The sequence below is a fragment of the Haladaptatus sp. HS23 genome (genome assembly GCF_056892285.1).
The window spans coordinates 322,933-376,948 of sequence record NZ_JBXGLH010000004.1 but is presented as its reverse complement, the minus strand read 5'-3'; the positions used below and the strand labels follow the sequence as shown (position 1 = coordinate 376,948).

General features: G+C 60.8%; 59 protein-coding genes, 2 tRNA genes, 1 other RNA gene and 1 pseudogene (2 of these 63 running past the window's edge). 26 read left to right on the top strand and 37 right to left on the bottom strand.

Features of this window, described 5'->3' with window-relative positions; genetic code table 11:
- Positions 1–418, bottom strand: partial view of a DUF5793 family protein gene (locus AC1XDK_RS14780; RefSeq protein WP_483350647.1) — the 5' portion only. 56 nt of this gene lie to the left of the window's left edge; the window shows 418 of its 474 coding nt (coding positions 1–418); the start codon lies at positions 416–418; its stop codon lies beyond the left edge, outside the window.
- A gap of 237 nt (positions 419–655) precedes the next feature.
- Here AC1XDK_RS14780 and AC1XDK_RS14775 point away from each other — a divergent pair, with 237 nt between their 5' ends.
- From AC1XDK_RS14775 to AC1XDK_RS14755, 5 genes are all read left to right on the top strand, one after another.
- Positions 656–2,290, top strand: a complete 1,635-nt coding sequence (locus AC1XDK_RS14775) for a type II/IV secretion system ATPase subunit (RefSeq protein ID WP_483350646.1) — start codon at positions 656–658, stop codon at positions 2,288–2,290.
- On the top strand, positions 2,290–4,389 hold the full coding sequence (locus tag AC1XDK_RS14770; RefSeq protein WP_483350645.1) for a type II secretion system F family protein: 2,100 nt from the start codon (positions 2,290–2,292) through the stop codon (positions 4,387–4,389). Before AC1XDK_RS14775 ends, AC1XDK_RS14770 begins: the two co-directional genes overlap by 1 nt.
- A gap of 31 nt (positions 4,390–4,420) precedes the next feature.
- Positions 4,421–5,062 carry a class I SAM-dependent methyltransferase gene (locus AC1XDK_RS14765; RefSeq protein WP_483350644.1) on the top strand — a complete coding sequence of 214 codons (642 nt, stop codon included), beginning with the start codon at positions 4,421–4,423 and terminating at the stop codon, positions 5,060–5,062.
- Positions 5,063–5,178: 116 nt separating this feature from the next.
- Positions 5,179–5,249, top strand: a tRNA-Gly gene (locus AC1XDK_RS14760).
- A 118-nt stretch (positions 5,250–5,367) separates the two neighbouring features.
- Complete coding sequence (locus AC1XDK_RS14755; RefSeq protein WP_483350643.1) at positions 5,368–5,970, top strand: class I SAM-dependent methyltransferase; 603 nt, start codon at positions 5,368–5,370, stop codon at positions 5,968–5,970.
- Positions 5,971–5,982: 12 nt separating this feature from the next.
- Here the strand turns inward: AC1XDK_RS14755 and AC1XDK_RS14750 are convergent, their stop codons facing one another.
- The 4 genes from AC1XDK_RS14750 to AC1XDK_RS14735 form a co-directional block, all read right to left on the bottom strand.
- A complete protein-coding gene (locus AC1XDK_RS14750; protein WP_483350642.1) occupies positions 5,983–6,312 on the bottom strand; it encodes a hypothetical protein in 330 nt (109 codons plus the stop codon).
- Positions 6,309–8,684, bottom strand: coding sequence for a penicillin acylase family protein (locus AC1XDK_RS14745; protein ID WP_483350641.1), 2,376 nt, complete (start codon positions 8,682–8,684; stop codon positions 6,309–6,311). Before AC1XDK_RS14745 ends, AC1XDK_RS14750 begins: the two co-directional genes overlap by 4 nt.
- Positions 8,685–9,067: 383 nt before the next feature.
- Complete coding sequence (locus tag AC1XDK_RS14740) at positions 9,068–9,397, bottom strand: 2Fe-2S iron-sulfur cluster-binding protein (RefSeq protein ID WP_483350640.1); 330 nt, start codon at positions 9,395–9,397, stop codon at positions 9,068–9,070.
- The gene (locus AC1XDK_RS14735; RefSeq protein ID WP_483350639.1) at positions 9,394–10,797 is read right to left on the bottom strand and encodes a selenium-binding protein SBP56-related protein; all 1,404 of its coding nucleotides are present in this window, start codon (positions 10,795–10,797) and stop codon (positions 9,394–9,396) included. Before AC1XDK_RS14735 ends, AC1XDK_RS14740 begins: the two co-directional genes overlap by 4 nt.
- Before the next feature lie 314 nt (positions 10,798–11,111).
- Between AC1XDK_RS14735 and AC1XDK_RS14730 the strand changes: the two genes are divergently transcribed.
- Positions 11,112–11,810 (top strand): ZIP family metal transporter, encoded by a 699-nt coding sequence (locus AC1XDK_RS14730; protein ID WP_483350638.1) that lies wholly within the window; start codon positions 11,112–11,114, stop codon positions 11,808–11,810.
- 59 nt (positions 11,811–11,869) lie between these two features.
- Here the strand turns inward: AC1XDK_RS14730 and ndk are convergent, their stop codons facing one another.
- From ndk to rpl7ae, 4 genes are read right to left on the bottom strand one after another with little or no spacing between them, the layout of a single operon-like run.
- Positions 11,870–12,328 carry a nucleoside-diphosphate kinase gene (gene ndk / locus AC1XDK_RS14725; RefSeq protein WP_483350637.1) on the bottom strand — a complete coding sequence of 153 codons (459 nt, stop codon included), beginning with the start codon at positions 12,326–12,328 and terminating at the stop codon, positions 11,870–11,872.
- Positions 12,325–12,516 carry a 50S ribosomal protein L24e gene (locus tag AC1XDK_RS14720; protein ID WP_395282320.1) on the bottom strand — a complete coding sequence of 64 codons (192 nt, stop codon included), beginning with the start codon at positions 12,514–12,516 and terminating at the stop codon, positions 12,325–12,327. Before AC1XDK_RS14720 ends, ndk begins: the two co-directional genes overlap by 4 nt.
- A complete protein-coding gene (locus tag AC1XDK_RS14715; RefSeq protein WP_231183709.1) occupies positions 12,516–12,743 on the bottom strand; it encodes a 30S ribosomal protein S28e in 228 nt (75 codons plus the stop codon). Before AC1XDK_RS14715 ends, AC1XDK_RS14720 begins: the two co-directional genes overlap by 1 nt.
- Before the next feature lie 11 nt (positions 12,744–12,754).
- Complete coding sequence (gene rpl7ae / locus AC1XDK_RS14710; protein ID WP_231183708.1) at positions 12,755–13,117, bottom strand: 50S ribosomal protein L7Ae; 363 nt, start codon at positions 13,115–13,117, stop codon at positions 12,755–12,757.
- A gap of 455 nt (positions 13,118–13,572) precedes the next feature.
- Between rpl7ae and AC1XDK_RS14705 the strand changes: the two genes are divergently transcribed.
- Both AC1XDK_RS14705 and tmcA read left to right on the top strand, forming a co-directional pair.
- Positions 13,573–14,427: a cytochrome c oxidase subunit 3 gene (locus tag AC1XDK_RS14705; protein WP_483350636.1), complete on the top strand. Its 855-nt coding sequence runs from the start codon at positions 13,573–13,575 to the stop codon at positions 14,425–14,427.
- Positions 14,428–14,615: 188 nt separating this feature from the next.
- Positions 14,616–16,961 carry a tRNA(Met) cytidine acetyltransferase TmcA gene (gene tmcA / locus AC1XDK_RS14700; RefSeq protein ID WP_483350635.1) on the top strand — a complete coding sequence of 782 codons (2,346 nt, stop codon included), beginning with the start codon at positions 14,616–14,618 and terminating at the stop codon, positions 16,959–16,961.
- Here tmcA and AC1XDK_RS14695 read toward each other — a convergent pair.
- Positions 16,958–17,638 (bottom strand): helix-turn-helix domain-containing protein, encoded by a 681-nt coding sequence (locus tag AC1XDK_RS14695; RefSeq protein ID WP_483350634.1) that lies wholly within the window; start codon positions 17,636–17,638, stop codon positions 16,958–16,960. The genes tmcA and AC1XDK_RS14695 overlap by 4 nt on opposite strands.
- 39 nt (positions 17,639–17,677) lie before the next feature.
- The gene (ddfA, locus tag AC1XDK_RS14690) at positions 17,678–17,962 is read right to left on the bottom strand and encodes a DdfA family disk-determining factor (RefSeq protein ID WP_483350633.1); all 285 of its coding nucleotides are present in this window, start codon (positions 17,960–17,962) and stop codon (positions 17,678–17,680) included.
- Positions 17,963–18,089: 127 nt separating this feature from the next.
- Between ddfA (AC1XDK_RS14690) and AC1XDK_RS14685 the strand changes: the two genes are divergently transcribed.
- A complete protein-coding gene (locus AC1XDK_RS14685; RefSeq protein ID WP_483350632.1) occupies positions 18,090–18,245 on the top strand; it encodes a DUF8014 family protein in 156 nt (51 codons plus the stop codon).
- Between the two features lie 277 nt (positions 18,246–18,522).
- Here AC1XDK_RS14685 and AC1XDK_RS14680 read toward each other — a convergent pair whose 3' ends face one another.
- Positions 18,523–20,286 carry a glutamate--tRNA ligase gene (locus AC1XDK_RS14680; RefSeq protein WP_483350631.1) on the bottom strand — a complete coding sequence of 588 codons (1,764 nt, stop codon included), beginning with the start codon at positions 20,284–20,286 and terminating at the stop codon, positions 18,523–18,525.
- A gap of 485 nt (positions 20,287–20,771) precedes the next feature.
- Here AC1XDK_RS14680 and AC1XDK_RS14675 point away from each other — a divergent pair, with 485 nt between their 5' ends.
- Positions 20,772–21,107, top strand: a complete 336-nt coding sequence (locus AC1XDK_RS14675; protein WP_483350630.1) for a hypothetical protein — start codon at positions 20,772–20,774, stop codon at positions 21,105–21,107.
- 133 nt (positions 21,108–21,240) lie between these two features.
- On the opposite strand, the gene idsA3 is transcribed toward AC1XDK_RS14675, so the two are convergent.
- Complete coding sequence (gene idsA3, locus AC1XDK_RS14670) at positions 21,241–22,296, bottom strand: geranylfarnesyl diphosphate synthase (protein ID WP_483350629.1); 1,056 nt, start codon at positions 22,294–22,296, stop codon at positions 21,241–21,243.
- Position 22,297: 1 nt separating this feature from the next.
- A complete protein-coding gene (locus tag AC1XDK_RS14665) occupies positions 22,298–23,644 on the bottom strand; it encodes an RNase J family beta-CASP ribonuclease (protein ID WP_483350628.1) in 1,347 nt (448 codons plus the stop codon).
- A 484-nt stretch (positions 23,645–24,128) separates the two neighbouring features.
- Between AC1XDK_RS14665 and AC1XDK_RS14660 the strand changes: the two genes are divergently transcribed.
- Positions 24,129–26,375 (top strand): peptidase M6, encoded by a 2,247-nt coding sequence (locus AC1XDK_RS14660; RefSeq protein WP_483350627.1) that lies wholly within the window; start codon positions 24,129–24,131, stop codon positions 26,373–26,375.
- Positions 26,376–26,472: 97 nt separating this feature from the next.
- On the opposite strand, the gene AC1XDK_RS14655 is transcribed toward AC1XDK_RS14660, so the two are convergent.
- The 9 genes and pseudogenes from AC1XDK_RS14655 to AC1XDK_RS14615 form a co-directional block, all read right to left on the bottom strand.
- Complete coding sequence (locus AC1XDK_RS14655) at positions 26,473–27,600, bottom strand: methionine synthase (protein ID WP_483350626.1); 1,128 nt, start codon at positions 27,598–27,600, stop codon at positions 26,473–26,475.
- Entirely contained in the window at positions 27,597–28,592 is a 996-nt protein-coding gene (locus AC1XDK_RS14650) for a 5-methyltetrahydropteroyltriglutamate--homocysteine methyltransferase (protein ID WP_483350625.1), read from the bottom strand. The genes AC1XDK_RS14655 and AC1XDK_RS14650 overlap by 4 nt, the downstream gene beginning before the upstream one ends.
- 63 nt (positions 28,593–28,655) lie before the next feature.
- On the bottom strand, positions 28,656–29,231 hold the full coding sequence (locus tag AC1XDK_RS14645) for a HemK2/MTQ2 family protein methyltransferase (RefSeq protein ID WP_483350624.1): 576 nt from the start codon (positions 29,229–29,231) through the stop codon (positions 28,656–28,658).
- A complete protein-coding gene (locus AC1XDK_RS14640) occupies positions 29,228–30,427 on the bottom strand; it encodes a mechanosensitive ion channel family protein (RefSeq protein WP_483350623.1) in 1,200 nt (399 codons plus the stop codon). Before AC1XDK_RS14640 ends, AC1XDK_RS14645 begins: the two co-directional genes overlap by 4 nt.
- Positions 30,427–31,311 (bottom strand): 16S ribosomal RNA methyltransferase A, encoded by an 885-nt coding sequence (locus tag AC1XDK_RS14635; RefSeq protein ID WP_483350622.1) that lies wholly within the window; start codon positions 31,309–31,311, stop codon positions 30,427–30,429. Before AC1XDK_RS14635 ends, AC1XDK_RS14640 begins: the two co-directional genes overlap by 1 nt.
- 113 nt (positions 31,312–31,424) lie before the next feature.
- Positions 31,425–31,997, bottom strand: a complete 573-nt coding sequence (locus AC1XDK_RS14630) for a DUF655 domain-containing protein (protein WP_483350621.1) — start codon at positions 31,995–31,997, stop codon at positions 31,425–31,427.
- A gap of 43 nt (positions 31,998–32,040) precedes the next feature.
- Positions 32,041–32,397 (bottom strand): RNA polymerase Rpb4 family protein, encoded by a 357-nt coding sequence (locus tag AC1XDK_RS14625; protein WP_483350620.1) that lies wholly within the window; start codon positions 32,395–32,397, stop codon positions 32,041–32,043.
- Positions 32,398–32,400: 3 nt separating this feature from the next.
- The gene (locus AC1XDK_RS14620) at positions 32,401–32,691 is read right to left on the bottom strand and encodes a 50S ribosomal protein L21e (RefSeq protein ID WP_483350619.1); all 291 of its coding nucleotides are present in this window, start codon (positions 32,689–32,691) and stop codon (positions 32,401–32,403) included.
- Between the two features lie 193 nt (positions 32,692–32,884).
- Positions 32,885–33,001 (bottom strand): annotated as a pseudogene (locus AC1XDK_RS14615) (aldo/keto reductase); the annotation flags it as partial.
- Between the two features lie 87 nt (positions 33,002–33,088).
- Between AC1XDK_RS14615 and AC1XDK_RS14610 the strand changes: the two are divergent.
- Positions 33,089–34,255 carry a cystathionine gamma-synthase gene (locus AC1XDK_RS14610; protein WP_483350618.1) on the top strand — a complete coding sequence of 389 codons (1,167 nt, stop codon included), beginning with the start codon at positions 33,089–33,091 and terminating at the stop codon, positions 34,253–34,255.
- A gap of 72 nt (positions 34,256–34,327) precedes the next feature.
- Complete coding sequence (locus tag AC1XDK_RS14605) at positions 34,328–34,990, top strand: MBL fold metallo-hydrolase (protein WP_483350617.1); 663 nt, start codon at positions 34,328–34,330, stop codon at positions 34,988–34,990.
- A gap of 27 nt (positions 34,991–35,017) precedes the next feature.
- On the opposite strand, the gene AC1XDK_RS14600 is transcribed toward AC1XDK_RS14605, so the two are convergent.
- From AC1XDK_RS14600 to AC1XDK_RS14585, 4 genes are all read right to left on the bottom strand, one after another.
- Complete coding sequence (locus AC1XDK_RS14600) at positions 35,018–35,284, bottom strand: elongation factor 1-beta (protein ID WP_007978779.1); 267 nt, start codon at positions 35,282–35,284, stop codon at positions 35,018–35,020.
- Positions 35,285–35,286: 2 nt separating this feature from the next.
- On the bottom strand, positions 35,287–35,463 hold the full coding sequence (locus tag AC1XDK_RS14595; RefSeq protein ID WP_007978781.1) for an HVO_2753 family zinc finger protein: 177 nt from the start codon (positions 35,461–35,463) through the stop codon (positions 35,287–35,289).
- Between the two features lie 58 nt (positions 35,464–35,521).
- On the bottom strand, positions 35,522–35,914 hold the full coding sequence (locus tag AC1XDK_RS14590; protein ID WP_483350616.1) for an OsmC family protein: 393 nt from the start codon (positions 35,912–35,914) through the stop codon (positions 35,522–35,524).
- A gap of 649 nt (positions 35,915–36,563) precedes the next feature.
- Complete coding sequence (locus AC1XDK_RS14585) at positions 36,564–37,289, bottom strand: metal-dependent hydrolase (RefSeq protein ID WP_483350615.1); 726 nt, start codon at positions 37,287–37,289, stop codon at positions 36,564–36,566.
- Between the two features lie 105 nt (positions 37,290–37,394).
- Here AC1XDK_RS14585 and AC1XDK_RS14580 point away from each other — a divergent pair, with 105 nt between their 5' ends.
- Positions 37,395–38,126, top strand: coding sequence for a fumarylacetoacetate hydrolase family protein (locus tag AC1XDK_RS14580; protein ID WP_483350614.1), 732 nt, complete (start codon positions 37,395–37,397; stop codon positions 38,124–38,126).
- Positions 38,127–38,212: 86 nt separating this feature from the next.
- Here AC1XDK_RS14580 and AC1XDK_RS14575 read toward each other — a convergent pair whose 3' ends face one another.
- Complete coding sequence (locus AC1XDK_RS14575; protein WP_483350613.1) at positions 38,213–39,376, bottom strand: NAD(P)/FAD-dependent oxidoreductase; 1,164 nt, start codon at positions 39,374–39,376, stop codon at positions 38,213–38,215.
- Between the two features lie 134 nt (positions 39,377–39,510).
- Between AC1XDK_RS14575 and AC1XDK_RS14570 the strand changes: the two genes are divergently transcribed.
- The 4 genes from AC1XDK_RS14570 to AC1XDK_RS14555 all read left to right on the top strand — a co-directional run bounded on the left by AC1XDK_RS14570 (position 39,511) and on the right by AC1XDK_RS14555 (position 41,637).
- Entirely contained in the window at positions 39,511–39,756 is a 246-nt protein-coding gene (locus AC1XDK_RS14570) for a YhbY family RNA-binding protein (protein ID WP_483350612.1), read from the top strand.
- On the top strand, positions 39,756–40,661 hold the full coding sequence (locus tag AC1XDK_RS14565; protein ID WP_483350611.1) for a mechanosensitive ion channel family protein: 906 nt from the start codon (positions 39,756–39,758) through the stop codon (positions 40,659–40,661). The genes AC1XDK_RS14570 and AC1XDK_RS14565 overlap by 1 nt, the downstream gene beginning before the upstream one ends.
- Positions 40,662–40,734: 73 nt before the next feature.
- The gene (locus AC1XDK_RS14560) at positions 40,735–41,079 is read left to right on the top strand and encodes a hypothetical protein (RefSeq protein WP_483350610.1); all 345 of its coding nucleotides are present in this window, start codon (positions 40,735–40,737) and stop codon (positions 41,077–41,079) included.
- A gap of 90 nt (positions 41,080–41,169) precedes the next feature.
- Positions 41,170–41,637, top strand: coding sequence for a hypothetical protein (locus AC1XDK_RS14555; protein WP_483350609.1), 468 nt, complete (start codon positions 41,170–41,172; stop codon positions 41,635–41,637).
- Between the two features lie 73 nt (positions 41,638–41,710).
- Here the strand turns inward: AC1XDK_RS14555 and ffs are convergent.
- The 3 genes from ffs to AC1XDK_RS14540 all read right to left on the bottom strand — a co-directional run bounded on the left by ffs (position 41,711) and on the right by AC1XDK_RS14540 (position 42,909).
- Positions 41,711–42,022, bottom strand: an RNA gene (gene ffs / locus AC1XDK_RS14550) — signal recognition particle sRNA.
- Positions 42,023–42,095: 73 nt separating this feature from the next.
- Positions 42,096–42,428, bottom strand: coding sequence for a DUF5658 family protein (locus AC1XDK_RS14545; protein WP_483350608.1), 333 nt, complete (start codon positions 42,426–42,428; stop codon positions 42,096–42,098).
- 82 nt (positions 42,429–42,510) lie between these two features.
- A complete protein-coding gene (locus AC1XDK_RS14540; RefSeq protein ID WP_483350607.1) occupies positions 42,511–42,909 on the bottom strand; it encodes a DUF7548 family protein in 399 nt (132 codons plus the stop codon).
- Positions 42,910–42,990: 81 nt separating this feature from the next.
- Between AC1XDK_RS14540 and AC1XDK_RS14535 the strand changes: the two genes are divergently transcribed.
- The 4 genes from AC1XDK_RS14535 to AC1XDK_RS14520 all read left to right on the top strand — a co-directional run bounded on the left by AC1XDK_RS14535 (position 42,991) and on the right by AC1XDK_RS14520 (position 47,296).
- On the top strand, positions 42,991–43,287 hold the full coding sequence (locus tag AC1XDK_RS14535; RefSeq protein ID WP_483350606.1) for a DUF5798 family protein: 297 nt from the start codon (positions 42,991–42,993) through the stop codon (positions 43,285–43,287).
- 57 nt (positions 43,288–43,344) lie between these two features.
- Positions 43,345–44,325, top strand: coding sequence for a PLP-dependent cysteine synthase family protein (locus AC1XDK_RS14530; protein WP_483350605.1), 981 nt, complete (start codon positions 43,345–43,347; stop codon positions 44,323–44,325).
- Positions 44,326–44,487: 162 nt separating this feature from the next.
- Entirely contained in the window at positions 44,488–44,907 is a 420-nt protein-coding gene (locus AC1XDK_RS14525) for a hypothetical protein (RefSeq protein WP_483350604.1), read from the top strand.
- 328 nt (positions 44,908–45,235) lie between these two features.
- Positions 45,236–47,296: an alkaline phosphatase PhoX gene (locus AC1XDK_RS14520; RefSeq protein ID WP_483350603.1), complete on the top strand. Its 2,061-nt coding sequence runs from the start codon at positions 45,236–45,238 to the stop codon at positions 47,294–47,296.
- Positions 47,297–47,338: 42 nt separating this feature from the next.
- Here the strand turns inward: AC1XDK_RS14520 and AC1XDK_RS14515 are convergent, their stop codons facing one another.
- The 3 genes from AC1XDK_RS14515 to AC1XDK_RS14505 all read right to left on the bottom strand — a co-directional run bounded on the left by AC1XDK_RS14515 (position 47,339) and on the right by AC1XDK_RS14505 (position 49,493).
- Entirely contained in the window at positions 47,339–47,749 is a 411-nt protein-coding gene (locus AC1XDK_RS14515; RefSeq protein WP_483350602.1) for a CoA-binding protein, read from the bottom strand.
- A 69-nt stretch (positions 47,750–47,818) separates the two neighbouring features.
- Positions 47,819–48,454 carry an RAD55 family ATPase gene (locus AC1XDK_RS14510; protein ID WP_483350601.1) on the bottom strand — a complete coding sequence of 212 codons (636 nt, stop codon included), beginning with the start codon at positions 48,452–48,454 and terminating at the stop codon, positions 47,819–47,821.
- A gap of 157 nt (positions 48,455–48,611) precedes the next feature.
- Positions 48,612–49,493, bottom strand: a complete 882-nt coding sequence (locus AC1XDK_RS14505) for a geranylgeranylglycerol-phosphate geranylgeranyltransferase (RefSeq protein WP_483350600.1) — start codon at positions 49,491–49,493, stop codon at positions 48,612–48,614.
- Positions 49,494–49,594: 101 nt separating this feature from the next.
- On the opposite strand from AC1XDK_RS14505, the gene AC1XDK_RS14500 reads away from it, so the two are divergent.
- From AC1XDK_RS14500 to ddfA (AC1XDK_RS14490), 3 genes are all read left to right on the top strand, one after another.
- Positions 49,595–49,669, top strand: a tRNA-Arg gene (locus AC1XDK_RS14500).
- 287 nt (positions 49,670–49,956) lie between these two features.
- Entirely contained in the window at positions 49,957–50,913 is a 957-nt protein-coding gene (locus tag AC1XDK_RS14495; RefSeq protein WP_483350599.1) for a transcription initiation factor IIB, read from the top strand.
- 180 nt (positions 50,914–51,093) lie between these two features.
- Entirely contained in the window at positions 51,094–51,408 is a 315-nt protein-coding gene (gene ddfA / locus AC1XDK_RS14490) for a DdfA family disk-determining factor (protein WP_483350598.1), read from the top strand.
- A gap of 19 nt (positions 51,409–51,427) precedes the next feature.
- On the opposite strand, the gene AC1XDK_RS14485 is transcribed toward ddfA (AC1XDK_RS14490), so the two are convergent.
- Complete coding sequence (locus AC1XDK_RS14485) at positions 51,428–52,267, bottom strand: TrmB family transcriptional regulator (RefSeq protein ID WP_483350597.1); 840 nt, start codon at positions 52,265–52,267, stop codon at positions 51,428–51,430.
- 472 nt (positions 52,268–52,739) lie between these two features.
- Positions 52,740–53,054 carry a DUF7344 domain-containing protein gene (locus AC1XDK_RS14480; protein WP_483350596.1) on the bottom strand — a complete coding sequence of 105 codons (315 nt, stop codon included), beginning with the start codon at positions 53,052–53,054 and terminating at the stop codon, positions 52,740–52,742.
- 157 nt (positions 53,055–53,211) lie between these two features.
- Between AC1XDK_RS14480 and AC1XDK_RS14475 the strand changes: the two genes are divergently transcribed.
- Positions 53,212–53,703, top strand: a complete 492-nt coding sequence (locus AC1XDK_RS14475; protein WP_483350595.1) for an Lrp/AsnC family transcriptional regulator — start codon at positions 53,212–53,214, stop codon at positions 53,701–53,703.
- A gap of 302 nt (positions 53,704–54,005) precedes the next feature.
- On the opposite strand, the gene AC1XDK_RS14470 is transcribed toward AC1XDK_RS14475, so the two are convergent.
- Positions 54,006–54,016, bottom strand: partial view of a hypothetical protein gene (locus AC1XDK_RS14470; protein WP_483350594.1) — the end only. The gene runs 166 nt beyond the window's last position; the window shows 11 of its 177 coding nt (coding positions 167–177); its start codon lies beyond the right edge, outside the window; it ends in the stop codon at positions 54,006–54,008.

The window sequence follows — 54,016 nt, the reverse complement described above, 5'->3', positions numbered from 1 at the left end:
TGTTGTAGACGAGAAACGTACGCTTGTCGTACTCGACCACGTGGTCGCCGTTGATGGCGATATCGACGTGATAGCGACCGTTCGATTCGTCCGTTTCGTCGCCGTACGCACGCGCCGCCCGGATGAATCGAAGCACGTCGTCCGCGTCCTCGTTGAGTTCGAGGATGAAATCACCCGTCGTTCGATTCGTCACGCTCACGACGCCCGTCGCGGTAGGGTCGTCTAAATTGGCCTGTAGCCGAAAGGTAACGTCCGTTTCGCTCGCATCGAGAAGTTCGTCTGATGGACCGGTAAGTCGCTCGCGGAGCGTTCCCGACGGTCCCTCGAAATCGATGATTACCGTGGGCTTGCGGGGTGTCCCGTCCGCTTCGACCCAATCGATGTTTTCGACGTTCAGTGTGAAATAATCGCGCCTCATTCCGTACGCGAACCTACGTTCTCGCGTCTCATGAACGTAACGCCATATTTCGAAATCGGATGGGCTCTTCAGGAGCACCCGTTCCTGTCTCCTGATACCTATCGTTAGTGAAAGTATCCAGCCATTGATTTAAGTATCCGCGCTCCAATGAGCGGGACGAACACGCTCTCTCGCGTGCGGGGTCGGGTCGGACGGGGACCGATATCGGAACCCCTACGCGAGGGGCAGAGAACAAACATGTCGGGGTTAGAGTTGGACGAGCTGACAGTTCGCGTGCGCGAGTGGCGGCGGACGATTCGACGCACCGCCGAGATGCTTCAGGGCTCGACGATTTCCGTCGGAGAGTACGACCCGTCAGTCCACGGGTCGCTCATCACGTTCACCGGGGTGCCGGGATACGAGGAGGTGGACCGATACTGGGTGAACGCACCGTTCGCGTTCGTCTCCATCAACTACGACCCGGAGGCGAACGAGCATCTGTATCACGTCGTCGAACCCGAATTAGACGAGTTCGAGGTCGAACTGTTGGAGCGACTGTTCTCGGACCTGCGCGAGTCGCTCATCTACCGCCGCGAGATGGTGAACGAGACGGCAGAAACGGTTCTTCGCGGTGAACTGCGCGAACTTCTCGAAGTGTACGGCATCGAGGTGGACGCCACGACCTTCTACCGCCTGTTTTACTACCTCTTTCGGTCGTTTCGCGGCTTCGGCAAACTCGACCCGCTCATCAACGACCCCCGCATCGAGGACATCTCCTGTGACGGCTACGACCTCCCCATCTTCGTCTACCACGACGGATACAACGACATCGAGACGAGCGTCGTCTACCCCGAAGCGGAACTCGACAGCCTCGTGGTTCGCCTTGCCCAACAGTCCGGCCAGCACGTCAGCGTCGGCGAACCGGTCGTCGAGGCGACCCTGCCGGACGGCAGTCGTGCGGAACTCGCCCTCGGCGAGGAAGTGACGCCACGCGGGTCGGCGTTTACCATCCGAAAATACGCCGAGGAGCCGTTCACCCCGGTTGATTTGATGAACTACGGCACCTTCTCGCTCGACCAGATGGCCTACCTCTGGCTCGCCATCGAGAACAACAAGTCGCTCATCTTCGCGGGGGGGACGGCGTCCGGCAAGACGACGTCGATGAACGCGATCTCGATGTTCATCCCCCCGCGCTCGAAGGTACTCACCATCGAGGACACGCGGGAGTTGACGCTGTATCACGACAACTGGCTGTCGTCCGTGACCCGCGACCGGTTGGACGCGGGGACCGACATCACGATGTACGACCTGCTCCGGTCCGCCCTGCGCCACCGCCCCGAATACATCGTCGTCGGTGAAGTCCGTGGCGAGGAAGCCATGACGCTCTTTCAGGCGATGAACACCGGCCACACCACCTACTCCACGATGCACGCGGATTCGGTGCAGACGGTCATCAACCGCCTCGAAAACGAACCCATCAACGTTCCGCGTGCGATGATACAGTCGCTGGACATCCTCTCGATTCAGTCGCTGACGTACGTCGGCGAGGAGCGCCTGCGCCGCAACCAGACGCTCGCCGAAATCAACGGCATCGACCAGCGTACCGGTGATTTGGACTACACGACCGCGTTTTCGTGGGACGCCAGCGACGACGCGTTCCGACGGCGGGACAGCGACGTGCTGGACGAGATTCGACGCGACCACAGGTGGTCACAGTCCGAACTCCTCACCGAACTCCGCGACCGGAAACTCGTCCTGCAGTATCTCCGTGAGAACGGTATCTCCGACTATCGCCGGTTTACCGCGATGATAAACGAGTATTACGCCGACTCGGAGACCGTCGTTGCGAACGTCCGACGAACCATCGAATCGACCGTCGCGGAGTTCGACTGATGGGGCTGCTGAACTTCCTCCCTCTCGTTCTCGCCCTTCTCCTCCTCGTTCCCGTCACCCTCTCGCCGCTCAGCACGGCAGCGAACCGAACCGTCACTCGGGCTTCCCTGCAGACGTTCGGGTCGTACGTGAGCGAGAGCGGACGGCGACGGAAGCGCCGCGAGGAGACCTTACGAGCGGCACACGTCGGCGAGACGTACCGCCTGTACGCGTCGAAGACGTGGGTGTACGCCACGCTCACCGCGATTTCGGGGAGCATCATCGGCGTCTACGTCGCAGGGTTGGCCCTGTCCGCCCTCTCCGTCTCGCCCGAGAGGCTCCGTGCAACCCTTCCGACGCAAGTGGGATTTCTCGCCGGCCTCGTCGCCGTTCCCTCACTCACCGTCGGCCGACTGTTCTTCCTCCTGTTGTTCAGCAGCGGGACGGTCGGCCTCCTCGGCGGACTGTTGACGTACTGGCTTCGTTGGGAGCTTCCCTCCTATCGCGGAAACGAACGTGCCCGAAAGATAGACAGCGGTCTCTCGCGAACCGTCGCGTTCATCTACGCGCTCTCCCGGAGCGGCATGGGAATGCCGGCCATAATGCGAACGCTAGCGCGAAACCGCGACGTGTACGGCGAAGCGGCCGAGGAAATCGCGGTCGGCGTCAAAGCCATGGACCTGTTCGGTCTCGACGTGCTGACCGCCATCAAACAGATGTCGCGGCAGTCGCCGAGCGAGCAATTCGAGGATTTCGGCGAGAACTTGGCGAGCGTCCTCCAGAGCGGCCAGAGCCTTCCGGAGTATCTGAGCGAGCAGTACGAACGCTACCAGCGGGACGCGAAGGCAGAGCAGGAGGCGTTCCTCGAACTCCTCTCCGTTCTCGCCGAGGGGTACGTCTCGTTGTTCGTCGTCGGTCCCCTCCTGCTCATCACGATTCTCGTCATCATGGGACTGATGGGTATCGCCGACACGCTTTCGTTCCTCTACTTGATGACCTATCTCCTCGTTCCGCTCGGAAACGTCGGCTTCGCCGTCTATCTCGATAGCATCACGGAGTCGCTTCGCATCAGCCGTGGGTCGCGGGTCGTTCCCGAAGTCACCCTTCCGGCGGTTCGCCGGGTCCAGGATCCGGACGCCGGACGGACGGTGAGCGACGGTGGAACAACACTCTCGAACGCGGAGAGATTAGACGCCTACGACCAGTTTGAGGGCGTTCGAACCGCACTCACGGAACCGTTTCGAACCGTGCGAGAGAACCCGGACACCCTGCTTTACGTGACGGTTCCGCTCGCGCTGCTCTCCATCGCGGTTCGTCTCCTCCCCGACCTCGCGGCGGGAACACCGACGCTCACGTCCGCAGACGACGTGGTAGTCCAAGCGATGTTGTTCGTGTTGGGAACGTACGCCGTCGTCAGAGAGCTTCGCCGCCGTCGGCTCAAGGCGATAGAGAAGGCCGTTCCGGACATGCTCGACCGCCTCGCCAGCATCAACGAGGCGGGAATGACGGTCATCGAAAGCTTCCGACGGGTGACGACCAGCGACCTCGGCGCGTTGAACCCCGAGTTGGAGCGGATGTCGCGCGACATCGAGTGGGGAACCGACACCGCGACCGCGCTCCGGCGCTTCGAGGACAGAATCGATACGCCGACCGTCACGCGGGTCGTCTCGCTCGTGACGAACGCGATGCACGCGAGCGGCGACATCGGGCGCGTCCTCCGAATCGCGGCCGACGACGCACAGGAGTCGCGACGCCTCCAACGCCAACGCGAGGACGAGATGATGACCTACCTCGTCATCATCTACCTCTCGTTTTTCGTCTTCCTCGTCATCATCGGGGCGCTCGCTTCCATCCTCGTTCCCGCACTCCAAGACCTTCCCACCGGAAACGGAGCGGGTGGACCGGTCGGCGTCGGCGGCCTCGGAAACATCGCCGCGGTGGATATCCGGGCCTACACCGTCGTCTTCTCCCACACCGCACTCGTCCAAGCCGTCGTCTCCGGATTCGTTGCAGGGAAGATGGGCGAGGGGAGGCTCCGCGACGGTGCGAAACATGCGACTGTCATGCTCGCCATCGCCTACGTCGTCTTCCTGCTCATCGAGTACACGATTCACCCGTAGGAGATTTACCCCCCGGCGCGAGAGTTCGAGTGTGAAACCGACGAGTCACGATGTCCGGGAGACCTACGACCGCATCGCGGGGCACTTCGCCAAGACGCGGGAGTACGCGTGGCCCGAGGTCGAATCGTTCCTCGACGGCCGGTCGGGCACCACGGCTCTCGACCTCGGCTGTGCCAACGGTAGACACGCCGAACTGCTGACCGGTCACGCCGACCGGGTCGTCGGTGCGGACGTGAGCGCGGGACTTCTCACCGAGGCCCGCGAACGGGCGACGGAACGCGGATTCGACCTCGATTTAGTGCAGTGTGACGCGGCCCGGATTCCGCTCGCCACGGACAGCATCGACCTCGGAGTGTACGTCGCAACGCTGCACCACCTCCCCACATGGCAGGCCCGCATTGCCAGCTTGGACGAACTCGCCCGTGTACTCTCTCCCGACGGAACCGCGCTGGTCAGTGCGTGGAGTACGGCCCACGACAAGTTCGACCGCGAGGAGGCCTTCGATACGACCGTCGATTGGACGCTTCCGGACGGAGAAACGGTCCCGCGATTCTACCACATCTACTCGCCCGGGGAGTTCCGTTCGGACCTCAACGAGAGTGCCCTCGTCTGCGACGACGTGTCCATCTCCAGCGGGAACTGTTACGCCGTCGTCCGTGGGCGAAAACAGTAACACCCTTAAGCCGGGGGGCACAATTCAGGGATACACTCGTATTCGAACGCACCGGTGGTGAGCAAATCCGAAGGATTTGTGAGCCTCGGTGCGTACTCGGAACGGAGTGAGAGTACGCACCGGTGGTCTAGTGGCAGGACCTGAGCCTTCCAAGCTCATGGCACGGGTTCAAATCCCGTCCGGTGCATTTTCGAGCGCTACTTCCCGAGAGACCGGTTTCCGACCGATTTTGGAGTGGCAACTGATTTTTCACCCCGTCTAGCAGTGATAACTAAACCGGTGCATTACGTCGACCGAACTGAGCGATGACGGACCCCGAAACGATTGCGACCTACCAGTCCGTAGCCGAGGAGTATCGAGAACTGCACGCCGACCGAACGGGCGTCGAGCCGTTGGTCGAGCGATTTCTGTCAGCCGTCGAGGGGACGGCAGGAGCGAACGCCCGCATCGCGGACGTCGGCTGTGGACCGGGGTGGGAGTCGGCGACGTTCTCGGAGCACGGTCACGAAGTGGTCGGTATCGACCTCACGCCGAACTTTCTCCGGGCGGCTCGGGATGTCGCCCCGGAGGCGGCGTTCGCACGGATGGACATGCGCCGCCTCGCGTTCGAATCGGGAGAGTTCGACGGGTTGTGGGTCTGTGCGTCGTTTCTCCATGTTCCGCGCAAAGACGCTCCCGACACGCTGGCGGCGTTTCACCGGGTACTCGAACCCGACGGGGTGTGTCTGCTCTCGGTCAAACAGGGGGACGGCCAGATGAGCGGCGACGTGTATGACGAAGACGGACGGCGGTTCACGCTCTATCGACCGGATGAGTTACGGACGATGGTTGAGAACGCGGATTTCACGGTCGAATCGGTCGATACGGACCCGACCGATTCGTGGGTGCAACTGCTGGCTCGGGCTTGAACGCGAGGTTCTCTACGCCACCATTCGCGCCAGTCCGCCGACGGTTCCGAAGACTAACGGAATCACCACGGTGAGGGCGGTTATCCGGCCCATACCGAGGGCGGGGGAGAGCGACCCGTGGAGCGCGAGGAGGCCGGAAAAGACGAGCAGGGAGAGGACACCGAACCCGAATCCGGCGAGGACGCCGCGTTTCGGGGTCAGTGCGGGGAGACTGACCAGCACGCCGCCGACTAACAGACCGACCCAGTGAGTCCACGCGAGGGCGAGGCCGATGGCTGCCCCGACGACGACGGCGAGTAGACGGTAGGCCGGATTCGTCCGAAATTCGTCGAGTCGGCTCATCCGTTACCTCCGAACTCGACGGCGACGTCGCCGCGAATCTCGTGCGACATCGGCTTGTACTCCGTGTTCGCCCACCGCCGGAGTTGGTCGTGGTAGTGGTCGGAGAAGTAGTCTCCCGAGTTGCCGCCCGGGATGATGGCCTGTGAGTCACCTCCCATCGGACAGATCATCCGCCAACTGCTGCCGACCGCCGAATCCTTCCGATAGTTGTTCACGGTGTGGCTCGACCCGTCCGTGGCGAGGACGGGATAGTTCAAAAACGACTGGTCGAACGGGTGGGTGATGGCTTCCGTCGTGTTGTAGTCGCCGTAGGTCTCGTCGTCTCCTTCTTCGACTCGCTTCCATGCTGTGCGGAGGGCGCGGACCATCGTCGCCCCCCGTCCCCCGCTTCCGAACCAGTGCTCTCCTTCGAGGTGTGCAAGTACCCAATCGCGGGGATAGTACTCCTCGCTCAACCCGGCCTCATCGAACGAGTCGGCGAGGACCGCTTCGCGGTAGGCGTCGAACCAGTGAACGAACAGCAGTGCGGCCTCTGAATCGCGTTCCATCCGGTAATCCCAGTCGGAGAGGGTTTTGACCGCCGATTCGAGGCCGTCTTTCCCTCGTGCCGCATCGAGGAGGGTTGGAACCAGCGCTTCCGCCCGTTTGTCCAGCGTGTCGTCCTGTATCCGCTCCATCGTTTTCACGTCCACGTCGCCGTCGCTCGTCGCCTCGTCCAGCAGTTCGTAGATTCGCTCGCCGCGATACGGACTGGCGTACCCCTCGGAGAGGTACGGGTCGTCCGTGATTCGCTGGTTTGCGGTGGCTATCACGTCCGGGTCGGTGACGTGTGGTTTCTCGTCGAACCGGACGAACCCCTCCCACGTCGAGACGCCGAAGGGTTCGAATCCCTCCCACTCGGCCTCGCCTGCGGAACCGTCGAAAATCCGGTTGCCGCGGACCTCCTCGCCGTCCACCATCCGACGGGGAATCTTCCCGGTGACGTAGTAGAGCGTGTTGCCGTCCCGGTCCGCGTAGACGAGGTTCTGCGTCGGTTCGTCGAAGCGCTTCGTCGCGGCGCGGAAGTCCTCCACCCCGTCGCTCGTGGCGTACTCGCGAATCGCAATCGTGGACTCCGTCGCCGTGTGTCCCGTCCACGCGACGCCGACCCGATATCCTTCGCGTTCGAGTACCGGCCCGTGGACCGTCTTCCGTACCGTCGTCGTCCTGTTCTTGCCGTCGGAGACCTCGATTTCCCGCTCTTCGACCTCGAACTCGCGCCGATCCCCCTTATAGCGATACCGCCTGCCGTCGATTTCGTACCGGTAGAAGTCGATGACGTCCGCACCGGCGTTCGTGAACCCCCACGCTCCGGCGTGGTTCTCGCCGATGACGACGAACGGGACGCCCGGAAACGTGACCCCGCGGACGTTCATGTCGCCCTGTGAGAGGTTCATTTCGTACCAAACCGGCGGGGCCATCAGGGATAGGTGCGGGTCGTTCGACACGATGGGCTTCTCGCTTTTCGTGTGTTTCCCCGAAACGAGCCAACTGTTCGACCCGATTCCGTGGTCGCGTTCGAACCCCCCGAGCCAATCGAGCAACGTCGTTCCGACGACTTCGGAGTCGGTTATTTCGTTTCGTCGGGATACGGCGTTTGCCGTCGTTCCTTCGCTCGTTTTTCCCTCGTCCTTTCCTCGGATGACCGGAGAATCGTGGTCGAGTCGCTCGGGATAGAGGTCCGTCGCGGCTTCCGGGCCGAGTACGGAGGCGACCTTCGCGCGACGGAGGGTCAGAAAGCTCCCCGTCAGCGTCCACGAAATCTGTTTTTCCATCAGCATCGTGTCTTCCGGGGTCCACCGCGCGGGTTCGTACTCCAAGAGGCCGAACTCCAACGGGAGCGGTTCGTTCTCGATGTGAGCGTTCACGCCCGCCGAAAAGGCCCGGACGAGTTCCGCGGCATCCGGGTCCGCATCGGCGACGTGCTTCCACGTCGCCTCCGCCGCCCCGGCGAAATCCATCTGCACGTGAAATTCGTCGGAGTCGGCCGCTAATTCACCGACGACGGCCGCCACCCGTCCGCGCATCAATCGACGCTGCAAATCGAGTTGGAACAACCGGTCTCGGGCTTGTGCGTAGCCGACCGCAAAGTAGAGCGCCGCCTCGGTTTCGGCCGTGATGTTCGGCACGCCGTCCCCATCGTAGCGGAGTTTCGCCGACCCGTAGTCGCTCTCGACGGACCCGTTCACGTCGTCCGTCGCACCCGCCCACGCCGACCCGCTCAGGGGAGCGAACCGCCGGAGATAGCTCCGAACGGGCGAGAGGGACCCGCCGACGGCGGTTCCCCCGATTATCGCGCCGACGAGCGCCCGTCGCGTGATGTCGTCGTCCATATCGGGACGTGTGACTTCGCAGATATAAATGCCATCGCCCATTCTCCAATTGCCAACTGATAGTGGGTTGATTCCGTTGCAATCGCCGTAAGCGAGCATCGAACGTTCCCCACTTCCCCCACGACAGCAATTGTTCTGTTCCCCGAAATTGTTCTGTTCCCCGAAGCCCAAACGCTCGCGCCCGAACCAACCACCTCGGCGCGTGCATCAATAGACCCGAGGCCAGCGAGGTTTCTGCGAAACCTCGGATGCGAGCGGTGAAATTGCAGAGCTTTGCTCGGTAGATTCGACTTCAGCAAAACCAGCAGCACGTCGTAGCGAGTGAACGCACTGTGTCAAAAACTGAATACGACACGGCTAATCACTACAGTCCCGTGCCTCGCTTATTTCCACGGGTTCGACGTGAGGTCGGTCTGAACCGCGGTTCCGACCTCGATTCGGCAGTCGGTTCGCGGGCAGGCGATACACAGCAGGACGTAGCCGTCCGCCAACGAATCCGGTTTCAACGCCCGTGGCTTGCGTTCGTGTTCGACGTCGCCGGACAGCAGGCGACCGGTGCAGGTCGCACACGTGCCCGTTCGACAACCGAAGGGAAGGCCGACGTTCTCGCGTTCGGCCGCCTCCAGCACCGATTCGGTGTCGGTCGCGTGGATCGTTTCCGTCCCGCCGTCGCGCCACTGGAGTTCGACGCGATGTGCGTTCTCTCGCCTCACTGCCACACGTCGCTCGTGCAGTCGCCGTCCGGCCACCGGATTTCGTGTGCCCGAGCGGGACCGTTCGGCATCTCGCCGAAGTCCACGAGGAAGTCCTCGTCCAGCGTCATCGTCCCCTTTCGCGGGTCAACGTCGGCTTTGAGCATCACGGACCCCTTTTCCGCTTCCTCCGGATAGAACTGGTTGTCCCACGTGGAGAACAGCGAGGTGGTCCAGTACAGGCGTTCGCCGTCGATGCTGAGTTGGAGCATCTGTGGCCCGGCGACGACCGGTCTGTCGTCCTCGCCGGTGGGATGGCGCGGGCCGTACAACCCGCCTGCCCAGAGTTGGTCAGCGAGGCGCGGGTTCGCCGGGTCGCTCACGTCGTACATCCGCACGTCGCCGTGAAGCCAGTTCGAGAAGAACAGGTAGCGGTCGTCCATCGACACCACGAGGTCGGTGATGAGTCCCGGCACGGGCATGTCCCAGTCCTCGTGTTCTCGCGGTTCGATGTCGATGACCTTCTCCGCGAACCACTCCTTTTCACGCTCGTAGAAGTGGAAGATGTTGGACGAGAGCGCCGCGCCGACGTAGCCGTGGACCGCCTCGGGGCTGTGCAGGAACCTGACTTCCAGCGGAATCATACCCTCCTCGCCGAGGTCGATGGTCTGCTGGAGTTGCCGTTCCTGCCAGTCCCAGAAGTGGAGTTTGTGGCCGTACTTACCCGCCTCCACGTCCTCCAAATCGAAGCCTGGATAGTAGGTCTTCGGCGCGGCCCACTCCGAGGAGACCATCACGTTGTGGCGTGGCTGATACCAGAAGTCGTAGTTCATTTCGATTTCGCCCGGCGGGTCCCACCGCCCCTCGATTTCGAAGTCGTCGTTCAGTTCGAGGAAGCCGCCCGGCAGGTCGCCGTCCTTGTCACCCAGCATCGAGATGAGGATTTCCCCGTCGGGGATGCAGTGGACGGTGTGCGGTGCCGAGAGGTCGTACTCGTACACCTCCTCGGGTTCGATGACCTTGACGATTTCCGGGTTCTCGCGGTTTTTCGTGTCGATGATGTGCAGTCGTGAGGAGCGCTGGCCCGGAACCACGAGGTGGCGTCGTTCCAACCCCTCGACGTGACAGGACGAAGAACAGGCGTTCCACCCGAAGTGGTGTAGTTCGTCGCCCTTGTTCGGCATCTCCACTCGGTCGATGACCTCGGTGTACGTGTCGGAGTCGGGATTCACGTCCACGACCGACAGGAAGTCGGGCGCGTCCACGTCGGTCCCGACGTACAGCGACGGCACGTAGGCAATCTCCTCGCGCTCGGCCTCCTCGATGGCGGCCTGCGGCGTGGCGTAGCCCGGCCCCTCCACGTCGTGGTGGTGTTCATGGTGTTCGTGCGCTCCGCTTTCGGATGATTCGGTATCGCTCATGGTTCCCCCGATGACCTTCGGTAGCGGTCGTCGTGACGAAGGGCTTTGCGGCAAATATTGCCCCAAAGGAGCAGTTATACTGCGTATGCTCACACCGAGAATCGCACCACATCCCGAACGTTCCCAGACAGTCACGCCAATTACTCACTTTTGTGTCACTTTTCACGACTACGATAAGGTCCTCGACGCACGTGATACAGGGTCCCATACAGCGTCGTTTTCGCACAAAAATACGCTTTGTAACCGCTCGAACGTCGGTGAGAACCGCACGAAAGGCCAAAATCGCTAACAGGTTCGATCGAGAACTACGAGACGTGCTGTTCCCGACATCGCTCGTCGTCGGCGTGCTGGCTTCTAGCGCGTTGGTGATCGGTAGTTCCCTCGGCGCATTTTGGACGCCGCCGGACGACATCGTCGCGGCCGCGCTGGCGTTTTCCAGCGGAGCGCTCATCACCGCCTTGGCCTTCGACCTGTTTCAGGAGGCGTTCGAGATGGGAGGCCCGTGGTACGCCGGCGGCGGACTGATGGCCGGTGCGGCGGTCTTCGTCGGTGCTGACATCCTGATAGATCACTACGCCTCGAGCCAATCGGGGTTCGCGTTGCTCGCCGGAGTCACCCTCGACGGCGTCCCCGAGAACACCGCCCTCGGCGTCACCATCGGCGGGGCCGGACACGTTCACTATCTTACCCTGCTGGTCGCTATCTTCGCCTCGAACCTCCCCGAGTCGCTCAACGGCGCGACCGACATGCGCAGGCAGAACTACTCGAAGCGGGAAATCATCGGCCTCTGGCTGCTCGTCGCCGGGTTGTTGACTGCCGCGGTCGTTATCGGTAGCATCGTTTCGGCCGGATTCGAGGACAGACTGCTCGCCACGGTCCGAGCCTTCGCCGGCGGTGCAGTTCTCGCGTCGCTGGCCGCGACCGTAATGCCCGAAGCGTTCGACGAGGGTGGACCGCTCGTCGCGTTGGCGACCGCTGCCGGGTTCCTCCTCACGTTCGTTCTGACGTCCTAGAAGCCGGTCGCGTCGCTCTCCGTCGTCGAGTCCGAAAAATATCACAACGCGTCAGTGGCTTATTCGTACAGCCACTCGGCGTCGACCGCCTCGTAGTCGACCAGTTCGTCCTCGTCGAAGAACAGGTCGATTTCGCGCTCGTTCGCGCCCTCGTCCTCGTGGTCCGAACCGTGAATCACGTTTCGGCTGAGGTCGAGACCGAAGTCGCCACGGATGGTGCCCGGGGCGGATTCGGCTGGGTCGGTTTCGCCCATCATGCGGCGAACCTGTCGTGTCGCGTCTTGCCCTTCCCAGACCATCGCAAAGACTGGTCCGGAGGTGATGAACTCGACGAGGCCGTCGAAGAACGGCTTGCCCTCGTGTTCACCGTAGTGGTCGTGGGCGAGTTCCTCGCTGATCTGCATGAACTTGCCGCCGACCATCTTCAGACCGCGGTCCTCGAATCGGGAGACGATTTCCCCGATGAGGCCGCGCTGAACGCCGTCGGGCTTGACCATCACGAAGGTCCGTTCGCTCATTCGTTACCACTCTCTGCTTGGCCTTGCTCGGTCCATTCGAGGTCGCGCGGTTCGCGACCGAGGTCGGCGTTCTTCTCGCACTTCGCCGAGCAGTAGTGGATGGTCGTTCCGTCTACGCGGACGAACATCGTTCCCGTGCCGGGTTCGATGTCGCTTCCGCAGTAATCACACTCTCGCGTCTGTGGCATTATTGTCCTCCGATGGAGTCTGCCTCGCGTGCGGTCTCTCGCAACTGGAGCACGTCGCCTTCTCGGACGGGTCCGAGACAGTTGCGAGTGATGATTCGCCCTTGATTGCCGCCTTCGCGGATGCGGCATTTGACCTGCATGGCCTCGCCGTGCATCCCCGTTTTACCGACGATTTCGATGACTTCGGCGGAGGTGGAGTCCTCGTTTCCGGTCTCTTCAGCACTCATCGTCTACCACCTCACCGAAGTTCCTCGACCTTCGAGGCGATGTCATCCACGTCGTCGCTGGCTTCGCCAGCGTCAACGATGGCGGCGGCAGCACTGCCGACTTCGAGTCCGGCCGCGTGACCGACATCGTCCTGCGTCTCGACGAAGATGAAGGAGATTCCCTTCTCGTCGGCGAGTTCGGGCAGGTGCATGACGATTTCCTCGGGCTGGACGTCTTCCGCAACGTAGATGAGGTCGGCGTTGCCGCGCTCGACAGCCTTGGTCGTCTCGTTCGTTCCTTTCTTTACACTTCCTGTGTCCCGTGCGACTTCGAGCGCGTCGAGCGCTCGGTCCTGCAAGTCGGCTGGGACGTCGTAGTTGACGTATACTGGCATAGGTTGTTCACCTCCCTACGCGCTGGCTCAGGCTCCCCTGCCGGATGAGTCCTGTGCGGCTAGGAGCATCATCAACCCCGCGTAGGTTGTACCCTCCAGTAGAGTATGCCCCCATAAAAACGCTTTCAAATCATCGACGGGGTGGTACGGTTGCGCACACGCTCCTGTCCCCCGATTTCGACCGATTATTGATGCGAGTCGAACTCGGGTTCCTATTCGTCGCGGAGGAGTCCGTAGAACAGCGTGTCGTGATACGTCCCCCGAAAAACATGCGTTCACGGAGGCACCCGAGAGAGAAAACTGGGTCTGGCATACCGCTTCCGATGGAGCGAATGACAAAAGGGTTTCAATTTATCGGAAGGGGAGACAAAATCCCGTCCGAAACGTTTCCGACGAATCCGAACACCCGTTTTGTGGCTTCGGCACGTACGTCCGTCCATGGATGGGGGGCGAATATGAGTACCGAGACCGCGACGGAAGAACAGGACCATCACCTTCCGGCACCCGACGATTGGCCGAAGGGGTTCGGTGAAGCGTCGTGGTGGCCCTTCGTCTCCGCGATGGGCATCGTCGGACTGTACGTCGGTGCGGGACTGTACGTGTTGAGTCACGGTGGAAATAGCTACGTCCCCCAGATCGCCAGCCCGATTCTCTTCGCCCTCGGAACGGCGGTCTTCCTCGTCGGACTCTACGGGTGGTTGTACCACGGATTCGTGGATCACTACTGGCACGAGGAGGGACACGGACAGACGAAGCTTCGATGGGCGATGACGCTGTTTCTCGGAACCGAAGTGGCGACGTTCGGCGCGGGGTTCGTCTATTACTTCTTCATCCGTGTCGGGACGTGGCCACCGGCAGGACAGGCGATTCCCGACGTGATGAGTTCCCTCGTCCTCATCAACACGCTCATCCTGATTTCGAGCAGTTTCACGCTCCATTACTCGCACATGTCGCTTCTCCGTGGAAACCGGGAACGGTTCATCGTCTTCCTCGGCCTGACTATCCTACTGGCGCTCGTCTTCCTCGGCGGCCAGATTTACGAGTACAACCTGTTCATCACGCACGAGGGGTTCACCATCACGTCGGGCGTCTTCGGAAGCGCTTTCTTCGGTTTGACCGGGCTACACGGACTTCACGTGACGCTCGGTATCGTCCTCATGAGCGTTCTGTTCGTTCGGGCGGCGTACGGACAGTTCTCGTCGGAACGCGATACGTCCGTCACCACCGTCACGATGTACTGGCACTTCGTGGACGCCGTCTGGATTTTCCTCGTCGTGGCGCTGTACGTCGGGTCCACGCTTTCCGGGTAATCCACAACCATGACAATTGTTGTCACGGCCAAAAACCATATACGGAACGCACGCGTTTGTTTAGATGGCGAGGTCCCCGCACTAAATGCGATCGGGTTGACGCCATCACGTGACCCCACCTCGCCCGACTCCTGACTTTTGTCCATTCGAAGAGAAACATCCATGCGACGGACCGACCAAGGACGGCTGTGAACGTCTCGTCACTGGCGACATCGCTTCTCGAAGAGGCCCGACGGTCGAACGAGCGACGGCTCCTCGTCCTCGCGGGGAACCGCGAGAAAGGGTACGAAACCGCTCGGAACGCGCTCGTCGGTGCGGGAATCCCCCACGAAACGACCACACAGGTCGGTCCGCGACGGGTCCTCGACTGTGAGCAGGTGAGCCAGCGTCACGCCGGAAACCTCCTCGGAACGACTCACGAAGCCATCGTCTTCGACGCCCACGACGAACTCCAACCGAACGCGTTAGGCCGAGTCGTCGGTGCGGTCGACGGCGGCGGCTTGTTCGTTCTCCTCACGCCGTCCCTCGATTCGTGGCCGACCCGCAGGGACGACTTCGATGCGACGCTCGCGGTGCCGCCGTTCGAAGTCGAGGACGTAACCGGAAACTTCCGACGACGATTCGTCTCCCTCCTCCGTGCCCATCGCGGCATCGCAATCGTGGATGTGGATTCGGGAACTGTCGAGGACGACGGCCTGACACACCCTGCGCCCCGATTGGTCGAGCGTGAAACGGAGAGTGCTCCGCAAAAGACGGGCTCGGATGTCTTCCCACGGGCCGCCATCGAGGCCTGTCTGACCGACGACCAAGTCTCGGCGGTCAGCGCCTTCGAGGCGCTCCGTGGACCGAACGCCGCCGTCGTCGTCGAGGCCGACAGGGGTCGCGGAAAGTCGAGCGCAGCCGGAATCGCCGCCGGAAGTCTCGCCGCCGAGGGCCAGAACGTCCTGGTGACGGCACGGACCTACCGGAGCGCCCGCGAGGTGTTCGTCCGCGCGGCCGCGCTGCTCGATTCGATGGACGAACTGGCGGACACGGACCACGACCCGCCGACGCGAATATCGGCGAAATCGGGCGGCACGATACGATTCGAGAAACCGACCGATGCTATCGACCGCGTTGGGTCCACGAGCCAACGGAACGACCGCGTTGGGCCGCAGGGCCAACGGAACGACCGCGTTGGAGAGGATAGGAACCGAAACGAAACGCCCGACGTCGTATTCGTCGACGAGGCCGCCGCCCTCTCGGTGCGTCTGCTGGAGCGGTTTCTGGACTTCCCCCGCGTCGCCTTCACGACGACGGTTCACGGCTACGAGGGTGCCGGACGCGGTTTTTCGGTGCGATTCCGCGACCGACTCGACGAGAGCGACCACGACGTGACCGACGTGACGTTAGCCGAACCGATTCGATACGCGCCGGGCGACCCGATAGAGGTCTGGGCGTTTCGCGCTCTCGCTCTTGACGCTCGACCCGCGGTGGACCCGCTCGTGGCCGACGCGACGGCCGAGGAATCGGAATACCGGATACTCGACGCGGACGATTTGCTCGCGGACGAGAACCTGCTTCGGGAGGCGTTCGGCCTACTCGTCCTTGCACACTACCGGACCGAACCGGCGGACCTCGCCCGACTGCTCGACGCCCCGAACGTTTCGGTGCGGGCACTCCACTGGAACGGCCACGTCGTCAGCGTCGCCTTGTTGGCACGCGAAGGAGGGCTCCCCGAGGACGTCCGCGAACACATGTACGACGGCGGGCGCGTGAAGGGCAACATGCTCCCCGACGTGCTGACGACGCAACTCCGGGACTTCGAGGCGGGCATCCCCGTCGGGATGCGAATCATGCGTATCGCCACCCACCACGCCGTGCGCTCGTCGGGATTGGGGTCACGGCTCCTCGCGTCCGTTCGCCGGGAGTTCTCCCACCTCGATTGGCTCGGGACGGGGTTCGGCGCGACCCCCGAACTGCTTCGCTTCTGGCGGGACAACGGTTATCGAACGGTACAACTCTCGACCACGCGCAACGACGCCAGCGGGGAGTACTCCGCGCTCATGTTCGACCCGATTTCCGACGCCGGGTACGACCTGTACGACCGCCACGCGGGTCGGTTCGTGGGTCGAATTCCCTCGGTACTTTCGGACGCGCTCGCCGAAATGGACCCGGACGTGGTACGCGAATCCCTCCGAGCGACGGACGCCGAGGTTCCCCCGTCGCTCACCGATTGGGAGTGGCGACTCGTCGCCGCCAGCGCCTACGGTCCGGGGCAGTTCGACCACGGTCCCGCCCCGTTCCGGACGCTCGTCGTGAAACACCTCGTCGACCCCGACGACCCCGACGACCCGGCGGTACTCTCCCCGCGACAGGAGCGGTTGTTGGTTCGGAAAGTCCTCCAAGCCCATCGATGGCCCGCGGTGGCCGACGAACTCGGCTTTCACTCGGCCGGCGAAGCGATGCGAGCGTTGGGTGCGGCGTTTCAACCGCTCGTCGACGCGTACGGAAACGAGGCCGCGATGGAAGAGAAACGGCGCTATTCGGGCTAATCGTGTCGGTCGTCGCCGACGATTTCGTCCGGTCCCGTCGTGAGAATGTGTCGGCTCACCGTTCTGTGGGCGCGTCGAAGTCGCTTCGACAGCGCTTGCTGGCTGATATCGAGTTGTTCCGCGAGTTCGCTCAGGTTCGTCGTTCGCGGCACTTCGAAGTAACCCGCGTCGAGTGCGGCGTTCAATGCCGCACGCTGTTTCGTCGTGAGAAGGAACTGTCCATCGACGGTCGGCGTTTCGGGCGTGTGCAACCGCTTCAGTTCGACCGTCACGTCGTGGTGGGTCAGGTCGGCTTGGAGTTTCGAAATGTGGTCGCGGTGTTCGAACCGCATCTGGAAGTCCCAGCCCTGCTTTGCGGCGGTTCCCGTGAGGATAACCGGGTCGCTTTCTAACACGTCTTCGACGGTCGATTTCGTCTCGTCGGCCCACTCGATTCGATACAACGACCCGTACGGAATCTCCGTGAGTTTCGTCACCGCCACCGTCGTCGGGTCGGCACGGAGTTCCTTCTCGACGGCGGACGCCGCTCCACCACAGACCCAGATGTACGGAAGGACACGACTAGCGGGGTGGGCGACCATCCGTTCTATTTCGACGGCCATGTCCGGAATCGCGTCGAAGGTCGCGGAGAGCGCGAACTCCTCCGTTGGAATCGTGAACTCTGCAATGACGCTCATTCCTTTAATTCCCTCCAATGCCTGCGGCGAGCGGCCACATTAAGGATTCGCCTCGATAAGGATGCGACCGTCGCTGAGAACGACCACTTCACACTCACAGTAGGTAAAGGTAACCCGTCCAGTATTTCTCATGCGTCCACCCCAACTGTTCGCGAACAGTTCGTCGAGTGCGTCGGCGTTGACCGTCTCGAAAAGCGGCGGCATTTCGGTCGTTTTCGTGTTCGTCACCGCCGCCGTCGCGGTGACGACACCTTCCGTGACTGTCTCGTTGGGACGGATATCGTACACGAAATCGGCATCGTCCTCCAACTCGGCAACGTCCATAGCGAATGGAGTCCCGCAGCGTCCCTGAAACGCGGGGTTATTCTTGAAACCCTTTTATAATGCACGTTACAATCTGTCCAAAAAACCAGCGGTACCGCCATGTGGTTTCAACCCGTGACCCTACTCGATGGAGTGTGCAGAAGACGATTGTGAGAACGAAGCAGCAGTTCGACTCCACATCCCGTGGGACGAAAACCGCGTCGTCTGCACCGGCCACGCGAGAGTGCTGGCGCGACAGGACGGCGTGGTCGCCGAACCGTTGGAGGGAGTAGACTGGGAGTGACGAATGGACGGGATGAATGAGTGCCGACGGTATCTTCGACTTCCGGCCGCGGATGACGCAAACTTCGTATTTCAAACCAGTAGTTGCCGACGAGAACGATACTGTCGAAATCGCTAGGGAATACGAAGCCCTCCTTCGGCGACGCCTCAGTCGCCCTTCATCCACCAGGCCCGCACCTGCCCTTCCCCGCCAAGGACATCACTCGCCGAACTGGCTCGTTCCGTCCTTGTGGCCGTATGGATGTTAAAAATGCGAGAAACGAGGGATGAGAAATCGCTTATTCGTGGGCGAAATAGGTCAGCGTCTCGGAATCTTCCTTACTATCGATTCGAGCGAACCCGACGCGTTCGAACTGCACGACGTCGTCCACGTCCGTCTCCGCGAAGTCGGGTTCCGCCCGTCCCTCCACGTCGCCGTCCATGGTTCGCATGCGGACCGGGATGCTCGCCTCGGCGGGCACCCAGTGAATCACGTCCACGCCCTCCTTTCGGACGGCGCTGATGTCGTCGCCCGTGTACTGGAGCGCATCGCGGGTGTGCTGGAAACAGCCTAATCCCTTCAGCCAGACGCGCTCGCCGTGGTTCGGGATGTCGTCGGTTTCGATGAGCACGGCCTCGCCCGGCGGGATGTGACGCGTACCCCTGTCCTCGTGGTCCGGGTGAACCGGCGGTTCCGCCGTCTCGGGATAGTCGCCGATGAGCGGGTATTCGACTCCATTACCGGACGATGTCCGGTCGCCAGCCGAGCCGTGCTCAACGCTGTCACGGACGAAGAAGAAACGCGGCGCGTCGTCGTCCACCAACTCTCGGTTGTTGGCGTAAATGGTGCTCATGGCCAAATCGACGTTGCTCGTGGAAGTACCGAGTCCGACCATCGCCTCGCGGATGGCTTCGCCGCGAATCCCGCGACGGCGGACGCTCTGGAGCGTCGGGGCGCGCGGGTCGTCCCAGCCGTCGAGTTCGTCCTTCTCGATGAGTTCCTTGATGGTCGAGGTGGACATCTTCACGTCGTACTCGTCCACCTGCACGTGCCCCCAGTGGATGGTTTCGGGGTACTCCCAACCGAAGTAGTCGTAGACGAACTGCTGTCGCTTTGCGGAATCCTGCAGGTCGATACCGCGGATGATGTGGGTCATGCCCGTCAGGTGGTCGTCAACGCCGGACTGGAAATCGAGCATGGGCCAGCAGCGGTAGTCTGCGGCCTCGGGACGCGGATGCGGCGTGTCGATGATTCGGAACGCCACCCAGTCCCGCAGGGCGGGATTCTTGTGTTCGATGTCCGTCTTCACGCGGAGTACCATCTCGCCGGACGAATACTTCCCGTCGATCATGTCCTCGAACTCGGCGAGCGTCGTCTCCACGTCCTTATCGCGGTGTGGGCACGCTTTCGCGTCGTTTTTGAGGTTCGAGAACTCCTCGCCGGAACAGGAGCAGGTGTACGCGCCGCCCTTCTCGATGAGGTCTCGGGCGTGGTCGTAGTAGATTTCGAGGCGGTCGCTGGCCTTCATAACCTCGTCGGGTTCGAAGCCGAGGTAGTCGATGTCCTCTAAGATAGCGTCGTAGGCGTCCAAGTCCGGGCGCTTCGTCTCCGGGTCGGTGTCGTCGAACCGGACCAGCATCTCGCCGTCGTAGAGGTCCTTGTACGTCCCGATGACGGCGGGCATCCGCCCGTGCCCGATGTGCCACGGGCCGTTGGGGTTCGGCGCACAGCGCATCCGAATCTCGTCGTACTCCTCGGCGTTCGGCAGGTCGGGGAGCACTTGGTCGTCCTCCTCGTCCTCGGCCTCCAACTCCGCCACGAGTTCGGCGTCGAGTTCTTCGAGTCGGTCGCGGCGACCCGCGGCGTCCAACTGGTTCACCTGCGCGACGACTTTCCCCGCGATACCCGGAACTTCCCCCCCGTGTTCGCGGAAGTCGGGGTTTTCGCCCATCAGCGACCCCATGATGGCACCGACATCCGCGTCGCTGTCGTGTTTCAACGCGTTGTACAGCGCGTGTTTCTCCGCCTCCGTCTCGATTCGCGTCCGCAACTCGTCGTCCATTATCGAACGATTTGGGTGTCAGGGTGAAAAATCTCGCTTTTCGGTGCAGTACCGTCACCCTGTGTTTCGGTCCGCACGTAGTACCCTCACGACACGAGAGATAACACAAACCCGAGGTTTGAAAAACGGTATTGACGAATGATGACAACCGGAACTAGTTGGAATAATACAATAAACGACCGTTTGGAGGGTATTCGATAAATCGTACAAAAACCAGCGAGAACAGTCAGGATTTATTGAATGTTTGTACGTTCCTACTCCGCGTCCTCGCCGATGAATCGGCCCGTGTTCGGAACGGGGTCATAGCGAACGCGAACCGTTCGTCTTCCGTTTTCGAGCTACCGACAGCTTACGAATCCGACGTTCGTAGCGCGAAATGGGTTGAAACACGAACAACGCGAACTGGGTCAACGGTCGGACGGTTTAAAATACACCCCGGTCGCAGTGGTTTTTCGAGCGGTCGACCACCGCTCGTGGAGAAACCAATGACACGAACACTACGAACGCTGTTGACGCTCGCGGTCGTGGCGACGATGATCGCTAGCGTCGGAATCGGCTCCGTCGCAGCGACCAATGACCATCCCGGATGCAACACCCATTCAGAGGACAAGAATCCGAACTGCGGGAGTAACGGAGACAAGAAAACGACCGACAACAGTCAGCGAATAACCGACGGCGACGACAGTAACAGCGTCGACGACACGCACGTAGTCATCGCGGGCAACGGCAACGGCCCCGGAGACGATACGGTGTCGGACAACGGTATCGACCAGGACAACACCAACGCGAACGCCGGTGACGACGTGACCGTCGATTCGTAAAGAGAGTCATTCGCGGTCTATCGAGAGCGGTTCCGCGGCCATCTTTTTCGCCGGCCGAAACGCCACCCGAGAGCCGGGGCTGACGGATACTCGATGGATGCGAAGAAACGAAAGACTGGTTCCGCCGGACGCCTCAGTAACCCCGTTCGATGAGGTAATCGGCGATCTGTTCGAGCAGGAAACGCGACTCGTTGTCCGGCAGGACGTTCAGGTGGTCCTTGCCGCGCTGGACGAGTTCCTGTGCCTTCTCCGTGGCGTAGTCGATGCTACCGGCCGCTTCGAGACGCTGTACCGCCGCATCGATTTCGGCTTCCGTCACGTCGCCGACGTCGTCGGTTTCGACCAACGAATCCACGTCAACACCCTGACTGCGAGCGTGCAACGTGATGATGGTCTGTTTGTTCTCCACGAGGTCGCTTCCCCGCTGTTTACCGAGTTTGTCGCTCGGGACGGTCAGGTCGAGCACGTCGTCCTGAATCTGGAACGCCCGCCCGACGTCGATACCGTATCGGTACAGCGCTTCCGTCGTCTCCTCGTCCGCACCGAGGAGGACCGCCGGAACCTTCGCCGCCGCACCGTAGAGGACCGCCGTCTTGTTCTCGATCATTTCGAGATACTCGTCCGGGAGGACGTCGGGGCGCTCCTCGAAGGCGACGTCGAGCGCTTGCCCTTCACAGATTTTCGTACAGGTGGATGCGAGTACGTCGAGCGCGGTGACACAGCGGTCGGGCGTGGCGTCCGTCTCCAGCATGATTTCGAACGCCTTGGAGTAGAGCGTGTCACCGGCCAGAATCGCCGTCTCGGTGTCGTAGGCGCGGTGAACGGACGGAACGCCGCGGCGCAGGTCGTCGTCGTCCATGATGTCGTCGTGGATGAGCGTGAAGGATTGAATGACCTCGATGCTCACCGCGGCGGCCATCACGTCCAACTCGGTTCCGTCGAGCGCCGGGAACTTCCGGTACGCCTCCGACATCGGTTCGACGTCGGCGAGCGCGTCCGCGACGAGCAGGAGAACCGTCGGACGGAGCCGCTTCCCACCCGCGTCGAGCAGGTAGCGGGAGGCCTCGTAGAGGCGCTCCGGTTCGACGATTGGGAGTTCCTCCTCGATGGCCGCGTTGACCAGTTCGCGGCGCTGTTCGACCGTCTCCATGACGAGTTCTTCGCGTGACTCCGTACTCGCGTCAGTCATTTCACTCCACCAGCTGGATGAGGTTGCCGTTCCGTGTCACGTGAAGGTCCTTACCGAGGCGGTACCCTTGGGACTCACAGAGGTCCACGTACGGCGCGAAACCTTTCATGTCCTGGTGAGCCGGGATGACGTTCTGCGGTTGCAGTGCGTCGAGCATCTGATAGTGACCTTCCTCGCGGAGGTGGCCCGAAACGTGCACGTCGTCGTAAATCCGTGCGCCCTGCATCTTCAGGAGGCGCTCGGACTGGTACCGCTGTCCCTCGTTCGTCGGTTCCGGGATGACGCGGGCCGAGAAGACTACCTTGTCGCCGTCGTCCAGCTGATATGGCGTCTCGCCGCGACCCATTCGCGTCAGCATCGCGCGGGGCTCACCTTGGTGGCCGGTCACGATTGGGAGGTAGTTCTCCTTGCCTTCCTTCATGATGCGCTTGAACGTCCGGTCGACGGATTTCCGGTGGCCGAACATGCCGAGGTCGTCCGGGAAGTCCACGAAGTTCAGGCGTTCCGCGGTACCCGAATACTTCTCCATCGAGCGACCGAGGAGGACGGGCGTCCGTCCGATGTCCTGTGCGAACTCGACGAGGCTCGTCACGCGGGCGATGTGGCTTGAGAACGTCGTCGCCACGATACCGCCGTCGTAGTCCTCGACGCTGTACAGTACGTCTTTCAGGTGTCGACGAGCGACGGATTCGCTCGGCGTGCGACCCTTGCGTCCCGCGTTCGTACAGTCCTCGATGTAGGCGAGGACGCCGTTGCCCTCGCGTCCGATTTCGCGGAAGCGCTTCATGTCGATGGGGTCGCCGAGGACCGGCGTGTGGTCCATGCGCTTGTCGAGGCCGTAGACGATGGCACCCTCGGGGGTGTGAACCACCGGGTTGATGGCGTCGATGATGGAGTGAGTGACGTTGACGAACTCGAGTTCGACTTCGTCGCCCAACTGCATCGTCTCGCCCGCTTCCATCTTGATGAGGTCGTTTTCGACCCCGAACTTCTCCTCGCCCTGAATCTGCTGTTTCACCAGTTCGATGGTGAACGGAGATGCGACGACCGGCGCGTTGTACCGGTGTGCCAGTTTGCTGATGGCTCCGATGTGGTCCAAGTGACCGTGTGTCGGAACGATGGCCTTCACGTCGCCTTCCAGATCGGACATGACGCGGTCGTCCGGAATCGCGCCCATGTCGATGAGGTCGAGGCTGTGGAGTTTCTCTGTTTCGACGTTATCGTGGAGCAGCACCTTCGACAGGTTCAGTCCCATGTCGAAGATGACCACGTCGTCGCCCGCGCGAACGGCAGTCATCTGCCGTCCGACTTCTTCGTAGCCGCCAATTGTTGCAATTTCGATTTCCATAGTTTGCTTTCCTCAAGCATTGAAACGCCACACGGCGTGGCGGTTGCGTTGCTCACTGAAATCCCCGCGGGGCCGCGAGCGTCAGACCCCGGCGTCTTACAGCACGTCGGTCTGGCACTCGCGCGCGGCGGGGTGCCGCACACCCGCGAGTTGCCCAGTCTGCTAGCGCCTACGTCCCGGGGTAATAAAAACTGCCGGGATTGTGTTCGTCGGGAGCCAATACCATGGGCCATCACCGTCGCTCTCGGCCTCTATACGCGGTATGAGGCTTGGTAACTGAAGAAAATAGATGGAATAATTCATTTCGTTCGGGGGGCTGACTACCCGAGACGGTAGGGTACGACTCCGTTATTTCGACTCGTTGCTGGACTCCAGACGAATTTCTACTCCGACACACGTCTGATAATTATAGTAATATTTTAGATTAAATGATTTAGTTAAGTGTGGCAATAATTATGTAGATAGAGTTAACAGAAAACATCGGATGAAATTAAAAGCGGTGCTGTTGAGTGTAGTAGTCGTACTGTCTACGTCGGCCGTCTGGGTCGGCGGCGCTGTCGCAACGCAACCGAACACGAGCGATAGCCTTCAACCGACCGTCTTGGAACCGAAGACAAACGTAAACAACTCCACGAACGGTGACGGCCTTCAGAAGGCCGAACCGTCACAGGAATCGCTCGACAAACCCATCGATTTCGACTCGGCACCCGAGTCGTTCACGACGACCGACGAAGGGAGTGGGGCGTCCGGTGGGTTCTCCATCCTCGCACAGGACTCCTCGTCCATCGTCATGGACCCGTCTGACGACGAGACGGACCCGGGCCTCATCGGGACGACGAAACAGTATCTCGGCTCCGACAACGACAGCTATTACTTCAAGAACTTCACGCTGCTGTCCATCGGTGACCACGTCGAGATATGGGTCGCCCGCGATATGACGTGGCCCGAGAACGACTCGCGGACCGACCCGACCATCTCGGAACAGCAAGCCGAAGCGCTCCGCACGCAATTCGAGGAGAACATGTACGAAACCGAATCGGACGTATTCGGACGACCCGACGCCCGCAACGGAACGGAGGGTCTGTTGGAAGAGATCGGTGCCGTCCCCGACGACTACTACCGGACCGAAAATGGGACCGGGAAGACCGTCCTGTTAGTGGACAACGTCCGCGACGAGAACTACTACAACGCGTCGTATCCCATCTACACGGCCGGATTCTACTCGCCGACCATCCAGCAGTACACCGACCGTAACGTCGTCACGCTCGACGCGTACGATTGGGACGAGGTCAACGAGACGAACGACGAAGTCGGCGTCGAGGGAACGCTCGCACACGAGTACCAACACCTCGTTCACAACGACCTCGACGGCGACGAGACGACGTGGGTGAACGAAGGGATGTCCGACTACGCCGAAGTCGTCACCGGCTACGGCGTCTCCGAGGGTCACGTCCAGGCCTACGAGGAGATGCCCTCGAACTCCCTGACCAACTGGGAGGACCAAGGTGCCATCAACGTCCTTTCGGACTACGGCATCGCGTTCAGTTTCCAGATGTACCTGAGCGACAGGTACGGCACCGACTTCATCAGTAACCTCGCACACGAGGAGGAAAACGGCATCGAGGGCGTCGAGAAGACCCTCGACGAGACCGGTGCGAACACGGACTTCTACGGCCTGTATCAGGACTTCTCGACCGCGGCGGTGCTCGATTCGTCCGAGCGCCGGGTGCGGGACGAGTACGACATCGACGGCCTCGACCTGAACCTCAACACGTCGAACGACGTCGGCACCGCGGGTGCGTGGGGGACCAACTACAAGGAGGTCGACACATCCGACAAAGGCCCGATAACGGACGTGACGCTCTCGGGAACCGACTACATCGGCACCCAGTGGCAGAACACAACCGACCCGGTCACCGGTGAAGGACAGGTGCTGTACTCCGGGTCCGGCACCCTCCTCGACCGGTTCGCCATCACGAAAGCCGACCCCTCGAACGGCGATTCGACGCTGTCGTTCGAGACGTACTACGACATCGAGGAGAACTGGGATTACGGCTTCGTGCAGGTTTCGACCGACGGCGGCGAGACGTGGGAGAGCCTCGAATCGAACCGAACCGACGACTCCCCGAACCCGAACGCGCATCCGACCATCAAGGAGAACGCGCCGGGATACACCGGTAACACCAGCGGCGAGTGGGTCGAACAGTCCTTCGACCTCTCCGAGTACGAAGGGGAGGGAGAGGTCCTCATCGCGTTTCGCTACGCGACGGACTGGGCGTTCACTCAGCCGGGAATGTACGTCCGTAACGTCGAGGTCGGCGGCGAGAGCGTCCCGACCGACACGACGGACTCGTTCATGAGCCTCCGCGAGGCGACCGGCGACAAAATCGAGTACCAGTTCACGTTCATCGGCATCAAGGAGAACGGTAAAGCGAAGGTCAAACAACTCGACATGCGGACGTTCTCCGACGACGACGAACAGGAACTCCACCATTTCCTCCGCAACGGCAACTTCGAGAATGTCATCGCCGCGTCAACGTGGGCGGCCCACCCCGGCGAAGGGGGACGCGTTCCGGTCAGCGTCGAATTCGAATACGCCCGTGACGGCCACGGCGGACATCACGGTGGTCACGAGCACCACGGCGGCCATGGCCATCACGGCGGACACGGACACGGCAGTCATCACGGTGGACACGGACACCGCGGCGGCCACCACGGCCACGACTGGTAGAATCGCGAACGTATCGCTCGGCACTTTTTTCGGATAGATGGAACGGAGACGGCGGAAAAATCGAACCGCAGTTCGGTTTCGAACGGGTGTTCGGTCGTCAGTCGTCGGCCGAGACGGGTGATGCGGACACGTCGATTTCGCCCGAGTCCAGTTCGGCTTCGACTTCGCGCGCCGCCTGCACCATGTTCGCCATCTTGCCGTAAGCAACTTTGCGCGGGAGGAGTTTCAGGCCGCAGTCGGGGCTGACGGTCAACTGTTCCGGCGGGACGATTTCGAGTCCCTTCTCGATGTTCTCCTTTATCTCCTCGACGCTCTCGACTTCGGCAGTGTGGGCGTCGGTGACGCCGAGTGCGAGGTTCGCGGTGAACTCGGGGTCACGGAACACGTCGAGTTGGTCGTAGTCGCCGTTGGCGAGTTCGAGGTCGAACTCGTCCACCGGGTAGTCGAGCATCTCGGGGTAGATGCGCGAGTAGTCGCCGTAACAGACGTGCAGTCCGAGGTAGACGTCCTCCGGGATGCCGTCCGCGATTCGCTCCAGACACTCGCCGACGATGGCGTGGTCGTCCGGGGTCGTCGCCAGCGCGGGTTCGTCGATTTGGATGTAGCGAGCGCCCGAATCGACCAGTTTCTCTATCTCCTCGTTCACGAGGTCCGCGAGGTCGTAGGCCAGCGACTCCTCGTCGTCGTAGGCCTCGTTGAAGCTCCAACTCGCCAGCGTGTACGGGCCGGTGATGGGAACCTTGACCGGACGTTCGGCCACCTCGCTGGTGAACTCGTACTCGTCCACGAGCCACGTGTCGTCGTACTCGACTTCGGTGACGACGCTCGGCTTGTCGAAGTAGTTGTGCCCCCACACCTTCACCGGGCCGTTGAACTCGTAGCCCGAGATGCGGTGGGCGAAGTACTCGACCATCTCGTTGCGCCGCATCTCGCCGTCCACGACGACGTCCAGTCCGGCGCGCTCGTGTTCCTCGGTGATGAGACGCGAGGCGTCGTTCTGTGCCTCTTCCCACGCGTCCTCGTCGAAGTCGGCGTCCGGGTCCTCGTAGAGTTCACGGGAGCGGTCCACCCACTTCGGTTTCGGATAGCTTCCGACGATGGTCGTCAGGATGAAGTGGTCGTTGTCGTGGTCGTCGGATCTGAATTGGTTTCGTGCGTCGTCTTGCGACTCGCGGGTCGTTCCTTCCCGCTCGTTTTCCGAGTCGCGTGGTGACTCGCTGCTCATGCTTTCACCTCCTCCAACCGCGCGGCCTCGCCGAGGACGGCCAGTTTCTCCTCGAACTTGTTGTACGGCAGGTAGAACGGTTCCGTGTTCGTCGTGAGATACTCCTTCTCGAACTCGTTGACCGGCGTATTGTCCTCGAACCAGTCGACTCGCTCCGCGACGGTTTCCGGCGATTCGACCAGCGTGTTCTGCCCATCGACCAGTCCGAGCGACACCGAGTCGGTCGTCCCGAACTCGTTGATGTTGGAGAGACACCCTTCGTGGTCCGTCACGAGGTCGTATCCGAGCGCGTCGATGTCGGCGTCGAGGACGTGTGCGTGGACCTTCTCGGTGAGCGACCCGAAGTAGGGTTGAACCACCACGTCGGCGTCCGTCGCGTTCGCAACCGCGTCGATGGCCTCGCTGGCACGGGCGTCCTCGCCGTCTTCCGGCGGGTTCACCACGAGCGAGGGTTCGAGGAGGAACAGGGTTTCGACGTTCGAGAACGCATCGACTTCCCCCGCGAGGAACTCCGCGACGGCGGCGAGGAACTCCTCGTCGTCGCCGTAGTACTCGTCGGTGGCGAGGTCGGCGAGGGAGTACGGGCCGGGGAGGACGGCCTGTACGTCGTCGGCGAGTTCGGCGGCGGATTCCAGTTCACCGGCCACGTCGCCGTCGAAACCGAGTTCGTCCACGACGACCGGGTCGCGGTAGAAGTTGTTGTTGTCGTAGTACCGCACGATACCGCCCGTTTCGACGGAGTCGTGGACCGTCAACGGATGGGCGAGCATGTCGTCCCAGCGCAGTTGGCCTTCGGCGATTCGGTCGAGTCCGGCATCCTGCTGGACCGCGACGACTTCCGCGCGAGCGTCGTCGTACACCGCGGTCAACTCGGGTCCCTCGTCGCCCGAGATGAGGTCGTGTTTCTGGTGGCCTTTCAGGTCCGAGAGGTCGTTCTTTGCCCAATCGGGGAGCGGGAACAACCCCGTCGTCGTGGCGATTCGCTCAGTCATGTACTCGGGGCTAGGATATGCCGGTGTTTAATATTTTCCGTTCGGGAAAATAACCTCGGATAATCAGCGGAGGAGATTCAGTATCGTCAGCGTCTCGAACGGGAACGACTCATCGCGGAGCGCGACGGCGCTGAACCCGTTCTCTCCCGCTCGCGAGACGACCTCCTCGACGCCGGAGAGACTGCTCACGAGGAGGAAGACCCGACCGTCCGGCGCGAGGACCCGACCGACCGCATCGAGGAACGGGTCGATGACCTCACGCCCTGACTCGCCGCCAGACAGGGCACGCTCCATCCAATCGTCCCGCTCATCGTCCGGTTCGGTCGGCAGATACGGCGGATTGAACACCACCGCGTCGAACGCCTCGTCGCGGAAGGGGGACACCAAATCCGCCCGCACCGCCTCGACGCCGCGCTCGCGTGCGCGCTCGCAGGCGTGTGGATTCACGTCCGCCCCCATGACACGGGCACCGGTTTCCTCGGCCACGTACTCCGAGACGTACCCCGACCCCGTCCCCACTTCGAGGACCAACTCGTCCCCCGCTATCTCCTCCGCCGCCGTTTCGGCGAGAAGGTGTGAGTCCTCCGCTGGTTGGTACACCTTCGTCTCCGTGCCACGTCGCTCCGCGAGGTCCGTCATTCGTTCTCTCCTCCGTCGGTCTGCTCCATACCGCCATCGGTCGCGCCGTCGTCAGTCGGTTCCCCGCCGTCAGCCGTCGGGTTGCGTTCACGTACTCGCTCGCGTTGCCCGGCGACCTGAAAGCCGTTCGTCTCCGCGCGGCCGGAGAGTTCGCGCTGCGGGTACGGAATCTTGACTCCTTCGTTGTCGAACGCCTCCTTCACCCTGTTGATGACGGCCGTCTTCGCCCGCCACTTTCGGCGCGCGCTCGGCTTGTCTATCCAGAAGCGAAGGCCGAGGACGATGGCCGAATCGCCGAACTCCTTCGAGACGACTTGGGGCGACGGCACGGCCAGTACGTCGTCTTGGTCACGCATCGCCTCCTTTGCCAAGTCGGCGGCCCGTTCGACGTCCGCGTCGTAATCGACGCCGATGTCCACCTCCAACCGCAACCGACCCTTCCGACTGCGGTTGACGATGGTGCTTCCACCGACCGTATCGTTCGGAATCATCACGTACTCGCCGTCGAACGTCTGGATTCGAGTGTTGACGATGGAGATGTCCGTCACGATTCCCTCCTCCTCCTCGATTATCACCCAGTCGCCGATTTCGAACGGGCGGGCGAACATCAGCATGAATCCCGCCAACAACGACCCGAGCGTCTGTCGGGCGGCCATACCGACCACGATTCCGAGAAATCCCGCACCGACGAGGAGGCCGGTGAGATCGATGTCCCAGACCCCGAGAATCGTCGCCCCGGCGACGACGTACACGGAGATCTGCGTCAGACGGTAGAGCACCTGCGCTTGATGGCGAGAAAGCGTCTCCCGTCGCCGTGAGAGTCTGTCGATTCCCTCCTGCGTGATGCCCGAGACGACGTAGCCGATGGCGAGGATGGCGACCGAAAAGGAGAGCTTGACGGCATTCTCGCTGTTTATATATTTTGATATGTTTGTTTCGCTGAGGACCAACAGTGCCGAATTGACGAACTCCCAGAGGAATAACAACGTTATCGCCGCCAACACGATGAAAATTCCGAACGCCCCGGCCACGATGACGTTTACCAACGCGTTCGGCATCGTTTCCTGTAACTTCTGCCGTCCGCGCCATGCGACGATGAACCCGGCGAGTAGGGCGATCAGGACGAACGCGGTGATGAAGACGCGAATATCGATCCAGATGAAGTCGTCGAACCAACTGATCATGTTTCCCGCCATCAACCACCACCTCGTCCGTACTCGTCTGCGACCCGTGCCATCGCGGCGAACTCCACGGGCGAAACCTTCCCGGCACGTTTTCGGAGGATGTCCTCGCCCAACACGTCGTCATCGGGCGATTCGAGCGCATCGACGACGGCGTCCGGGTCGTCCAATCCCGAGATGTGGGCCGTATTCCGAATCCCGTTTCGAATCGTCTTCCGACGCTGGGTAAACACCGCTTTCACGAAGTCGAGGAAGAACGCCTCGTCGTCCACCTCGTACTCCGGGTCCCGGGGAATTGTCCTCACGATTGCGCTCTCGACGTCGGGTTGCGGCGCGAACGCCTCGCGCGGCACCGTCTCCACGACGGTCACGTCGGCGTAGTGTTGTGCCGTCACGGAGAGGCGACCGTAGTCGTCGCTTCCGGCCTCCGCGGCCATACGTTCGGCGAACTCCTTTTGGAACATGAGGAGCATCGGCTTTCCGAGCGGGAGCAACCGGAAGGCGATTTCGCTCGAAATACCATATGGAAGGTTGGCGATACAGGCCGAGACATCGGGAAGTTCGACCGACAGCGCGTCGCCCTCCACGACGGTCAGGCGACCCGCATCGCACTCCGCCCGAAACTCCCGCCGGATGAACTCGGCGAACGTCGGGTCGCGTTCGATGACCGTCACGCGGTCCGCGACCGCGAGCAAACGGTCGGTCAGAACACCCGGGCCGCCGCCGATTTCGAGGACGTGTCCGAGGTCCCAGTCGTCGGCGTACGTCGGTATTCTATCCACGACGCGGTCGTCCACGAGGAAGTGTTGGTCGCGGTTCGGGTCGCCCCGTGCGCCTGCGCGCCGAATCAGCGCGTCGGGGTCCCGCTTACCGGGTTCCTCGGGTGGCGAGCGTTCCATCGTTGCCCCCCTCTACCGGAGCGAGCGGCGTAAACCCACCGAGTTCCGACCGGCGTCGGTCGTCACTCTTCGAATGGAAACGAGAGCGAGCGAAAAACGGCAGCGCGCTCGCGTCAGTCGTGACGAGCGAACGTCCGATACTTCAAATCGTCCGAGCGTATCTCTTCGAGGATTCGCTCCACGAGAACGTCCTTCGGGTTGTGAAGTCCCGAAACGCGGTCTTCGAGGTCGTCGAAGCTCTCGAACGGTTTCCGCTTTCGCGTTTCGAGGACGTGATTGCGCAGCTTCTTGCCGATGCCGGGAAGGAGGTTTAACTGGTGGAGTCGGAGGGTTATCGGTTGGGCGTCGTTGTAGAAGTCGACGAACCGGCGCTCGTGACGGTCCACGATGTCCGTGACGGCGTGTTCGAGTTCCGACTGGGCCGCGGACGTGAGGTCGCCGTATGCGACTTCTCGAACGTTGGTCACGTTCTCGCGGGCGGCGGGCGGTTCGATGGGAATGCTGTCGCCGATGCCGACGCTCGCTTCCTGTTCGAGCGTGAGTTCGAGCAGATGGAAATCGGATTCAGTCAGGACGTACGCGACCGGTTCCTTCTGGTACTGCGGACGGTCGTCTTCGGCACGACCGTTCGGCAGGAAGTCGAGTACAACAGCCGACGCTTCGCTGTCAGTCTCGGATTCACTCATTGCTCTCGAATACGGCGACGAGCAACTTAAAGAATCGGTGAAGTTACTCGTACTTCGCCACGACGTTCAGTATCTCGTCCAACTCGTCGCCCGAGAGGGTAAACCGCTCCTGAGCGTAGACCGCTCGCAGTTCGTCGCGGTCCTGCGGCAGGAGGTCGGCTATTTTGTACGCCGTCGCGCCGTTCACTTTTTCGAGTTCGAGCAGTTCCTCGACCAGTTCGTGCGACTCCTCGGCATCGAGGATGGCGAATCGGTTCACGTGCTCGATGGCACGGGAGAGGTTGTAGGGCATCTCGCGGGTTTCGTCGAGCGCACGTTCGCGTTCGATGTCCGCGAGGAGTTCCTTCGCCTCCGGCGTCGTGAGATACTCCTCGTCGAGCTTTTCCTTGAAGATGGTCATGGCTTACTTCTGTGCGCGGAGGTGTGCGGGTTGGGTGATGAGCGTCTTGTCCTTGCCGCCGTCGTTGATGATAACCTTGTACGCTTTGCCCTGTTTACCGACGACCTCACCCGTTCGACCGTTGAATCGCGGGTGGAAGCGACCTTTACGGACGCTCGGGTCGATTTTGAGGTGGACTTTCTGTCCGTTCTCGTACTGCTGGACTGCACGCTGTGGTGGCGAGGTGCCACGGTCGCGGGGGTTGTTCGACAGTTTCTCTCGGGTAGTGTTGTACGGTCCGTTCGAGCTCGGCATAGTCGTATGACGCTCTTGTTCAGTGACGGTTATAAAAGATACGTTCCTCATCGCCGAGCGTCCACCGTCGCGGGTCGGTTTCACACGGCCCGACCGAAACGTCACATCACGTCATAAAAACGGAAATCGCGTCACCACCGCTGGTGGACCGCCTCCGCCACGTGCTCCTCGTAGATTCCCTCGACGGCGGCGCAACCGCCTCGTGGGCTTCCTCGTCGAACACGTCGCCCCAGTCCGACCCGATGTTCCACGTCCCCATGCCGACTTCCGTCACGTCGTAGCGCGTCGTTCCGAGCGTACGTTCTTCCATACCGGCCGACACGTCCCCCCGGTACATGCCTCTTCTTCCCGAAGGCGAGACGAAAGGATAACCGTCCTCGGGTTCGTTCCATCGCGCATGACCGACAGCGACGATTTCGAGTTCGAAACCCGTTCCATCCACGCCGGACAGGAACCCGACGAGGAGACGGGCGCGCTGATGACCCCGATACACGCCAACTCGACGTACGTACAGGACGGGCCGGGCGACCACCGCGGCTACGAGTACTCGCGCACGGGCAACCCGACGCGCACCGACCTCGAAGCGAACCTCGCCAGCCTCGAAGGCGGCGAGTACGGCCGCGCCTTCTCCAGCGGGATGGGGTCCATCAACACGGTACTCAACCTGCTCTCTTCGGGCGACCACGTCATCGCCAGCGAGGACGTGTACGGCGGCACCCATCGAATCTTCACGCAGGTGTACGCCGACTACGACGTGGAGTTCTCATTCGTGGACATGACCGACCCGAGCGAAGTGTCCGACGCGGTTCGTGATACCACCGAACTGCTGTGGGTCGAGACGCCGACGAACCCGCTCCTCAACGTCGTAGACATCGCCGCGATGACCGACATCGCGGAGGAAGCGGATGCACTGTGTGCGGTGGACAACACGTTCGCAACGCCGTACCTCCAGCGCCCGCTCGAACTCGGTGCTGACATCGTGTCCCACTCGCTGACGAAGTATCTCGGCGGGCACTCGGACGTGGTCGGCGGCGCACTGGTCACGAACGACGCCGACTTGGACGAGAAAATCGGGTTCTACCAGAACAGCGTCGGTGCGACCCCCGGCCCACACGACTGTTTCCTCGTCCTCCGTGGGACGAAAACGCTCGGCGTGCGGATGGACCGTCACTGCGACAACGCCCGCGATATCGCGGCGTGGTTGGACGAGCACGAAGCCGTGGACACCGTGTACTATCCCGGATTAGAATCACACCCGAACCACGAACTCGCGGCCGAGCAGATGACCGACTTCGGCGGCATGGTCAGCTTCGAACTCGACGCCTCGCTCGAAGAGGCGGCCGACGTGGTGAGCGAGACGGAGGTGTTCACCCTCGCCGAAAGCCTCGGCGGCGTCGAATCGCTCATCGAGCAACCCGCCACGATGACCCACGCCGCCATTCCGAAGGAAGAGCGACTGGCCGCCGGACTCTCCGACGGCCTCATCCGCGCCAGTATCGGCATCGAACACGTCGATGACCTGAAAGCGGACCTCCAGCAGGCGTTCGACGCCGCGCTACGCTGAGACGTGGTTCGACTTCCGGAAGCGAATTCCGGAGCCAAATAGTACACCCCGTCGAAACCCGTAGCGTTCCACATGGAACTAAGCGACCACGTGTACGCGTTTCCACTGACCTTCGAGCGCGGAAACCACGAAGCCGTCATCAACCCTTCGGGCGTCGAAACAGAGGACGGACTGATTCTCCTCGACGCGGGCTTCCCCGGCCAGGTGGACGATTTGGCCGCCGCACTCGGGGAACACGACTTCACGTTGGACGACGTGGAGACGCTGCTTTTGACCCACCAAGACGGCGACCACGCGGGCGGGGCCGAGGACCTCCTCTCCAGAACCGACGCCACCGTCGTCGCTTCGACGGGTGACACGCCCGCTATCGAAGGCGACGAGGAACTCGTCAAATCGAACCGCTACCCGCCAGTCCCGGTCGACGTACAGGTGGTCGACGGCGTCACCTTCCGAACCGAGGCCGGACCGATGCGCGTCGTCGAAACGCCGGGCCACACGCCCGGCCACCTCTCGGTCGTGTTGCCCGAAGCGGACCTCCTCATCGCCGCCGACGCCATCGTGGCCGACGAGAACGGACTCGTCGGCCCGAACGAGGAGTTCACGCCCGAGTTGGAGCGAGCGGTCGATTCCGTCGGCAAACTCGCCGCCTTCGACACGAGTCACGTCCTCTGCTTTCACGGCGGGTTCGTCGAAGACGCCGACGTCGAGGCGACGTACCAGTCGCTCACGAAGTAAGCGCGGACCGAAAACGAAAACGAGGAATTATATCCGACCGACGTTCTGCACGTCGACGCTCTCGACGCCGTCGACGTTCGAGAACGACTCCTCGACGGCTTCCGTGCCACCGGCATCGTCGGGGACGATGACCGTCGGCAGGAGCGCGACGAGACCGAACGCGACGTCGTCGCGTTCGAAGCCGTTGATCTTCGCCCCTTCGGGGAGCGAATCTTCGAGCTTCTCTTGGAGGTCGTCCAAGTCGATTTCCGGGCTCTGCGGCATTACCTTGACTTTGGCTGCTACTTTTCCCATGATTACGGTCCGAGGAACCCACAGTCGGGGCACTCGTAGAGGTTGCTCTGTTTTCGGCACTTCGCACAGCGGTAGATGGTCTGCCCACAGTCGGGGCATTTGAACGACGCGGCGTTCGTGCCGGAGATGTTAATCCCACACGAGACGCATTTTCGCGCTTGTTTTTGGGTCTGACTCATACCCCCACGTTCCGCCGCGCGACTTTTAACGCTTCCCTTTCGGGGTTCGAGGAGGGCGTTAGAACGCGTCCGTCTCGACGGTCGTGTCGGCGTGCAGGTCCGCCTTCACCGCGTCGTGAACCTTACAGAGTTCGAAGGCGCGGTCGATGACGCCCTGTGCCGTCTCGTCGTCCGTTTCGGTTTCCCACTTGATGTCGAACGCGACGGCTTCGAGTTTGTCGTCGTCGTTCAGGTCGCCGGTCACGTCGATTTCGATCTTGCCGAGGTCACCGGCACCACGCTGTTCGCCACCCACGCGGAGGGCGGGAACGTAGCACGAACCGTACGCGGCGAGCAGTGTTTCGAGCGTGTCCGGAGCGTCCTCGCCCGTCGCGTCGATGGTGACGGAGAAGTCGCGGATGTCGTTCTCTGCGCTGTATCCCTCTTCCGACGTGGTAGTGACTTCTGGCATTGCAGTTGCCACCTTATCCGCGACACTCCTAAGGTTTGTTCTTCCGGACGGGATTGTCGGAGTGAACGTGTAGAACCGTGGAAGATAGTCGTCGCGAGGAGTGAGATTGGTTCGTTGCTGTTGGACATGTATCATCCGAGAGGGAAGCCTCGAAAGACCCCGCCACGCTCGCTGACTCGTTGCTATTACTGTAACTGCAAATACAGACGTCGATGAAACCGCCCCGCCACCGCACCGCGACGGCCACGCCCTCCCCAACCGCCTCCTTCGCATCCGCTCAGTCGTCCCTCGCGCTTGCCAGCAAGCCCTCGGATGTGAAATCCTCAGGCTACTGGCCCACGCGCCCATGGCGGTTGGTCGGTATCGGGTACCACTGACTTCCAGGATGGCGCGCGCTGGCGGGGCGGCGAGGACATTTCGTCCGAGTCGCTTCGCTGAAGCGTGCGAGGGATGACTGAGGAAGTGAAACGACCGAAGGAATCGGTTGGGGAGGGCGTGGCCGTCGCGGTGCGGTGGCGGGGGCTTTCAAAACCGTCTCCATGGCAATCCCGTTCTTATCCCATCCAGCCTTATGTTCAACTCGTAGCGAACGACGCACTCGAACTCACCGAAGAAAACGAAAAGCTGTCCCGTCTACTCTCGGTTCCCGTTACCAGAGTTGGTCGGAGAGGTCGAACGTCTCGCCGCCCTCCAAGACGTGGACCTCGGCGTCGTTTCCGGTGGCGTCCACCTCGCGCACGAAGTCCTCGGGGTCCTGCTCGATGGGCGGGAACGTGTCGTAGTGCATCGGGAACGCGTAGTCGGCGTCCAGCCAATCCACCGCGATGGCGGCCTGCCACGGGCCCATGGTGAAATGGTCGCCGATGGGAATCGCGACGGCGTCGGGTTCGAGGAACGGACCGATGACGTCGCGCATCTCGGTCATCAACGAGGTGTCTCCCGCGTGGTAGAACGTCTCGCTCTCCTCGTCGGAGACTTGGGTGGGTTTCGTGTCGCTGATGACGAAACCGGCGGGCATGCCACCGGACGCGCCGTAGCCCGTGTCGAGGCCGTTGGTGTGGTCCGCGCGGACCATCGTGACGTAGGCGTCCTCGGCTTCGAAGGTCCCGCCCATGTTCATCCCGGTACCGTCCTCGATGCCGTACTCGTCCGTCACGTAGCCGATGACCTCCGGTGTGGCGACGAAATGTGCATCACGGAAGCGGTCCGAGTCCGCGATGTGGTCGGCGTGTCCGTGCGTGAGCAGCACGTAGTCCGGGTCCAACTCCTCCGGGTCCGTGTCCGTCTTCGGGTTGTCGAAGAACGGGTCGATGAGGAGTTCCGTGTCGCCGACGGTGACGTGCCATGTCGAGTGTCCGTACCAAGTAAGCTCCATGGTGTGGGTTCCGATAGGGAGTAAACGGTCTTAAAGGATGTTGGCGACGAGTGGGGTGTTACCGGAGTCCGAACGATTTAGGCACGCGGATACGACTCCCAGCGTATGCATCGAGTCAGATTCCGTGACCCGGCAGGGTCGGTCAGAACCGGCGAATGGCACGACGGCGAACTTCGATTCGCGGACGACAGCTACGACCCCGAGGAGGTCGAAATCCTCGCGCCGACGGAACCGACGAAAATCGTCTGTGTGGGCCTGAACTACGCCGACCACGCCGCGGAGCGAAACAAGGACATCCCTACGCGCCCGCTCCTGTTCCTCAAGCCGCCGAACACGGTCGCGTCCCACGGCGACACCGTTAGCCTTCCCGCCGGAAAACAGCGTATCGACCACGAAGCTGAACTCGGCGTCGTCATCGGCGAGCAGTGTCGCCACGTGGACGAGGACGACGCGATGGACGTCGTGGACGGCTTTACCTGCGTCAACGACATCTCGAACCGCGACGACCAGGATTTGGAGCAGAACTGGGTTCGAGGCAAGGCGTTCGACAACTCCTGCCCACTCGGGCCGGTCGTGGCGACGCCCGACGAAGTTCCTGACGACGCCCGCGTGCAACTTCGCGTCAACGGCGAAGTTCGACAGGAATCTTCCCGTGACCAGTTCATCTTCTCCGTTCCGGAACTCATCGCGGAAATCACGACCTACATCACGCTGGAACCGGGCGACGTAATCATCACGGGCACGCCGTCGGGAGTCGCGCCGCTCGAAGACGGCGATTCGGTCGAAGTCGAAATCGAGGGTGTCGGAACGCTCGCACACGACGTTCGGATTCCGTAGAAGCGGGGGACTCGTAGGAGCAGGAAACCCGTAGAAACGAAAACGGTAGACAGGAACGACGAATTTTTTCGGAACGACGGTCGCGCTTAGAGGACGCTCCACGCCTTGACGGCGCGTTTGTACGACGAGATGTCGGCTATCCAGCGTGCCGCAATCATCTTCTTCAGCGTCTCGGCCGCGCGGGAGTTGAAGGTGCTGACGGGGAAGTCCATGCCGGCGACCTTGACGCCGTGGGCGACGGCCTCGTCGCCGATGGAGATGACGGTCCCCTTGTCGTCGAAGGCCCACGTCTTGAGCGGTTGCCCGTAGATGGCGCGGGCGACGTTCTCGCCGACGACCTCTGCGGCCTGCCACGCGGCCTGTGCGGTCGGCGGTGCCGGGTTCTCGCCCTGGTCGATGATGGCACAGTCGCCGATGGCGAACACGCGGTCGTCGCTGGTTTGGAAGTCGGATTCGGCGGTGACGCGGTTGTGCTGGTTGTCGAGTCCGCAGTCGTCCATGGCGTCGCGGCCCGTCACGCCGCCCGTCCAGACGAACACGTCGTAGTCGAGCGCTTCGCCCTCGTCGAACTGGATTTCGTCCTCGGTCGCTTCCGTAATCGGATCGCCGGTCAGGATGTTGATGTCCTTTTCGAGGACGTACTTCTTGACCGTCCCCTGCAGTTCGGGGTCCATTCCGGGCATGATTTCGTCGAGCGCCTCGACGAGGTAGATGTCGATGGGTGCGCGGTGTTTGTCGCGGTACTCCGCGATTTCACCGGCGCTCTGGATACCGGACAGTCCGGCACCGCCGATGACGACCTTCGCCGGGTCGTTTCGGGAGGCGGTCTTCGCGGCTTCCTTGACCTGCTCGTGGATTTCGAGCGCGTCGTCCAGACTCTTCAGCGTGAGGGCGTTCTCCGCCATGCCGGGGATGCCGTAGTAGGCCGTCTTGCTGCCGAGTCCGACGACGAGGTAGTCGTAGTCGAGGTCGGCACCGTCGTCGAGTTCGACCGTTCGGTCGTCGGTGTCGATGCCCGTCACGGTGTCCTGGACGAACCGCGTGCTCGGGGCTTTGATCTCGTGAATCGGAATCGTGACCTTGTCCTGTGCTCGCGGGTCGCGGATGACGCGGTGTGACTCGTGCAGGACGAGGTGGTAGTCCTTGTCCGATACCCACGTGATGTCGGCGTCGTCGAGTTCATCTTCGAGTTGCTGTATCGCGCCAGCACCAGCGTAGCCAGCACCGAGCACGACGACCTTCGTAGTCATATCCGAACATCTGGATTCATTCGATACAAAGGTGTTGAAACCCGCAAGCGGGTGTGAGATATTGTCTCTCTCGATAAACCCGTACGTGTTAGTTGCAAGCTTTAAAGGCAGTAGAGCCAAACTATCGCCTACTTATGAGTAATCAAGAGCTGCGAAAGGAAGCACACGACCTCGACGTAACAGTGTGGGTCGGCAAAAGCGGCATCGGTGCCGTCACCGAGGAGTTGAAGAACCAACTGCAGAACGAGAAACTCGTCAAGGTGAAGTTCCTGCGGGCGGCCCGCGGCGGCACCTCGACGGACGAACTCGCGGAGGAACTCGCTGACGAGGTGAATGCCGAACTCATCGAGACCCGCGGGAACACGGCGGTGTACCACTGATGGTGAAGGCGCTGACAGGGCTCGCCGTTCAACCGCTCCCGTTTCTCGACAGGATGATGAAAGAGGGATACGCAACCGCCCTCACGCAGGCGATTTATTTCATCATCTCGTTCGTCGTTCTCTACCTGCTCGGCCGAATCTTTGTTATCCCGCTGGTCAAGCGACTACTCGACAGGAAGGGATACGACGAAAGCCTCACGAACCCGCTCACGAAGGTAACTCAACTGGTCGTCCTGTTTGCAGCGGTAGCACTGGCGTTCGCCTTCGCAGGATACGGAAACATCCTGACTGCATTCGCTACCGTTGGCGCGGCGGCAACGTTGGCGGTCGGGTTCGCACTGCAGGACCTCCTCGCCAACTTCGTCGCTGGAGTGTTCATCTTCACCGACAAGCCGTTCAAAATCGGCGACTGGATAGAGTGGGACGGCGGCAGTTACTCCGGCATCGTGGAGGACATCGACCTCCGAGTGACCCGCGTTCGAACCTTCGACAACGAGATGTTGACGGTGCCGAACTCGGTGCTGACCGACGACGTCATCAAGAACCCCGTCGCCAAGGACAAACTCCGTATCCAGTTCCTCTTCGGCATCGGCTACGACGACGACATCCACCGAGCGACCGAAATAATCATCGAGGAGGCCGAAAAGCACGTGGACATCCTCGATGACCCCGAACCGTCGGTTCGACTCACCGAACTCGGCGACTCCTCGGTCGGTCTCAAATCCCGCTTCTGGATAGCCGACCCGGCACGCGGCGACTTCGTGAAGACGCGCGGCGAGTACGTCACCGCAGTCAAGGAACGTTTCGACACGGAAGGTATCGACATCCCGTACCCCTACCGCAACCTCGCGGGCGGCATCGAGATTTCGAACCCGTCCGAAATGGCGGTCCTGACGGACGACTAACACCTGGTTTACGGCTTTTCGTTTCAACAATTCTGAAACAGCATTGAAGTAGGGCGACCGCCACGGTTTTACCATGGACGGGAGCCGGAGAGCGTTCCTTTCGACCGTCGGGTCGGTTTCGACCGGTAGCACTGTTTTCCTCGCGGGCTGCGCCGGAAGCGGTTCGGACGCGGCGGCAAACGGCGAAACGACGGGGAAATCGGGGGGAGAAGCACCCGAAACGACTTCGACGGACGGCGTGGAGACGACCACGTCGAACGGAGAAGGGGCCGTCTCGACCACGACGATACGAGGCGGGACGGAACAGGAAACGACCATCTACGAGATTCGCTCGGGAAATCCCGGCCCGACAGCGTTCGTGGAAGGCGGCATGCACGGCAACGAGGAGAGCGGATACTGGGTCGCCGACGCCATCTGAAAATGGGACATCGACGCCGGAACGCTCGTCGTCCTCCCCGAGGCGAACAGTCAGGGTGTCGAACACGAGCGACGGAAGTGGCCGCCGGGAATGGACTTGAACAGGCAGTTTCCCATCGGAGAACCGCCGAAAAACGCGCTCGCAAACGCCATCTGGAACGCCATCGGCGAGTACGACCCGGACGTGTTCATCGACCTCCACAGTTCGAAGGGGATTTTGCGACGCGAGGGGGACGAGGGCGTCGGACAGAACGTGTTTCGCTCGAAGCACGACGAAATCATACGAACCGTGGAGACGGCCGTCGAGCGACTGAACGACGGGCACGTTACCGGCTATGACCCGATTTACGACTTCGTTCACACGCCGGTGAGCGAGACGAAGTACGCCACCGAACCGATGCTCGTCAACAAGATGCGGGCGGACCGCGACGTGCCGTCGTGTCTCTTCGAGGTCACGCAGGACGACGTGAAACCCGAGAAGCGCGCCTACTGGACGCGGGTGTTCGTCGATAGCATGCTCGACTCGTGGAACATCCGGTCGTCACGGCTGGACGGGTGAGGTTCGGTGTCGGGCCGAAACGGCTGCTGGATTCGGGACGGCGTTTCGACTCGACGATAAGAATGCGGTATGAATGTGGACGGCCGGGGTTGCCCGGCGTTCCGGACCGGGGAATCCCGGTTGCCTCCTCCACCCCGCGATCCGACGAGCGACAGCTGTTCGGCGGTCCGCTGCTCACTTCCGTGCCTGACGGATTGCCACCGACTAACTGCGACGGGACACCCCTGCGAGTGTTCGCCACAGACCGCTGGCCCCGTCGGACGAGGCTTCTGCGTTGGCTTTCGGGGCCCGGCCCGGTCTGACCGGACGTGCCCGGAATTTGGTTCCCGCTCAAGACCATAGCGCGGGCGGGGAGCAGGGCCTAACTGCCCAACCTAGTCCACTTCCTTCTACTCCACTCCGACTTAAGGGCCTTTCGGGTTCGTAATCGCGTTGCGGGTTCGATTTCGAGTCGGTGTTCATCCGACCGTAGCGATGGCTACGACGTTCGAAAAGACGACGAGCAGGCCGACCACGAGATAGACGATGCTCCCGAGTCGAAACGTTCGACGGGACCGCTGTGTCCACCCCGAGAGGACGACGAGGAGGGCGACGGTGGCCCCTTTGAGAAGAAGCAATCCCACGATACCCATCTCGGCGAGGAGGTGAGCGACGAACGGGTTCCCCTCGTTCAGCCCGAGTTCCAAACCGATACCGGTCGTTATCACGTCGCCGAGCATCACCCCTAGCACGGCAACTAACAGCGGCGGAGAGACGTGCGACCAGAGTCGGGGGAAAGCGTTCGACGACACGAGACCATCTGCACCGCCATGTCACTTTGTTATAGGCTCACTGTCACGGAGTAACACTTCGCTGTGAGTACCAAGGAAGAGACTATAGGACGGTTCGTGCGTGCCAACCCGCGCTTGTAGGGACGCCAATCGTCACAAGGAACAACACCCACTGGTAGCCGTTCAATGCGTCTATACGTGCGGCCTCGACCAGCGTCGAAGCCGGAGTTACGAGCGCCCACCAGAGCGTGATACCGACCAAGAAGCCACCGAGGACGACGGTAACGCCCGCAACCGTCGCCGGGTCCGACCGCCCTCGAAGCGCCGAACCGAACGCGATAAACGCGACGAGCGAGAGGAGGACGTCGATCAGTTCGACGGGAACCGGAATCGTGTCGTAGTAGACGTCGACTGCGACTGCGGGGGCAAGGAAATAGGGGAGGGAAACGAGGGCGAGGACGGCCAGACACGACACCATACCTGCTTTTAGCACCTTGCTCATGCGCGTACCCAGCCATGGAGCCGAGTTAAGCGTCCCGCTTGAGTCGGAAAAACCACATTACTCCGGAACGAACGGGGGTATATGGGACTCGGAAGTACGGCAAAGAAGATTCAGAAAGTAGCCGACACCGCGGAGAAACTGTACGCTAAACTGAACGAGATGCGCGAACAGTTGCTCGAAATGCGCGAGACGCTGGAGACGACGAACGAACGCGTCGAGCGACTTGAGGCCGAAAACGCACATCAGAAGGCGCTCATCGAGGCGTTGGCTCGCGAGGAAGGAATCGACATCGACGAGGTGCTTGCCGACGTGGAATCCGGCGAAACGGACGACGATTCCGACGAAACGACCGACGAGACGGTCGAAGCGAGTACGTGAGTCACCGAGTCGGAGGACATAACAACGACTAACAGCCCTCCCGTCAATTTTTGCGACATGACGACACATCGGGAACCGCTCGACTCGGTCCTCGACACGGTGGGGCAAACTCCGCTCGTCCATGTTCACGCTGCACCCGACGACGTTCCAGTGTATGCGAAGTTAGAGTCGTTCAACCCCGGCGCGAGCGTGAAAGACCGCATCGGGAAGTACATGATAGAGGCGATGCTCGACAGCGGCGAGCTCCAACCCGGCGGAACGGTCATCGAACCGACCGCCGGAAACACGGGTATCGGCTTCGCCGTCGCGGCGGGCCAACTCGGCGTGAACGCCGTGTTCGTCGTCCCCGAGCGGTTCAGCATCGAGAAACAACAACTCATGGCCGCACTCGGCGCGGAAGTCATCAATACGCCCACGTCGGACGGGATGGGCGGTGCTATCGAACGCGCTCACCAACTCGCCGAGGAGACCGAGAACGCGGTCGTGCCACAGCAGTTCAGCAATCCATTGAACGTCGAGGCGCACTACGAGACGACGGGGCCGGAACTCTACGAGGCGTTGGACGGCGACATCGGCGCGGTCGTCGCGGGATGTGGCACCGCGGGCACCCTGATGGGGATGGCGAAGTACGCCCGCGACCAACACCCGGACACCTACGTCGCTGCGGTCGAACCGGAAGGGTCGCTCTACTCCACGACAAAGGGGGCCGACGTGCCCGAAGAGGCGTACAAAATCGAAGGAATCGGGACGCACAACCCCGCGACCAACGAGCTGTTCGAACCGGACCTCGTGGACGAAATCGTCCAAGTACCTGACGAGACCGCTCACGACGAACTGAAACGCCTCGCCCGTGAGGAAGGACACCTCGTCGGTTCCTCGGCCGGTGCGGCGAGCATCGCTGCTCGACAGGTCGCACAAAGGATTCGAGACGGCGAGATAGACGCGCCCGGTACTGCGGTCGTCACAATCTTCCCTGACTCCAGCGAACGCTACCTCTCCAAGGGAATCTATCGCTCGTTCGCCGAGTGGGACGGATAGTTCGAAGTCGTTTTCCGGGACACCGGCGGTGCGTAGTGATAGTACGGAGCGGTATATAGTGAAATTATCAAACTACTAATCGACGCTCCGCAAGGGCCTCTACATCCGAGGAGTGACGACCGCCGGTCTCGGTGGCGGTCGCACTGCCACGGCCAACTATCCATGTCACAGACCGATCGAAATGCCGCTCCCGCCGAGACGGTACACAGGGAGTACATACTGGGAGTCCGAATCGTCACGATACCAGCGGAAGAGGGGAGCACTCGCTACCGGTTCGAAGCGCCGGATCACGAAGGAGTTCGGTTCGAGGACCCCGAATTGGCGGAACTGTATGCCGACGTGTACTTCGACGTGAACGGGTTCGAGGAGGCGGGAACGGGTGAACGCGGCGTCCCGCCGGAGATAATACAGGCGGGTCGAGATACGCTTTCGGCGTACTTCCTCACCCAACCGTACACCGACCGCAACTGGGTCGCGTCGTTTTACGGCAAAACGCCGCCGGAGATAGAGCGATACGTCGCGACGGTTCGGAAGCGGGCCGAAGAGATTCGTACCGGTGCAGAAGAGATGGGGATGGAGTAGGGCGGTTCTTTCTTCGCTCGGAACGGGTCCGGTTTCTCGGTCGATACTGGGTACATAGCTCCGTGAAAGTTAGTCTCAAATGGCACCTCGTTGCAAGCCGTAATTGTTGGATAGTATATTCGTACTCGGACTATAGATGGAGGAAGCGAGAATCGTTTGGACGAACGTCCGCTCTGTCTCACAGGACTGCTGTTCTCTCGGGAGGACTTCAACGTTGAATCGATCCAACACTGTAAGAGAAATCAGTACATAGACATCGTATCGGACCAAGATACCACATATTTATATTATAAATTTACATATTGTACACCTGTAAACCATCGTTCGCATGGTCGAGTTCACCCGACGCAAACTGATGGCCACATCGGTCGCTGCCACCCTCGGTGCGAGCGTTTCTTCGAACGTCATCGGAATCGAGAGTACCGAACCGCCGGAAGACGACGATACGCCGAGCGCCCCCTACGTGAAGGGAGGCCTCAAGCGCTTTTCGTCCACCGCGTTCGGCGCGGAAGTGACGGGACCGTTCGTCTTCGAGGACGGGACGCCCCTGTACAGCCTTCAACACCCGAGTCGTGACAACCCCGCACCGTACAACAAGTCCGGCATCGGCTATTTCGAGGGGTTTCAGTTCTCCATGGAGGGAAGCAACGACGACTTCTCCGGGCTATCGACGCCACAGACGAACGAGGAGAAGGGAATGGTACGGAGCGCGAGCGGCGATTTCACGTTCATCGCACGGGAAGAGGACCGCATCAACGGCGGTACCGAGCGACTCGGCGTCACCCAGACGTCGGACGGTTGGAACATCACGCCGGACAACTTTGCCGGAACGCAGTACGGTGACCCCGCTTCCAATCCCGACTGCAACCAGTTCGTCCCGACGAACGAGGAGGGTACCGAAGGGTTCCTCTTCACCAACTGGGAGAACAGCCCCGGAAACGTCTCGCGAATCCCCATCAGTCGGGACGGAGAAGGTGGCTGGACCGCCGACTTGGAGAACGCCATCAACCTCGCAAACACGGAGCCGATGCGTGAACTTGGGGGGACGCGAATCAACTGCTACGGCGACCTCTCTCCGTGGAACACGATGATATCCGCCGAGGAGAACTACGCACAGCCCCGCGTTTCGCTGACCGCGACGGTCGGCGACATCGTCGAGAAGGGAACCGGGAAGAACCTCATCGGCGGCTGTCAGTTCTGGAACCGACCGAACCCGAACGGCATTCAGGAAGCCATCGACGGCTACTACGGCGACGAATCGTGGGGCGTCCAAGGCTACTGGGCACTCACGGGCCTCGAATTCCTCGCGTACTACCTCGGTGCCGAACGGGTCGACCAGACGTCGTTGCCGGTCGACCAGTCCTCCGATGACGAGAGCAACACGGCGAAACCGATAGGCGACGTCTACCCGAACCCGTACCGCTACGGTTACTTCGTTGATTTCCGCGACCCGGTAGCGGAGACGCCACAACCCATCAAGTACTACGTGATGGGTCGCGCTTCGTGGGAGTCGCCCGACATACAGAGCGACAAACGAACCGTGTACGGCTGTTCCGACGGCGATAGCAAGGGAATTTACAAGTTCGTCGCCGACGAGGAAATCGACGGCTACTGCGATCCGATGAACGTCGCAGGGACGCTCTACGCGCCGAAAGTGACCAACGAGGAAGCCGCAAAGCGGAACTCCCCCGCCGACGTGAACCTCGAATTCGAGTGGCTGGAACTGGGCCACGCCGCGAACGACGAGGTCGAAGAGTGGATTTCGGAATACGACGAGGTCACGCAGGTCGATTACCTCGAAACCCACGCCGACACGGATTGGGAAGACGACCTCGACACGGCGCTCGAAGAAGCGGACAAAGCAGTCGTGGAGGACGGAAACCGGAACTACATCACGAACGAGGAAATCGTCGAGTGGGCCGAGCAGTACGAAAGCGAGGGTCCGGACGGCGTCGACGAGGAACTCAGGAAGGTTCCCTTCCTCGAAACCCGCGCGGCCGCCAAGGAAATCGGTGCGACCATCGAGTTCAACAAGGCCGAAGGCGTGGACAGCGTCGACGGCGCGGGACCCGGCGACTACGTCTACTTCGCCATCTCGGCACTGAACGACGCGCTGGCCGACACGCTCGGTGACATCCGACTGGACCGCGTAGACGGCGGCGTCGTCTACCGCGCCGAACTCGAAGACGACTACAACGTCTCGACGCTCGAACCGGTCATCGTCGGCCCCGACGCGAGCGACCCCGCGGACATCGCGGACGACGCGCTCATCAACGTCGACAACGTCTACGTGATGGACGATGGCCGCGTCCTCTGCTGTGAAGACGCCGACAAGTTCGGTCGGTCGTACAGCAACGACTGCCTGTACGTTTACGAACCCGAAGAATAGGACGACCTGTACGCCATTCTTTTTTCGACGGCTAGCGGGGAATTACCCTATCAGTCGCCCGTGTTCGACCTTCATACAGCGGTCCTGTACCACTCGTTTTCCGGCGTCCTCCGCCCGTTTCGCGGCGTCGTCGTCACGGATTCCCAACTGCGTCCACACCACGTCCACGTCGTCGCGTTCGAGGACGGCATCGACGATTTCGGCTACCTCCTCGCTCGGCCGGAACACGTCCACGATGTCTATCTCTTCGTCCACGTCGGCGAGAGAATCGGCGGCTTCACGTCCAAAGATTTCGTCCGCGAAGGGATTGACCGGGATGACCTCGTAGCCGTGGTCCCGGAGGTATTTCGGTATCTCGTGGGCGTCCTTTCCGGGCGTCGAAGAACAGCCAACGACCGCGACCGTATCGAGTCCGAGAACGTCTCGAAGCTCGTCGTCTCCTTCGATTGGCATGGGTGAACGAACGCCACGAACGCGCAAAAGCGTTGGCCCTCCGGGTTCGTGGCGTCACTAGTTTCCGAATTAGAGCGGTCGCCAATCGGTCGTCGGGCCGATGCCCTTCAACCGAACCTCGGACCCACTGCCTTCGGCTTCACGAACCTCTATCTCGCCGTCGAACAGCTGTCTGAGCGTACTCATCGTCTGGGCGTCGTGGGCCGACGAGTCGATGACGAACAGGCCGAAGGCCTCTGCACTTTGCACCCGACCGGTGAAAACGTGAAGGAACCGAAACACGGTCTGGAGATTCGAGTACATGAGAAGCGTCGAAAGCGAATCGAAGGCGATTCGATTGGAACGCACGCCCGCATCGTAAAACCGTTGGAGGAATTCGGAGAGCTTGATACCGATTCCGGTCATGTCCACCGGCGAGGAGGCGAATTCGACGCCTTCGATTCGCTGTGGACTCATCCCTTGCTGTTTCGAAACGCAGTCGACCACCCCCATTGGGGAGTCCCGACCGTCGAGTTGGGATTTGTAGTCCGAGAGCACCTGCTCGCCCGTGCTTTTCGTCGTCACGATGATGACTCCGTCACCATCACCGTGTGCGAGCACGTCGAACGCGAGCCGCCGCTTTCCCGTCATCGTCGGTCCCGCAACGAGCAGATTCGTCCCCGAGCCGAGTTCCGTCTCGGGGAACGGCTCTCCTATATTGTACATGATTCCTCGTCATCGGGTACGGTTGTACTCCACCGTTCGATACTGAGCGGAGGGAGAGACGACGAAGTGCCAGTTTTCTCCCCCTGTGTCATCTGGGATTAATATCTTGGGTGTCTCTTATATTCTTTTTGATTGCTATCTATTCACCCGAAAACACTCAAAAGAGAACAGCTGTGCGGCCGATAACGAATGCGATTGCAGCGAGGAACATACCATATTTCAAGTGATTTTGTCCAGCTGTCGGGTCGTCGAAACTCTCGACGGCCGCATAAAGCATGATGGCATCCGCCGGGAGGACGACGGCGAGATAGGACACTCCGAACACGCCCCACAGATACGGAAGCGGACTCGCCGCTATCGCGACGAGGAGCAGCACCATCCCAAACGCGGTTGCGGGGCGGGCACCGATTGCTAACGGGAGGGTGTTCAGTCCTTCCTCACGATCACCCGCCATGTCCTCTACGTCCTTGATGATTTCGCGCGTGAACGTCGAGAGTGCGGCGAGTAGAAAGAGGATACCCGCCGTTCGAATCCCTTCGATCGGAACGGCGAGGCTCCCCGTATCCGCCGCGACCGCGGCACTGCCGAACAGAAACGTGCTGCCACCGAGGTAGGCGACCACGGCGTTCCCGACGCCCGGCAGTCCCTTGAACAGCTTCGTGTAGGCCACTAACGCGATGAGGTTGAGCGCCGCGATGGCGATGGCGAAGACGGGCAACGCGAGCGCAGCGACGATGGCTCCGACGAACAGTACGACGCTGAAAATCAGCCCTCCTCTCGGTGAGACCGCACCGCGCGGTATCGGTCGGTCCGGCGCGTTGATGCGGTCGATTTCGCGGTCGAAGTAGTCGTTAATCGCGTTTCCCGCCCCCGTCGCCAGCCACGTTGCCATCACGGCCGCCGCGACCTGTACCGGTTGTGAGTCGGTGAAGACGCCACCGGCGACAAATGCCCCGATAAACGTGAGTACGCCCGCCGAGAAGGTGTTCCCCGGACGTGTGAGTTCGAACAGTCCCTTCGCACGTCCGTCTGCACTCATACGGCGACGTACTCGGGCCACGCCGTATAAATGGTCGGAATGCGATTTCCGCGAGACGAAACCACGACGTTTAAAAAGTAGGGGCCAGTACCGTTGAGTACGGGCGCTTAGCTCAGTCTGGACAGAGTACTTGGCTTCGGACCAAGTTGCCGCGGGTTCAAATCCTGCAGCGCCCATCATTCTGCGATGAACGGACGTGACGAGCGGATGATGCCCGCGAAGGATTTGAATCAGGAAGTGGAGTGAAGCGGAACGACCGTGGTTCAAATCCTGCAACGCCCATCGGAATTCTAAGATTGCGTCTTTAACGGTTTTAGCCTTCATATACGTGATCTCGTATTTTCTACGACCATTCCATCCTGAGCGTGCGTAAAAGCGGGATCAACGCTGCTTTCGTCGCTATCGCTGAGAAATCGAACAGAGAGCTTAACCACTTAGATATCCTATATATCGTGGCTAACCAATGATACGCCCTTCCCGTCGGACAGAACGCGATGAAACGGAGCCCACTACAGATGAACACGAGGGCGTCCAGGGCTGTCCTGAGTGTGACTCGGAAACCCTGCTCACAAGCGCAGATGGGAGTGAAACCGTCTGTGAGGACTGTGGGTTAATCGTTGAAGAAGAGGCTGTTGACCCTGGTCCAGAGTGGCGGGCCTTCAATCAACAGGAGCGCCAACGGAAGTCTCGGGTTGGTGCACCGATAACCGAGACGATGCATGATAAGGGCCTCACAACGAATATCGATTGGAAAGATATGGACGCCGCCGGTAACGCGTTGTCCGCTGACAAACGCAACCAGATGCACCGACTGCGCAAATGGCAAGGACGTATCCGAACGAAAGATGCCAGCGAACGTAACCTCAAATTTGCGCTCTCCGAGATCGACCGGATGGCGAGTGCACTCGGTGTGCCACGATCGGTTCGCGAAGTCGCCTGTGTCCTGTACCGTCGCGCACTCGATGAAGATCTGATTCGAGGTCGCTCGATCGAAGGGATCGCAACCTGTTGTTTGTATGCGGCGTGTCGCAATGAGAATATTCCGCGGAGTCTTGAGGAGATTGCGGATGTTTCGCGTGTTGAACGAAGAGAGATAAGCCGCTCATACACGTATATTGGACGGGAACTCGGTCTCGAGATACAACCGGTCGACCCGAAACAGTATATTCCTCGATTCTGTTCAGAACTTGGGAGTAGCGACGCTGTCGAAGCGAAAACGAACGAAATCCTCGACACAGTGTCGTCAAAGGGTCTGCTTTCAGGGAAATCACCCACTAGTTGTGCCGCTGCAGCGATTTACGCTGCGTCACTCCTCTGTGGTGAGAAAGAAACCCAGCGTGCGGTTGCTACGGTGACACAGGTCACCGAAGTGACCATCCGCAATCATTATCAAGAACAGCTCGATGCGCTCGGTCTCTAGAAATGCGCATTTTCCGTCGAGAGTGCTATCTCTATAAGAAACCCGAGCGGCAGCGGCAGTATTGATATAAAAAAGAAACGAAGGGACGCAGCCCTTTCATTTCAAAGGCAAAATATCGTTTATGTTCCATACAGAGCGTCTATATACGACGTTCTCGAATCGCTCTGACGAGACACACTCATGACTTCACCAGAGGACTCCCCTGCTACCCACACCGAAGCGTCGAGCACACCGGGTATGCAACCACTGGATGACACCGAGTCGGTAACAGCGGCAATCGTCAACCGTATTCTCGCGCGCGAGAACATCTCGTCCAACGATCTTGGGCCTTTGTACGAGGTCATCGATCCCGATGCACTCAACACACTGTTTGGCCCGACACGGGCGGGCTCACACCGGCCAACAACTGGCGCAGTTACGTTTCAATATCAGGGCTATCAGGTGACAGTGACCGGTGAAAACGACGTCGAACTCGAACCTCTGCAGGACGACTGAGGGATTGCGACACGAGCAGTCATTCGTCGCCGGGCATGTCAGGATCCTGCCTTCGTGGCAACCCGGTCGCCATCAGTCGCCGAGCGATCACCACAATCCCATTGTCGAACCCGCGCCCGAACACTGCTTTTTCCGACTCAATTCCGCCCATGTCCATCTCGTGGACCGAACTCACGAGAATCGTGTTCTTGTCGATCAACAACAGCCGACTGATCGTCGTATCATCAGCTCCCTTAAGTGGCGAACTATGTAGCCACTCCAACCCGGAGATGAACACTTCTGCATCGGGAAGTGCCTCTGCGATTTGCTTGTGGAGTTCCTCGGATTGTATGCCAACCAATACAGTAACCCCGGTGTCCAGCGCTTCTTGGAGCTGTTCAAGCAACCCGTCAGTAATAACCTCGTCCTGCCCGACGATGAGCACGATCTCTCTCCCGGCGGCATCGATGAGTTGCTGGGTGCGATTCGTAATCGCAGTGGTGCCCGAGAGTGCCCAGACTTCGTGGGTGATCTCCTCATCACCGCCGTTCGATTCTGCAGGCTCGATCGCGGCCATCGCCTCAACGAGCGTGTCCGTTCGGGATTCGTATTCTTGGCGCAGTGTCTCGGCGGCCTCCTCGATCGGCACGGCGCGAAATTGCTGTGGACTCGAGTGCTGAATCTCAACCAATCCTTTCGTCTCTAACACTCGGATTGCGTCATACACACGTGTTCGGGGTACTTCAGAGATTTCGCTGATCTCTTTGGCCGTCCCTTTCGGGAGGCGTGCCAACGCCACGAAACACCCTGCTTCGTACTCTTTCAAGCCGAGTTGTTGGAGCAATTCGATCGACTGTTGGTGATTAGATAAGTCCTTCATGGGTCCCAACCATTTGCCCGGGAATGCCGGGCTCGTTCCGTCGTCGCTCACAAGACAGTTGTTGTTGTTGAAGCCACCGAACTCGCCCAACAGAACTGTCCACCATAAATTAGACTATGCGCATCAATACGTATCAATGGCACTCATCTTCGAACGGTCATATTGCTCATTCACCATCCCAGATGATATTCACTCGGATAATCACAGAAGGCGTATCCTGAATTAGCAACTTATGGGTTTATTACTGCGGATTTCACAGCAGTAACTGGAGCGAGTTCGATGAAATCAGTTGTAGACGATGCAAATTTCTGCACTCACTGATCAGATATATAACCAGTAACCCAGATAATCACAGTAGGGTTATACAGGATTAGCGCAAAGGGCGAAGTGGTACGGAGTTCGAATGGGTCCCAACCAATCGCCACTCCGTGCCCAGACTGCCACATTTGTGGCAGTTTTCGATCATGATCGATCAGTCGGGGACACCACGGTCAGGAAGCACATCCTGATTCTCACTCAGAACGGTGAGCAATGGCTCGATCTCGTCGAACTGCGGCCCCTTCGTCACGCGCTGTGCGTCTTGATCCCAGTCGATGAGTCCGCAGTCTGCTAACTTTGGGAGATGGATGTGCTGCATTGTGATTGCCTGATTTCGGTTTCCACCGTCCGTCGCTAAACCTCGGGACGGAGCTCGTCGGTCGGGGTGGGAAGTCCGTTGTGCTAAGGCGACAAGGAGTTGTCGTCGGTGGTGATTCGAGAGGACTGAGAGCTGCTCATCGAGCATCATTGGTTCTCGTATCCAAACACATTGCACATGGATAAGCGAGCCTCATTTTTCGGATCAGTAGTTGTTTGAGGAAGTGAGTGAATCACTTCAACAGGGTCTGATGGAGTTCACTCAGTTTCTCACATACTATTTACGCCTACTCTGTCTATTCTCATGTATGGGTCGAGGACTCGACAACGTTGATCAGGGAATTCTCTTTCATCTCCAACGAGACGCACGGAATACAACCACCGAAGAGATTGCTGAAACAGTCGGTGTCTCCGCGAGTACTGTTCGGAACCGGATTTCGCAACTCGAAGATGATGGTATCATCAGGGGCTATCATCCCGAGATCGACTATGAAGCGGCGAACCTCCCGCTTCGTGTGCTGTTCGTGTGTACTGCGCCAGCAAACGAACAAGCCGAGTTTGTCCAGAAGATACTTGCTGTGCAGGGTGTGGTCGATGTACGCGAGATGCTTGTTGGGAAACGAAATATCTACGTGGAGGCGGTTGGGACGAGTACAGAGGATATCACGCGCATCACGGACACTCTGCACGAGTCTGGTGTCACGGTCGAGAGTTCCGAGATCATGCGCGAGCGGCATATGCAGCCGTTTGACCATTTCCATTTTAGTGAGGAAGCTGCAGAGGAGCGACGCGAGGGCTAATCTGGGTAGGGAGAGACGTCGGGCACCGAAACTGAAAGTTTGGTTCATTATGCCCCATCATGCGGGTCAACTCTGTCACGTGATTTGTCGTGCTAACGGTCCGTCGTTGGGTTCGACGCCGAGTGCATCGAGAGAGGTCTTGTTGATGCTGAACTCGAACGTTGCGTTTCTCACCCGTCGGTTGTCGAATGCGTGACCGACGTGAATGTAGCCAACTGGGACGGTGTTCGTTTCGCTTTCGAAGCTTTCAGCGGCGGTTTGAACGTCCTCGCTGGTTATGCCATCGTCGGTGCGAGCGAAGTTCAGCGTAAGT

What these genes read in the sequence shown, in the direction of transcription:
- AC1XDK_RS14770 (WP_483350645.1), top strand. Translation starts at nt 2,290, where the DNA reads ATGGGGCTGCTGAACTTCCTCCCTCTCGTTCTCGCCCTTCTCCTCCTC.
- AC1XDK_RS14530 (WP_483350605.1), top strand. Translation starts at nt 43,345, where the DNA reads ATGACGACACATCGGGAACCGCTCGACTCGGTCCTCGACACGGTGGGG.
- AC1XDK_RS14695 (WP_483350634.1), bottom strand. Translation starts at nt 17,638, where the DNA reads ATGAGCGTCATTGCAGAGTTCACGATTCCAACGGAGGAGTTCGCGCTC.
- ddfA (WP_483350598.1), top strand. Translation starts at nt 51,094, where the DNA reads ATGACTTCACCAGAGGACTCCCCTGCTACCCACACCGAAGCGTCGAGC.
- ddfA (WP_483350633.1), bottom strand. Translation starts at nt 17,962, where the DNA reads ATGGACGTTGCCGAGTTGGAGGACGATGCCGATTTCGTGTACGATATC.
- AC1XDK_RS14560 (WP_483350610.1), top strand. Translation starts at nt 40,735, where the DNA reads ATGGACGGGAGCCGGAGAGCGTTCCTTTCGACCGTCGGGTCGGTTTCG.
- AC1XDK_RS14755 (WP_483350643.1), top strand. Translation starts at nt 5,368, where the DNA reads ATGACGGACCCCGAAACGATTGCGACCTACCAGTCCGTAGCCGAGGAG.
- AC1XDK_RS14535 (WP_483350606.1), top strand. Translation starts at nt 42,991, where the DNA reads ATGGGACTCGGAAGTACGGCAAAGAAGATTCAGAAAGTAGCCGACACC.
- idsA3 (WP_483350629.1), bottom strand. Translation starts at nt 22,296, where the DNA reads ATGACTGACGCGAGTACGGAGTCACGCGAAGAACTCGTCATGGAGACG.
- AC1XDK_RS14665 (WP_483350628.1), bottom strand. Translation starts at nt 23,644, where the DNA reads ATGGAAATCGAAATTGCAACAATTGGCGGCTACGAAGAAGTCGGACGG.
- AC1XDK_RS14675 (WP_483350630.1), top strand. Translation starts at nt 20,772, where the DNA reads ATGACACGAACACTACGAACGCTGTTGACGCTCGCGGTCGTGGCGACG.
- AC1XDK_RS14510 (WP_483350601.1), bottom strand. Translation starts at nt 48,454, where the DNA reads ATGTACAATATAGGAGAGCCGTTCCCCGAGACGGAACTCGGCTCGGGG.
- AC1XDK_RS14540 (WP_483350607.1), bottom strand. Translation starts at nt 42,909, where the DNA reads ATGAGCAAGGTGCTAAAAGCAGGTATGGTGTCGTGTCTGGCCGTCCTC.
- AC1XDK_RS14520 (WP_483350603.1), top strand. Translation starts at nt 45,236, where the DNA reads ATGGTCGAGTTCACCCGACGCAAACTGATGGCCACATCGGTCGCTGCC.
- AC1XDK_RS14495 (WP_483350599.1), top strand. Translation starts at nt 49,957, where the DNA reads ATGATACGCCCTTCCCGTCGGACAGAACGCGATGAAACGGAGCCCACT.
- AC1XDK_RS14555 (WP_483350609.1), top strand. Translation starts at nt 41,170, where the DNA reads ATGGACTTGAACAGGCAGTTTCCCATCGGAGAACCGCCGAAAAACGCG.
- AC1XDK_RS14640 (WP_483350623.1), bottom strand. Translation starts at nt 30,427, where the DNA reads ATGGCGGGAAACATGATCAGTTGGTTCGACGACTTCATCTGGATCGAT.
- AC1XDK_RS14660 (WP_483350627.1), top strand. Translation starts at nt 24,129, where the DNA reads ATGAAATTAAAAGCGGTGCTGTTGAGTGTAGTAGTCGTACTGTCTACG.
- AC1XDK_RS14685 (WP_483350632.1), top strand. Translation starts at nt 18,090, where the DNA reads ATGGAGTGTGCAGAAGACGATTGTGAGAACGAAGCAGCAGTTCGACTC.
- AC1XDK_RS14605 (WP_483350617.1), top strand. Translation starts at nt 34,328, where the DNA reads ATGGAACTAAGCGACCACGTGTACGCGTTTCCACTGACCTTCGAGCGC.
- rpl7ae (WP_231183708.1), bottom strand. Translation starts at nt 13,117, where the DNA reads ATGCCAGTATACGTCAACTACGACGTCCCAGCCGACTTGCAGGACCGA.
- AC1XDK_RS14745 (WP_483350641.1), bottom strand. Translation starts at nt 8,684, where the DNA reads ATGGACGACGACATCACGCGACGGGCGCTCGTCGGCGCGATAATCGGG.
- AC1XDK_RS14475 (WP_483350595.1), top strand. Translation starts at nt 53,212, where the DNA reads ATGGGTCGAGGACTCGACAACGTTGATCAGGGAATTCTCTTTCATCTC.
- AC1XDK_RS14705 (WP_483350636.1), top strand. Translation starts at nt 13,573, where the DNA reads ATGAGTACCGAGACCGCGACGGAAGAACAGGACCATCACCTTCCGGCA.
- AC1XDK_RS14750 (WP_483350642.1), bottom strand. Translation starts at nt 6,312, where the DNA reads ATGAGCCGACTCGACGAATTTCGGACGAATCCGGCCTACCGTCTACTC.
- AC1XDK_RS14595 (WP_007978781.1), bottom strand. Translation starts at nt 35,463, where the DNA reads ATGAGTCAGACCCAAAAACAAGCGCGAAAATGCGTCTCGTGTGGGATT.
- AC1XDK_RS14775 (WP_483350646.1), top strand. Translation starts at nt 656, where the DNA reads ATGTCGGGGTTAGAGTTGGACGAGCTGACAGTTCGCGTGCGCGAGTGG.
- AC1XDK_RS14505 (WP_483350600.1), bottom strand. Translation starts at nt 49,493, where the DNA reads ATGAGTGCAGACGGACGTGCGAAGGGACTGTTCGAACTCACACGTCCG.
- AC1XDK_RS14590 (WP_483350616.1), bottom strand. Translation starts at nt 35,914, where the DNA reads ATGCCAGAAGTCACTACCACGTCGGAAGAGGGATACAGCGCAGAGAAC.
- AC1XDK_RS14645 (WP_483350624.1), bottom strand. Translation starts at nt 29,231, where the DNA reads ATGACGGACCTCGCGGAGCGACGTGGCACGGAGACGAAGGTGTACCAA.
- AC1XDK_RS14680 (WP_483350631.1), bottom strand. Translation starts at nt 20,286, where the DNA reads ATGGACGACGAGTTGCGGACGCGAATCGAGACGGAGGCGGAGAAACAC.
- AC1XDK_RS14720 (WP_395282320.1), bottom strand. Translation starts at nt 12,516, where the DNA reads ATGCCACAGACGCGAGAGTGTGATTACTGCGGAAGCGACATCGAACCC.
- AC1XDK_RS14735 (WP_483350639.1), bottom strand. Translation starts at nt 10,797, where the DNA reads ATGAGCGATACCGAATCATCCGAAAGCGGAGCGCACGAACACCATGAA.
- AC1XDK_RS14715 (WP_231183709.1), bottom strand. Translation starts at nt 12,743, where the DNA reads ATGAGTGCTGAAGAGACCGGAAACGAGGACTCCACCTCCGCCGAAGTC.
- AC1XDK_RS14585 (WP_483350615.1), bottom strand. Translation starts at nt 37,289, where the DNA reads ATGGAGCTTACTTGGTACGGACACTCGACATGGCACGTCACCGTCGGC.
- AC1XDK_RS14625 (WP_483350620.1), bottom strand. Translation starts at nt 32,397, where the DNA reads ATGACCATCTTCAAGGAAAAGCTCGACGAGGAGTATCTCACGACGCCG.
- AC1XDK_RS14600 (WP_007978779.1), bottom strand. Translation starts at nt 35,284, where the DNA reads ATGGGAAAAGTAGCAGCCAAAGTCAAGGTAATGCCGCAGAGCCCGGAA.
- AC1XDK_RS14650 (WP_483350625.1), bottom strand. Translation starts at nt 28,592, where the DNA reads ATGACTGAGCGAATCGCCACGACGACGGGGTTGTTCCCGCTCCCCGAT.
- ndk (WP_483350637.1), bottom strand. Translation starts at nt 12,328, where the DNA reads ATGAGCGAACGGACCTTCGTGATGGTCAAGCCCGACGGCGTTCAGCGC.
- AC1XDK_RS14480 (WP_483350596.1), bottom strand. Translation starts at nt 53,054, where the DNA reads ATGATGCTCGATGAGCAGCTCTCAGTCCTCTCGAATCACCACCGACGA.
- AC1XDK_RS14580 (WP_483350614.1), top strand. Translation starts at nt 37,395, where the DNA reads ATGCATCGAGTCAGATTCCGTGACCCGGCAGGGTCGGTCAGAACCGGC.
- AC1XDK_RS14620 (WP_483350619.1), bottom strand. Translation starts at nt 32,691, where the DNA reads ATGCCGAGCTCGAACGGACCGTACAACACTACCCGAGAGAAACTGTCG.
- AC1XDK_RS14630 (WP_483350621.1), bottom strand. Translation starts at nt 31,997, where the DNA reads ATGAGTGAATCCGAGACTGACAGCGAAGCGTCGGCTGTTGTACTCGAC.
- AC1XDK_RS14575 (WP_483350613.1), bottom strand. Translation starts at nt 39,376, where the DNA reads ATGACTACGAAGGTCGTCGTGCTCGGTGCTGGCTACGCTGGTGCTGGC.
- AC1XDK_RS14525 (WP_483350604.1), top strand. Translation starts at nt 44,488, where the DNA reads ATGTCACAGACCGATCGAAATGCCGCTCCCGCCGAGACGGTACACAGG.
- AC1XDK_RS14610 (WP_483350618.1), top strand. Translation starts at nt 33,089, where the DNA reads ATGACCGACAGCGACGATTTCGAGTTCGAAACCCGTTCCATCCACGCC.
- AC1XDK_RS14635 (WP_483350622.1), bottom strand. Translation starts at nt 31,311, where the DNA reads ATGGAACGCTCGCCACCCGAGGAACCCGGTAAGCGGGACCCCGACGCG.
- AC1XDK_RS14570 (WP_483350612.1), top strand. Translation starts at nt 39,511, where the DNA reads ATGAGTAATCAAGAGCTGCGAAAGGAAGCACACGACCTCGACGTAACA.
- AC1XDK_RS14515 (WP_483350602.1), bottom strand. Translation starts at nt 47,749, where the DNA reads ATGCCAATCGAAGGAGACGACGAGCTTCGAGACGTTCTCGGACTCGAT.
- AC1XDK_RS14485 (WP_483350597.1), bottom strand. Translation starts at nt 52,267, where the DNA reads ATGAAGGACTTATCTAATCACCAACAGTCGATCGAATTGCTCCAACAA.
- AC1XDK_RS14655 (WP_483350626.1), bottom strand. Translation starts at nt 27,600, where the DNA reads ATGAGCAGCGAGTCACCACGCGACTCGGAAAACGAGCGGGAAGGAACG.
- AC1XDK_RS14565 (WP_483350611.1), top strand. Translation starts at nt 39,756, where the DNA reads ATGGTGAAGGCGCTGACAGGGCTCGCCGTTCAACCGCTCCCGTTTCTC.